A 56,890-nucleotide genomic window follows, 5' to 3' on the forward strand; every position below is an offset into this window, starting at 1 on the left:
AGGCTACGACCGACGGAACGGCCGGTCCCGTCACCAACCTTGTGGGCGGGCGGGACAATGACACATACGACTTCACGTCGCACCATTACCGTCGTATCGACAATCACCCGCTTCAGGCTCGAAGTCTTGATGACGTTGGCACGTTTGGCCGCTTCGATCGTCTCGGCCAGCAATTCTTCAACGCCGGCTTCGCCCAGCCGCTTGCGCCAGCGCGTCAGGCTCGACGGATCAACCGGCGGCTTCGTCTGCAGGTACGTCTCGCCGGTGAACACCTGCCAATACGGATTCTCCAGCCATTGCCAGACCACGTCCTCGTCCGATAGGTCGAACGCGTGCTGCAAGTACAGCAGTCCTGCGATCAAACGCGGCGACGTTGCCGGTCGGCCGCGGTGCGACGCGAAGCTCTCGCTCATCGCCACATTCAACCGCTGCCAGTCAATCAGATCGGCAAGGCGAACCAATGGATGCTGCAAGTTGATCTGCTCGCGCAGCGGTTGGCGGAAGAAATCTCCCTCTGGCACCGGCGTCTTCGGACCCATCCACACCTCGTCGGAATTTGCAGGATTCACACATCAATATGCCAGGTCCCTGCAATTCCCACAACACCATTCCGACCTCGAAGCCTTACTGCATATGCCTTCGCGGATTGTTCAGGGCCGACTAGGTAGAGAGTATCAAACGCTGAGCAGTGGTAAAGGGCGAGCCTGTCCGGGGAATTGAAATAGATAAGCCAATGGAGTCGTTAATGATGTAAAGGTGTGAACCAAGGTGCGATTGCAGTATTTCACAGCGCTTTTGTTTTGATGTACCGACCGGGGCAGGCATTGCGCCTGCCTTCTTTTCGACGTATTCGAACCACCGCCAGTCCCCGTCAACAGTCCAGTCCAGGCGAACAGGGTCACTCCACATATCGCCTCGTTCCGTAGAGAAGTAGTTTTCCTCAATATAGTTAAACCACTCGTCAGTGCATGGCGTGGCAGTCGGTAGAGAGGGGATGTGCGTTGTTATTGTGAGATAACCAGGCAAAAGTACGGAAGTCAGTCCTATCAATACCTTATGTCGTCTATGCACGGGTTTACCTTTCCAGAACTGAATTGACCGTAGCACGGTACCATGGCATTTCGTGGATTATTCGAGGCAAGCGGCTTGCTGCATCAATTGCATTGACTTCCAATCAGGTTGGCGCAGATTTCACAACTGCCATCCCTGGTTTGAGATGGCAGAGTAAAAAACCGGACGGTATGACCGGCCGGTTTTTTAATACCTGATACCCGATTTCGCCCGACCTCGGCCTGGCGCATCCAGGACTCGATTACTGCCCGATGCCGATGAGCTCGATTTCGAACGTGAGGTCGCTGTTCGGCGGGATCGGGCCGACCGCGCGATCGCCGTAAGCGGTTGCCGCCGGGCAGGTCAGCTTCGCCTTGCCGCCGACCTTCATCTTCTGCACGCCTTGCGTCCAGCAGGGAATCACGCGATTGAGCGGGAAGGTCGCCGGGCCGCCGTGCTTGTCGGAGCTGTCGAATTCAGTGCCGTTCGCGAGCGTGCCGCGATAGTTCACGCGCACGACGTCGGTGGCGGTGGGTTGCGGACCGGTGCCTTGCTTGAGGTGTTCGACGACGACGCCCGACGGCAGCTTGTCGATGGCGTTGGCGGCGAATGCGGTCGTTGCAACGGTGGCAGCGGCGACCAGGGCAAGCAGTGATTTCATGAGATGTCCTCGTTAAATGGCAAATCGATTATATCGGGCGCGGCGCCCGGGTCCCGGTTCGTTGCCGGATGAGGGTTCAGGTGCTCGGCGCATGGCGTGTCGAATGACGGGGGATAGCCGGCGCCCCGACGCTTTGGCACGCGCGCGATGTCGATCTGCGGCATAGGCGACGCCACAATTTGCGAAGGCAGATGAAAAGGTGAGCTTCTACGGGACCCGCCGCGCCGCGCGTGCGGCGCACCATGCCTGCGCTCGCAGACCCTTGATTAGTCGGAGAACTTTACCCTGTCGGCGTTGCGCCGCGAGATTGCAGGCGGTGTATCGGTGAGCTTTTTCAGGAGATCGATCGGGCGAAGCGAAGGGTGAGACCGGTGCACGCGAGCCGCGCACCGGCCATGGCGTCCATGCATCAATTCGGCTTGCCGCTCGACGACCCGTTGCCGTCGCCCGATGCACCGGCGCGGCCAGTGCGCGGCTTGCCGCCTTGCGAAGCCGCCTTCGTCGAAGCGCCGCGCGCCTGCGCCCGCGTGCGATCGTTGTCGGTGGCGTCGTCGTCGTGATCGTCGCCGTACGTATGCCCTTCGACATCGTCGCCGCGCGCCATGCCCACGAGGAAATTGCGCTGCGGATTCGCCAGCTCGATGCCGCGTTCCGTGAAGCGCAGCAACACGCGCTTGTTGAACTCACGCTGCACGCCCCAGCGCGTCGAGTCCTTGCACTGAATCTGCCCGACGAGCGTCACGGCCGCGCCATCCACCTGATCGACGCCCCAGTACGCGAAGTCGCTGAGAATGCCGTCCTTGAACGCGTCTTCCTTGCGGATCTCGGCGCCGATATCCTTGAGCGTGTCGATGGCGCGCTGCAGATCCGCGCCATGCGCGATCTGCACCTTCACCGCCGCATTGCCGATGCCGCGATTCGTGTTGTTCACGGTCGTCACCGAACTGAACGGCACGGTGTAGAGCGAGCCGTCGCCGCCGCGCAGGCGCACGGTGCGGATCGAGAGAAACTCGACCGTGCCCGAGACGCCTGCCACCGTCACCCAGTCGCCCACCTGCATGGCATTTTCCGTCAACAGGAAGATGCCGGTGATGAAGTCTTGCACGAGCTTTTGCGAGCCAAAGCCGAGCGCCACGCCGAAGATACTCGCGCCCGCAATCAGCGGCGCGGTGTTCACGCCGAGTTGCGAGAGCGCGGTGAGCCCGACCACGACAAGGATCGAAACGAGCAGCGTGGTGCGGAACATCGGCAAGAGCGTGCGCAGGCGCGCGGCGCGCACGAAGTCGCCGGCGTCGGTCCACGCGTTCAGGCGCCGTTCGGCCGCGCCGTTCGCGAACTCCCAGATCGCGACAGCGGCGAAGACGGCGATCACGATAGTCAGGAGTGCAGAACCCAGCATATGCCCGATAGGTGCGAGCGCGAGAATGCGTGCGGGACGCAGGTCCCAGACGTGCAGCAGCAGGTCGAGCGTCACGATCCAGATCGCCGCGACGACGCAGCGACGCAGCGCAGGGTAATAGCGATACGCACGGCGCTGGCCGAAGCTCATCTTCTCCTGTTCCTCGCGCAACCCGAACACGCGGCTCAATGCGCCGAGCAACACGATCGCGCTCACGCGCGCGGCAAGCAGAACGACGAGCGAGAGTCCGCCCGCGCGCAGCAGCGCCGCGTAGCCGCCGCGCAGATCGAGCGCCCAGACGAACCAGAGCGCCAGGACCACGAAGAGCGCAACGCCGACCCAGATGTCGGCGAACCATTGCATGAACCAGGCATACGAGCCGTGGCGCGCGGCGGCGGCGCGCATGGCATCGGCGACGGGGCGGCGCAGTTGCAGGATGATCACGGCAAGCGCGAGGTGAACGACCAGCGTGACGACCTTCACGAGCGCGAGATGCGCGTCCTCGGTCATGCCGAGCGGCACCGCGCCGCCAAGCGCCCCGCCCACGCCGCCGATCACGACGACGCGCACGAGCCAGCGCTGCGCATAAGCGGCCCAGTCGTCGGGGAGCGGCACGAGGCGCAGCGCGGCCGCGCCGGGCGCGAACAGCAGCTTGCCGAACATCACGATCACGCGGCAGATCACATACGTATCGACGATCTGGCCCACGGCTTCGGCGGGCGCGGCGTCGTCGGGGCCGAACAGCGAAAGCACGCCCGCGGCGCACAGGCCGAAGGCGATCACGGGCACGACTTCGAGCAGCATCACGAGCAATGCGCCCGGCAGACGCTGCAACAGGCGCCAGTGATGCGCGCCGCGCAGCGCGTGGTATGCCTCTTTCGCGCGGTCGGCGGCGGTTTTTGGCGAGGCTCCGGCGTTGTCCCCGGCTTGCGCCGCGACCACGGTGGCGCGCGCCGCCGCGTTGGCGTTGGCGTTCGCATTGGGGCCTGCGTTCGGGTCGCTGTCCTTGTCGTCCTTGCCGTCGGCTGGCTCCATGCCCGCGGCCTCGCGCAGGGCGTCCTGTTCCGCGTCGGCCTTGGCATCGGCGGCTTTCGCCTGCGCGGCGAGCGCGACGCTCGTGCCCGTCGCTTCAGGCGTTTGCGGCTGCGGCGGGGGCGTGCCGCCTTGCGAGCGAGCGGCGTCCTCGCGCTGTTTCGCGGCCTGATGCGCGGCGATGGCGCGCTCAGGCGAGGCGACGACGCGGCGCAGCACGGTGGCGAGCGCGAGCGCGGGCACGAGCGTGAGCAGCAGCACACGCAGCAGCGCGAGCAGCAGCGCGTGGCCTTGCGGCGTGTTCAGATGGTCCTGCCACCAGTTGCGTGTGGACCAAAGGCCGAGCAGCGTCGCGAACGTATGGTTCAGATGCTGGCCGATCATGCGCGCGCCGTGCGCGGCGTGATCGGCGATCTGCACGACGAGACCGTTGGAGCGCAGCGCGCCCGCGAGCGGCGCCGAAGCGGGCGTGGCCGCCGCCGCGCCGGAGGCCGCGGCGGGTGCGCTGGCCGGCGCGCTCGCCGAGGCGGGCACGGCCAGCGCGCCGGCGGCGGCGATGGCGCGCAGCGTGTCTTCCATGTGGCCGCGCTGCACGGGATCGTCGAGAACCTGCAGGGCGGCTTGCGCCTGGGTGGGCGTGAGCGCCACAGGGGCGGCAGGGTTGGCGGCGTTGGCGTTAGTGGCGGGTGCCGCGGGCTGGGCGGGATGCGCCGGGCTCGCGCCGGGCTTGAGCGCTTCGGCGACGGCGGCCGGTGTAGCCGCCGTTGCACTCGACGCGCCGAGCGCCAGCGTCAGGCCGGCTGAAACGGCGAGGACGGAAACGAAAATATGCAGGCGCGCCGGGCGCGCAAACCGAAAGGCAGAAGAAAGGGACATCCTTGTCATTGGCTTACGGGTCGCGACTGCGGCGACCCTTCAGTGGCGGCGGAGGAAAAGACAGCGGAACGAAACGCGCGGCTGGAAGCGCGTTGGCGCGGCGCACAGCCTGTTGCCGCCCGATTCGTCGGTACGTTCGACGCACTGCCGCAATTTTGGTGCCCACTTTGTGCATGCGCGGGCCACATGGCGTTTGCGGAACCGCCAAAAACGGCGCGGCGCGCGAAACGTGAGTGCTGACTATGCCGGGAGTATGCCTCTTTTACCTGACGAACGCGGATGAGACGCGCACGCCGCGCCTCGATAAAAGGGACGCTTCAACGCGGTATCCGTTTCGCGGCCTACGCGGGTTTTGATCAGTGGCGCGTGCGCCCGGGCGAATGCTACCGTTGCACGGTCAACATTCAGGCCCGCCAGAGGCCGATGAGGAGAGCCATGAACAGCGTCAGCATGACCGGAGTGCGCAAGGGCAAACTGGGCCGCACGCAGTTGATCGTCGCCGCCACAATCGGCAATGCGCTCGAATTCTTCGATTTCACCGTCTACAGCTTCTTCGCGCTGACCATCGGCAAGCTGTTCTTTCCCACCATGTCGAGCTACGGGCAATTGCTCGCTTCGGTGGCGACGTTCGGCGTGGGCTTCGTGATGCGGCCGCTGGGCGGCGTCATGATCGGCGCTTATGCCGACCGCGCCGGACGCAAGCCTGCCATGACGCTCACCATCTTCATGATGGCACTGGGCTGCATGCTGATCGGCGTTGCGCCCACCTACGCGCAGATCGGCGTGGCTGCGCCCGTGTTGATCGTGTTCGCGCGTTTGCTGCAGGGGTTTTCCGCGGGCGGCGAAGTGGGCGCTTCCACCACGCTGCTGATCGAGGCGGGCACGCCCGCCAATCGCGGCCTGCTCGGCAGCTGGCAGTTCGCGAGCCAGGGGCTGGGCGTTTCGCTCGGCGCGCTGATGGCAGGACTCCTGACGACCTTCCTCGCGCCCGACACGCTGCTCGCCTGGGGCTGGCGCGTGCCTTTCCTCATGGGCGTGGCGATCGCACCGCTCGGCTTGTGGATTCGCCGGCGTCTGGACGAACAGTTGCCGGAGCCGGCGAGCGTGGAGCGCATGCCGGTGCTCGCCGTGCTGCGCGACCACTGGCGGCGCGCGGCGCTCGGCATCCTGCTGACGATCGGCTCCACGGTCACGGCCTATGTCGTTACGTTCTATATGCCGACGTATGCGATTCATGAACTGAAGGTGCCCGCACCCACGGCCTTGCTGGCGGGGCTCGTTTCCGGCGTCGCGACCTTTCTGGTGGCGCCGGTATCGGGCTTGCTCTGCGACCGGTTCAGCCGCCGCGCGCTGATCTTCTGGCCGCGCGTGGGCGTCCTGCTGTCGATCTACCCGGCGTTCCTCTGGCTCGCGAGCGGCCCCGACGCCACGCGTCTTTTGATCACCGTGGGCGGCCTGAGCGTGCTGCTCGCGCTACAGGCCGCGCCCTCCATCACGATGCTGCCCGAGATGTTCCCGCGCGCCGTGCGTGCGACGGGCATGGCGATCGTCTACGGCGTCGGCGTGGCGATTTTCGGCGGCTTCGCGCAGACCGTGGCCACGTGGCTCGTGAAGAACACGGGCAATTTGCTCGCGCCCGCGTGGTATGTCATGGCGTGCGTGGCGATCTCGTGCCTCGCGTTGCCGTTCATTCGCGACCTCACGGGCAAGCCGCTCGAGGATTGAGGCGAACAGGCCTTAGTGTTTCTGGCGCGCCGCTTCGAGATTCGAATCGAGCTGGCGCGCCAGGCCGTAAAGCATGCCGAGCGAGGGCGCCTCGATGCCCACGCGCTGCGCCAGTTCATATGGCGCGCCTAGCAGTGCTTCGACTTCGAGCGAGCGCTGCGCTTCCACGTCCTGCAGCATCGAAGTCTTGAACGCGCCCAGCTTGCGCGTGATCGCGTTGCGCGCCTCGATAGTCATCGCGAGGCGAATGCCGAGCGCTTCGCCAATCGCACGCGCTTCCGCCATGACCGCGCTCACGAGTTGCGCGGTGAGCGGGTCGTCGAGAATCACGTCGGCCGTCGAGCGTGTGAGCGCGCTGATGGGGTTCATCGTCATGTTGCCCCAGAGCTTCGCCCAGATATCGGCCTGGATCGGCGCGGCTTTCGTGACCTCGAAGCCGGCCCGCTCGAGCAGACCGCGCGCTTCCTGCGCGCGCGCGGCCATGTGCGCCGAGCCCTCTCCGACGATCAGATGATTGCCGCCGCCCTTGCGGATCACGCCCGGCCCCGCAATCGCCGACGACAGATGCACGACGCAGCCCGAAGCCTGCGCAGGCGGCAACGCCTGCGAGACGATACCGTGCGGATCGACCGCATCGAGCCGGCCGTTCGCATACGTGCCGCCGAATCCGTGAAGGAACCACCAGGGTACGCCGTTCATCGCCGAGACGATATGCGTGTGCGGGCCCACGAGCGGCGCGAGCGAAGCCGCCGACTGGGCGAGCGCCTGACCCTTCAGGCAAACGAACACGACGTCTTGCGCGCCGAGCGTTGCGGCGTCGCCGGTGGCGTTGACGGATTGCGTGTAGCGCGTGTCGCCTTCGACAATCGTCAGACCGTCGCGGCGAATCGCTTCCAGATGCGCGCCGCGTGCGAGCAGATTCACGGCGATGCCCGCGCGCGCAAGACGCGCCGCGATCAGTCCGCCGATCGCACCGCCGCCGACGACGGTGATCTTCTGATTCGGTGTGTTCAAACTTTCACTCCTGATATGACGGGTCGATGCGCGTGACACGACGGACCAGCGCGTCGAGCACGTTCTGGCCCGCGCCGTGTTCGGGCGAGAACTGCAAGGCGTCGCGCGTCGCGCGCTCGGTAATGGCGGGCGGGATCGGCAGCGTCTGGCCGCGCATCGAATCGGTCACGACCTGCACCTCGCACGCACGGTTGAGCGTCCACAACAGCGCAAAGGCATGTGCGAGGGTCACACCGTGCGAGAGCAGCCCGTGATTGCGCAGGATGAGCAGCCGCTTGTCGCCCATCGACTGCAGGATGCGCGATTTTTCTTCGGCGTGCACGGTGATGCCTTCGAAGTCGTGATACGCGACCATATCGTGCAACTGCGCCGAATAGAAGTTCGTATACGCCAGGCCGCCTTCCATGCACGCCACCGCGAGCCCTGCCGTGGTGTGCGTGTGCATCACGCAATGCGCGTCTGCCACGTTGGCATGGATCGCGCTGTGAATCACGAAGCCGGCCGGGTTGACCGGATACTCGCCCGGACTCAGGATATGGCCTTCGAGATCGATTTTGACGAGATTCGACGCCTTGATTTCGTCGTACGCGAGCCCGAACGAATTGATGAGGAAATGCTTGTGCGGCCCGGGCACGCGCAGCGTAATGTGATTGAAGATCAGCTCGGTCCAGCCCATGAGATGAAACACGCGATACACGGCGGCAAGCTGCACGCGCGCCGCCCATTCCGCGGGGTCGCACCATTCGGGGCGCGTGCGCTGAATGTTTTCATTCATGAAAGTCTCCTCATGGCGGGCTCCGGTCACGCCGATCCTACGCGCATATAAATGCGTGTGCAAGCATCAAATATTCATGAAATGCCCGCAGAAAAGGGCTTTTATCGATGCTATTCTGATGGCGTGGCCGCATTTCGCGGCCGGTGAAAGCCAGGCGGGAAGATCAATGACGGGGAAGTACAACATCGCGGAGCTGTTCACCTACCGGCTCCATGTGCTCAAGAAGCAGACCGACCGCACGATGGGCGACGCGTTCGAGGCAGCGCTTTCCCTGTCGCTCACCGAGGCGCGGCTGCTGCTCAGCGTGGGCGCGTTCGGATCGTTGTCGGTGTCGGATCTCGGGCGCGTGTCGAATCTCGATCGCAGCCAGGCGAGCCGCGCCACCGACGTGCTCGAACGCAAGGGTCTGCTCGTCAAGACCTCGAACGAGGCGGACGCGCGCGGCGTGCTCGTGGCGCTTACGGCGCAGGGGCGCAGCACCTGCCGGCGCGCCGCGGCCATCTCGAAGGCGACGAACGACGCGATTCTCGCCACGCTGAGCGAGCACGAGCGCGAGGTGCTGGCGAGCGTGCTGGCAAAGCTCGTCGAGAGCGGGGAAGCGGGCGAATGAAGCGCGCGCCGCGGCGACGGCGGCGCGCGCCTCTTCGGCGTTTCCGATCATCGGCACGAGCAGCGTTCGCGTGCCGGTGATCAGCGCACCTGATCAGATGAAATTGAAGCCGATGCCGCCCAGCGGGCCGTAATCGGCATGGAACGTATCGCCCGCGCGCGCTGGAATCGGGGCCGTGAATGCGCCGCTAAGGATCACGTCGCCGGCTTCGAGCCGCTCGTCGTGGCGCGCGATCCGGTTGGCGAGCCAGGCAACGCCGGTTGCCGGATGGTCGAGCACCGCGGCGGCCAGCCCGCTTTCCTCCACGGCGCCGTTCCTGTAGAGCAGCGCGCCGACCCAGCGCAGGTCCACGTCGAGCGGCTTCACCGGGCGGCCGCCCAGCACGACGCCCGCGTTGGCGGCGAAGTCGGAAATGGTGTCGAACACTTTGCGCGGCGCTTGAGTCTCGCGGTCGAACTGCTCGATGCGCGCGTCGATGATCTCGATGGCCGGCGTGACGTAGGCCGTTGCGTCGAGCACGTCGAAGAGCGTGACCCTGGGCCCTTGCAGCGGCCGGTTCAGCACGAACGCCAGTTCCACTTCCACACGCGGCGCGATGAAACGGTCGGCGCGAATCGCGCTGCCTGCGGGGATGAACATGCTGTCGAGCAGCGGCGCGTAGTCGGGCTCGTCGATCTGCGAGGCGCGCTGCATGGCGCGCGACGTAAGGCCGATTTTGCGGCCCCTGATCGTGTGGCCCGCGGCGAGCTTGAGCTTGACCCACTCGCGCTGGATCGCGTAGCCGTCGTCGATCGTCATGTCCGGATGCGACCGCGAAAAATGCCGCAGCGGCGTGCGCGTGCGTTCCGCTTCGTCGAGCTGTGCAGCCAGCTCGCAGACGGTTTGCTGATCTAGCATCATGAACTCGCGTCTTTGAGCCGGGCGTGCAGGTTGTTGTGCTTCCACGCGCCTTCCTCGCCGAACTCGACGATTTCGAGCGAGAGCGCGAGGCCGTGCGACGCGAAGGCGGGTGCGAAGTGCTGCTTGATCGCATCGAAGAGCGCATCGCCCGTCGCCCTGCGCACGGCCTGCGAGCGACCTGCGCCGATCTTCAGGCAGCCGTGCAGGAAGGCGTTCGCGGGATCGCCGTCGGCAACGAAGTAATGTTCGCAGCGCAGCGCGCGCGTGCGGATGCCGCCGCGTGGATAGACGCGCGCACCGTGCTCGTCGCGTTGTGCATCGAGCACGTGGGCAAGCGTTTCGCAGAGCCGGTCCACGCTGCTGGCATCCGCGAGGTTCGCGCTGTATTCGAGGGTGAGGTGGGGCATGGCGTTCTCCCGTGTTCAAGCCGGCAGCGGCGTGACCGGCAGGACAGCGTTGATCTGTCCGGTGCCGGAGCTGCCGAAATACGGCGTGACGATTTCCGCCCGGCCGTCGTAGCGGTCCCATCCCAGCGCGCCGAGCAGCATGGCGGTGTCGTGCATGCCGCCCTCTCCCCAGCACTTTTCGTTGTACATCGGCAGCATGCCGCAGAAGGTTTTCCAGTCGCCGCGCTCCCACATTGCGACGACGTTGCGATCGGTCGCTTCGAGAAACGGGTCCCAGACCTTGTGCATGAAGGCTTCGGCTGTGCCGTTGTTGGCGAAGCGGTGGCTGAGCGACCCGCTCGCGAGTATCGCCACCGTGCCTTCGTAGCGCTCTTCGATCGCGCGGCGCACGGCGAGGCCAAAGCGCGCGCTCGTGGCGAGGTCGTGCCACATGCACCAGCCCGCCACCGAAACCGTGCGGAAATGTTCGTCGCCGTTCATATAGCGCATGGGTACGAGCGTGCCGTATTCGAGGTCGAGCGTCGTTTCGCTATGCGCGCGCGTCTTGACGTCCATTGCGTTCGCGACATCGGCAATCAGATGACCAAGCTGCGGATTGCCAGGATACGCATACGGCATGTTCCTGATGAAATGCGGCAGTTCGTTGCTCGTGTAGACGCCTTCGAAGCGCGGCGCACAGTTGATGTGATACTCGCTGTTCACGAGCCAGTGCACATCGAACACGACGATCGTATCGACGCCCAGTTCGCGGCAGCGGCGGCCGATTTCGCGATGGCCGTCGATGGCTGCCTGGCGGCAGCCCTTGTGGGGGCCGTCCAGTTCCGAGAGGTACAGCGAAGGCACGTGCGTCACCTTGGCTGCCAGCGCGAGTTTGCCCATTACACGCCCCAGTGCGGAATGTGATGCGAGCCGAGCGAAACGCACACGTTCTTCGGCTCGAGGAACACTTCGTAGCTCCATCTGCCGCCTTCGCGGCCCACGCCCGAAGCCTTCGTGCCGCCGAACGGCTGGCGCAGGTCGCGCACGTTCTGGCTGTTGACGAAGCACATGCCCGCTTCGACGGCGGCGGCCACGCGCAACGCGCGGCCGGTGTTCTCGGTCCACACGTAGCTGGACAGACCGTAGGCTATGTCGTTGGAAAGGCGGATCGCGTGCGCTTCGTCGTCGAAGGGAATCAGGCAGGCAACGGGGCCGAAGATTTCTTCCTGCGCAATGCGCATGCGGTTGTCGACATCGACGAACACGGTCGGCTGAACGAAGTTTCCCTTCTTCACGGCGCCGGGCAGCGCGGGCGCGTCGAGGCCGCCGCACGCGAGCGTTGCACCTTCCTTCGGCCCGAGTTCGATATAGCTGCGCACCTTCGCGAGATGGCCCTGGCTGATCATCGGACCGACGAGGGTTGTCTCGTCGAGCGGATCGCCGACGCTGATGCGCTTCGCGCGCTCGACGAAGCGCTCGGCGAACTTCGCATAGATCGAACGCTGCACGAGAATGCGCGAGCCGGCCGTGCAGCGCTCGCCGTTGTTCGAGAAGATCATGAACACGGCGGCGTCGAGCGCGCGCTCGAAATCGGCGTCGTCGAAGATCACGAACGGCGACTTGCCGCCCAGCTCCATCGAGAACTTCTTGAGGCCCGCGGCCTGCACGATGCGGTTGCCCGTCGCCGTCGAGCCCGTGAACGAGACCGCGCGCACGTCGGGGTGCGCGACAAGCGGCTCGCCCGCTTCCTTGCCATAGCCGTGCACGATATTGAGCACGCCCGCCGGAATGCCCGCGTCGAGCGCGAGCTGGCCGAGCATCGAGGCCGTGAGCGGCGATAGCTCGCTCATCTTCAGCACGGCAGTATTGCCGAACGCGAGGCAGGGCGCGACCTTCCACGTGGCGGTCATGAACGGCACGTTCCAGGGCGAGATGAGCGCACACACGCCCACGGGATGAAATAGCGTGTAGTTCAAGTGCGTGGAGGTGGGGTAGGTGTGGCCGTCCACGGCGGTGCAGACTTCGGCGAAGTAGCTGAAGTTGTCGGCGGCGCGCGGCACGAGTTGCTTGCCGGTTTGCGAAATGGTCTGGCCCGTGTCCTTCGTTTCGGCCTGCGCGATTTCGGGCACGTGCTTCGCGATCAGCTCGCCGAGCTTGCGAATCGCCTTCGCGCGCTCGGCGGCGGGTGTGGCTGCCCAGGCGGGGAACGCGTCTTTCGCGGCGCGCACCGCGAGATCGGCTTCCTCCGCGCCGCCGCGCGCCACTTCCGCGAGTACGTCCTGGTTCGCCGGATTCACGGTTTCGAAGTAGTCGCGCCCGCTGTGCGCGCGGCCATTGATGAGATGGTCGATTCGCATGTCTAACGTAGTCCGTGTTCGGTTCGTTGGCTGGTCAGCGCCCGTAGTCGGCGTCGCTCGCGATGGTGTTGACGAGACGGCCCAGCCCGTCGATCTCGCACACCACCTCGTCGCCCGCATTCACGTTGACGACGCCTTCGGGCGTGCCGGTCAGAATGACGTCGCCGGGGGCGAGCGTCATGAAACCGCTCAAATACTCGATGAGTTCGGCGACGCCGGTGACGAAATCGCGCGTGTTGCCGTTCTGCTTGAGTTCGCCGTTCACGTAAGTGCGCAGGCCGAGCGCGTCGACGTCTGCGACGTCGGCGGCGTCGACGAACCAGGGGCCCAGCACAGTGCCGCCGTCGCGGTTCTTCACGCGCAGGTTCGGGCGGTAGTAGTTCTCCAGATAGTCGCGGATCGCATAGTCGTTCGCGATCGTGTAGCCGGCCACGTACTGCATGGCGTCCTCGCGTTTCACGTTCTGCGCGGTGCGGCCGATCACGACGGCAAGCTCGCACTCGTAGTGCATGAAGGCGACGCCGGCGGGGCGGCGCGTGGTGCCGCGATGGCCGACCACGCTGCCCGGCCCCTTGAGGAACACGAGCGGCTCTTCCTGCTTCGAGAATTGCAGCTCCGTGGCGTGCCCGGCGTAATTGAGCCCGAGTGCGAAGATCGTGCCGGGCTCGAAAGGCGCGAGCCAGACGACTTCGTGCTCCTCGCGCACGCGCCCGTCGGCGAGCCGCACGCGTGTTCCTTCCGGCGTGGCTTCGTGGATGGCGCCTGCATAGGCAACGCGTGCGCGCATCATGCTCGTGCTCCCTGCGCCACGCCTGCCGCGACGAATTCGATTTCGAGCGGTGCCCAGTCTCCAATGGAGATCGCCGCACGCGCACCTGCCTGAACCACGGGCGCGCCGTGTGGCACGCCGAGCGTGATGACGTCGCCGGGGGCGAGCGTCATGAAGTCGGTGACGTCGGCGAGCAACTGGGCGACGCCGCGAACGCTCGTGGCCGTCGTTGCGTGGAAGGCCGCGCCGCCCTCGACGTTCACCGTGATGGCAAGCCGGTCGGGATCGGCCACATGGCGGCGCGCGACCACGGCAGGGCCGACTACGCAGAAGCTGTCGCGCGCGCGAAACCTCACCGATGGGCGATAGACGCTCGCGTGCGGCACGCTCAGATCGGCCACGAGCGTATACCCCGCAACGTAATCGAACGCTTCGTGTGCGCTGACGCGCGCGGCGGTCCGTCCAATCACGACGCCGAGCGACGCGCCGACCTCAACGCCCTCGCTGCCGGGCACGACCACGCGCGCGTGGTGGCCCGCGAGCGTATTGCGCGGCTTCAGGTAGAGAACCGGCGCGCGCGGCGGCGCTTTGTAAGGGAGCGCGTTCATGGCGTCGCCCAGCGCTTCGAGCGCGTGGCGGTCGTTGAGCAGCGTGCCGTAGACGGCGCCGCTCACAGGCGCCCGGCAACGCGCGCCCGTGGCGAGCAGCCCGCCCATGGCGGCGGCGCTGACGTCGCGCGGCAATGCCTCGCCTTCGACGTGCAGCAGATGATCGGCAACGGAAAACATGGCCTGGGGGCTTCACGGAAACACTAATATGTGAGTGATAGTGCGCTTGCTATCATCCATCGTCAATCGTCGATGAGAATTTTTCGGGTTTCCCCTGGGCCCGCTATTCATGTGAACGCGCCCAGGGCCGTCCAGTTCGTCGAATTCTTCGTTTAGCTGAAACCGCCATGTCCGATACTTCGCGTCCGACCACTCGCGTTGCGCACCGCAACCTGCCCATGCTGCTGCTGCGCGCGCGCGAAAAGATGATGGAACGCTTTCGCCCGCTCATCACGTCGCACGGCCTCACCGAGCAGCAGTGGCGCGTGATCCGCGCGCTCAACGAAAGCGGCCCGCTCGAGCCGCGGCAGATTTCCGATCTGTGCACGATATCCAGCCCGAGCATGGCGGGCGTACTCGCGCGCATGGAGGCGCTCGGACTCGTGACGAAGGAGCGTTTCGCCGACGACCAGCGGCGCGTGCTCGTCTCGCTCACGAAGAAGAGCCATCACCTCGTGAAAGTGATTTCGAAGGAACTGGAGGCGCGCTATAAGGCGCTGGAAGCGCAGGTTGGGCCAGAGGTGGTCGAGCGTGTGTATCGCGCGATCGACGATCTGCTCGCCGGGCTGGAGGCGTGAGCGTGGCGCGCGCCTTCGGGCGCGCTCGCGGGCAAAGGTGAGGCTTTTCGGGAGCGGTCCGCGCGGCTCGTTCGGACCGCGCAGGAGGGCCTCGCGCGACTACGCGAGCGAAGCGAACGCCTCGTCGAGTTCGGCGGCGTTTTGCGGACGCACCACGCGCGCGACCTCGACGCCGTCGCGCAGGAAAACGAGCGTGGGCCAGAGCTTCACGCGAAACGAGCGGCCTAGCGCGCGGCCCGGTCCATCTTCCACTTGCAGGCGACGCACCTGCGGATTGCGCTCGAACGCCGCGCCGATCAGCGGTTGCGCGCCCTGGCAATAGCCGCACCAGTCGGTGCCGAATTCGACGACGGCGGCCCCGCTGAGCGAGTCGATTTCCTTGCGGGCGGGCGCATTCGTTGCGTAGCTCATCGTGTGATTCCTCGTATTGGCATCTGCAGACATTCACGTACGATACCGCATCGCGCGGCATCGTTCAGGCTTCGCATTGGGCGCCCGCATGGACGTTCGCATGAACGTTCGCATGAACGTTCGCGCGAGAGGTGAGGCTTTTCGGGAGTGAGCCGGTATGCACGTGATCACGCACCTTGAATGGAATGGCGCAAGCGCGTGGATTATGCCGTCAAGAGAAAAAGTACCTTGAAAACAAGGGCGAAACGCAAAACCGGCGCGTGATGCGGTGAGCGTGAACCGATCGGTGGATGCACTCGAAGCGGCGTGAATCCACGCATCGACGCACAAAGGTGAGCGTTTGCGGGAGAGGCTGGAGCGTGCCGTCGGCAATCCCGTGAAGCGAGGCGACGAACCTGACGATCCATCGTGCGAAATCCACATTAGCCTTGAATTCAAGGCATTTTTTAGTCGCCGGGCGTGACGAAGCGACAAGCCGCCGCGCAGGCGGCCTCGGCGCACGGGCGGCAAAGGTGAGAAGATTCGGGAGTGCACCTGGCGTTGGCCTTCGCGCTGCCGGGCTTCGAATAGACGCCTGCACCCGATGGGTATATAACATTGAAAAGTGCGGGATTCTTCTGACTACTGCTCACCAAGGGAGATTGACTTCATCATGACGAGCGACGACAAGCAAAAGCAGGACGCTCAAAAGCCTGGCGCCGGTTCATCGCAACCGGATCTGGAGAGTCTGAACGCCGCCTTCAGCCACGTCGACGAAGGCGTGAAATCCGGCAAGATCGCGGCGGGCGCGGCCAAGGGCCTCGTCTTCAGCCTGGTGGAAACGCTGGGCGCGCTGGTGGGCGACCCCGACCTGCCGCAACACGCGCGTTCGGGCTACGAAGGGTTGCTCGAAGCCGCGCGCGAGTTGCGCGCCAAGCTGGAGCACTAATCGTTCTAGAAGCGTGCGGGCGGCTCTGCCGGGTCGGCAGCCGCACGCTCACGCAGCCAGAAGGGCGGCCGCGAGGCCGTCCGGCGCTGCGCCGATGCGGAGTTCCGGCGTGCCGTGCCAGTCCGCGCAACGCTGCAGCGCCCGGCGCAAGTCGGCCACGAGACGGCCGCTCGCGCGCACGCCGGGCTCCAGATGCAGCGACTTCACCTCGAACACCTGCTGTGCCCGATGCGCCTTTGCGTCGATGCGCCCGACAAGCCGCCCGCGATTCAAGATCGGCAGTACGAAGTAACCGTATTTGCGCTTTGCAGCCGGCACATAGCATTCCATGGCGTAATCGAAATCGAACAACGCGAGCGCTCGCTTGCGGTCCCACACTACCGGATCGAAGGGCGAGAGCAGGGTCGTGACCGTGGAGGCGAGCTTCCCGCTCGCCGCTTCGTCGATGAGCGCCGCGTGCTCGCGATGCACGAACGCGTCGTGCTTCCAGCCTTCCACGCGCACGGGCAGCAACTCGCCCGCGTCGGCGAGCGCGTGCAGGGCATCGGCATAGGGGCGGCGCGGCAGGCGGAAGTAGTCGGCCGCCCAGTCCGCGCGGATCACGCCGAGCGCGCGGCAGGAACGCAGGAGCAACTCGCGTTCCGCTTCGGCGCGCGGGGGCAGGTCGCGCGCGTCGTTCCAGTGCGGCAGCACACGCTCGGCCACGTCGTACACACGCTGGAAGTTGTGCCGCGCGGCCACCATGAGCGCGCCGGTTGCGAACAGCACTTCCAGATGCCGCTTCTCCGGCTTCCAGTCCCACCAGCCGCTGCCTTTCGCGCCCTCGGCGCGCGCGAAGTCGGCGGAACGCACGGCGCCCTCGGCGCGAATGCGCTCGAGCAGCGCGTCGATTTCGTCGCGGTACTGGTCGTGCCACGCGGCCGCGTATTTCCAGCCCATGCCGGAAGGATCGAGCATGCGATGGCGCAGCAGCCCGTAGTCCTCGATCGGCAGGAAGCAGGCTTCGTGCGCCCAGTATTCGAACAGGCGCCCTTGCGCGAGGTGCGCGTCGAGCCACGCCGGCTCGAACGCGCCAATGCGGCTGAACAGCACGAAATAGGGACTGCGCGCGACCACGTGGATCGTGTCGATCTGCAACTGCGCCATCCGGCGGATCGCTTCGAGCACGTCGTCCTGGGTCGCCTTGCGGCGCGGCGGCGCGAGCAGCCCCTGCGCCGCGAGATGCAGCGTGCGCGCCGCCGCGAGCGGCAGAACTAGCGAGGAACTGGCTTCGGCAACCGTGGGTGCTTCTGCAACCTCCGCAGCGCGCTCACGCATGGACGCCCGCAACCGTCGTCACCGGGCGCAGCGCAGCGAGCCGTTGATGGATCTGCGCGACCACGGCCGCGCCTTCGCCCACCGCCGCGGCCACGCGCTTGGTCGAGCCCGCGCGCGCGTCGCCGATCGCGTAGACGCCTTCCACCGAAGTCGCGAGGCTGCACGACTCGTTATCGCCGGTCAGCACGAAGCCATGCGGGTCGAGCTTCACGCCGCATGCCCGCAGCCAGCCGGTGTTCGGGTCCGCGCCCGTGAAGAGGAACAGATGGCGCGCATCGAAATGGTCGACGCCCTCCGGACACGGCGCCTTCAGACGCACCGCGGCGAGGCCGCTGTTGTCTTCGTCGAGGCCGCCGATCTCGCTGTGCCCATGCACGCGCACGTTCGGGAGCGAGGCGATACGGTCGATCAGATAGCGCGACATCGTCGATTCGAAACCGGCCTTGCGGATCAGCACGTCGATCTGGCGCGCGTGGGTGGAAAGATAGACGATCGCCTGGCCCGCCGAATTGCCGCCGCCAACGAGCACGATGTTTTCGTGCTTGCAAAGCTTCGCCTCGACCGGCGAGGCCCAGTAGTAAATGCCGCGCCCCGTGTAGCGATCGATGCCCTCGATCGCGGGCTTGCGGTACACGGCGCCGCTCGCGATCACGACCGTATGCGCGCGCACATCGCCGCTGCAGGTTTCGAGCCGGCGCGGTTCTTCATCGCAGATCAGCCTGCGCACCGAGACAGGAATGGCCACATGTGCGCCGAACTTCTGCGCCTGCACGAACGCGCGGCCTGCGAGTGCCTGGCCGGAGATGCCCGTGGGAAAGCCCAGATAGTTTTCGATACGCGAGCTGGCGCCTGCCTGGCCGCCGGGCGCGCGCGAGTCGAGCACGATGACCGAAAGGCCTTCGGAAGCGGCATAGACCGCAGTGGCGAGACCGGCCGGCCCCGCGCCCACCACGGCGACGTCGTAGACGCGCTCGCCGTCCAGCTCGGGCAGGATGCCCAGACGCGTCGCCAGTTCGGGCGCACTGGGTTGGCGCAGCACAGACCCGTCGGGGCAGATCACGAGCGGCAGGTCCTCGCAGCGCGCGGCGAAACGCTCGACGATGCAGAGCATGCCTTCGTCGCGCTCGTCGAGCACCGAATACGGATGGCCGTTGCGCGAGAGGAAGCCTTGCAGCGAAACGAGCGCGGGATCGTCGTGCTTGCCCACGAGAATCGGGCCGCCCGCGCCCTTTTCGATCAGCGAGACGCGGCGCAGGATCAGCGCGCGCACGATGCGCTCGCCGAGTTCGGCTTCGGCGACGATGGCCGCGCGCAGCTGCTCGGGCGGAATCAGGATCGCATCGACGGGTTCGAGCGCCATGCCGTCCACGAGCGCCGGGCCGCCCGAAAGCTGGCCCACTTCGGCGAGGAAATGCCCGCGCCCATGCTCGACGATGAGCCGCTCGCGGCCCAGCCCGTCGCGCTGGAACACTTTGACGGAACCGGAGAGCAGCACGAACATGCCGGGCCCGGTTTCGCCCGTGCGAAAGAGCCGCTCGCCCGGCGCCCAGTGGCGCTGCTCGCCGAAGCGCGCAAGGCGCGCGATTTCGTCGTCGGTGAGCTCGGGGAACATCTGGTGGCGCCGCGTGGAGAGCGTCGAGAACGGCGCTTCGGCGGGTTGCGGCTGCGTGTCGGAGTGGCGGCTCGCGGAAGGAAGTTCCGCGGATTCCGGAACCTCGGCTTCGGTGATCGTGCCCATCTGGCGGTTCTCCTCGTGCGGGCGGCTCGGGAGCGGGCCGCCCGGATCAGACAGCTTTAGGCGTGATGTTGACCGGGACGTCGGCGTGGGCGTGCACCTGGAGCGACTCGAGCGCGCGGCCTGCATCGCGCCATGCATCGAGACCGCCGAGGAGCGGCACCACATCGGTAAAGCCGGCCTCGGCGAGCTTCTTCGCCATCCAGGCCGCGGAAATTTCATTAGGGCACGAGCAGTAGATCACGAGCTTCTGGTCATTCGGATACTTGCCGACGATCTCCTCGAGCTTGCGCTCGTCGGCGAACAACGCGCCCGGAATGATGTACGGATCGAGCTTGCGCTTCTCTTCTGACCGGATGTCGAAGACGACTGGCGGCGGCTTGGCACCCATTGCGCGGTAAAGGTCTTCCACCGTGATGCGCGCGTTCGCGAGCTTCTTGATGAGCTGGCGGCGGCGCTGCCAGCGGTAGGTCGCGTAGAGCACGAGCAGCACGACCACCACCACGAGGGCGAAGCGGCCAAGGCGGCTTGCGCCGGCGAGCATCATGTCGATCTGCGGCGCGAACATCACGCCGACGAGCAGGCCGGTGCCGGACCACAGCGCCGCGCCAATGCCGTCGAAGCCGACGAACTGGCGGTAGGGCACGCCCATCGCGCCGGCCAACGGTACGGAAACGAGCGACAGCCCCGGCACGAACTTGGCGACGGCGAGCACCCGCACGCCCCAGCGGCCGAAAAAGCGCTCGGTTTTTTTCACGCAGGTGTCGCGCGAGAGCGAGAGCTTGCAGAGCGTCTTGAGCGTGTTGCCGCCGTAGAGGCGCCCGGCCATGAACCACACGCTGTCGCCGATCAGCATGGCGAAGATGGCGAGCCCGAGCACCGGCGCGACCTGCTGGCCGATCGAACCGGGATGCATGGCCGCCATCGCGCCGAACAACACGAGCGCGGGCATCGCGGGCACGGGCAGCCCGAGCGATCCGGCGAGCACATTGATGAACACCAGCGCAGGCCCGTATTGCGCGATGAGGTCATGTAGCATCGGCTTACTTCCCTTGCGCCGTCAGGCGAGCAACGGCAAAGACAGGAGGGTAACGTAAAGATTATGGACGCATTTCGAAGGCGTGCAAGCGACCCCCTGCATGCGCGTGAGAATGCCTGCCGAGTGGGGCAGGCATATGAAAAAAGCGCCGGATTGAAAAGAGAAACGCGAGCCGGAAACGCGAGACGAGCGCGCGATGAGTGGAAAACGACAGAACGCGGCACGGGAGACTGCGCGTGCCGCGTTCGTGCCGCCGGTTCCCGTGCGCTTAACGCGTGTGTGACTCCCCGGGCAACTCGGCACCTTGTGCGCGAATGGCCGCGATCAGCTCGGCCGGCGTGATTTCGTAACGCACTTCGCGATGGATGCCCGGCTTGCGCTCGTCGACTTCGACCAGCAAGAGGCTTTTGCCGTCGGCCGCCGATTCGAGGCGCAGTGAACGCAGTTCGCGTCCGGTCGCGTCGTCATGCTCGGTGAGCAGGGTCATGTTTCCGGAAGACCCGGTCGTGCGCATTGATGTTGTCCTCGTGCGTTGGGTGGTCGAGCCATTGTACGGGGTCGGCTGCGCGGCGTGTTCATGCAAGTGAGCGCCGACACACACAGCGAGATCGCTGTGGCGCGACCCTGGCCAGCCAGTGTAACGCGACTCGCCGCCGCAACGCCCGTTTTTGCGCGCCCTGCAACGGGCCATGCGAAATGCGTTGCGCGTTGCCCCGCTGTCATGGTTGCGAAGCAAAGCGATGCCAGGCGTCAGGTGTGCGCGGCAGAAAAAACGGCCCACCCGGGCAGGCCGGGCGAGCCGTTGAAACGCCGTTGTTACTCGGATCAGCAAACCGTGGTACGGCTTGCTGACGGTTTTCATGGTGCCGCCCGCGCGCTGCACTGTCGAGATGGGACTAACGCCGATCTCTCAGACCAATAGACAGCAAGACAGCAGACAGCAACTCGACTGCGCTTGCGGCGAGGCGTGAGCGCCGGTCGTTATGCCGCGACGTCCTCGGCCGCTTCGGCAAGATCGACACTCTGGCGGCGCGCCGGGATGCGAGCGAGCTTCGAGCGCTTGGCCGCCTCGGCGCCGGCCACGGTAAACAGGCGCACGGCCTCGTCGAGCACGTCGGCCTGCTCGGCCAGCCGCTGCGCCGTGGCGGCGGCCTGCTCGACGAGCGCGGCGTTCTGCTGCGTGGCGCTGTCCAGATGCGCGACGGCCTGATTGACCTGGCGGATGCCTTCGGCCTGCTCGCCGCTTGCGTTCGCGACCTCGGTGATGATCGACGAGACGCGGGTCACGGCTTCGTCGATCGAGCGCATCTGCGCAGTCGTGTTGCCGACGAGGCGCGTGCCCTCGGCGATCTCGTTGACGCTGGCGTCCACGACCTGCTTGATCTCCCTGGCCGACGCCGCGCAGCGCTGCGCGAGCATGCGCACCTCGCCCGCCACCACGGCGAACGAGCGGCCGGCCTCGCCCGCGCGCGCGGCTTCGACGGCGGCGTTGAGCGCGAGGATATTGGTCTGGAACGCGATGCCGTCGATCACGCCGGTGATGTCGCTGATGCGGCGCGACGCGTCGGTGATGCCCGTCATCGTGCGCTCCATCTGCGCGGCGATCGAACCGCCCTCGGCGGCGGCGGACTGCGCGTCGCGCGCGAGATCGAGCGCGCGGGCGCTGGCTTCGGCGTTGGCCTGCACGGTGGCCGTGAGCTGATCCATCGTGGCCGCGGTTTCTTCGAGCGACGCGGCTTGCATCTCGGTGCGGCGCGCGAGATCGAGATTGCCGCTCGAGATTTCGTGCGCGGCGTCGAGCATGCCGTCGATCTGCGAGCGCACGTCGAACACGATTGCCGTGAGATTGGCCTGCAACTGGTTGAGCGCCTGGAGCACGTCGCCGAGATCGTCGTTCGCGGCGACCGCAAGCGTGGCCGTGAGGTCGCCCGCGGCCATGCGCGTGGAGGCCGTGGTCATCTGCGCGAGCGGCGCGCCGAGGTGGCGTGTGGTGAGACGCCAGGCGCCGAGCGCACACACGCAGGCGGCGCCGAACGCGCCCCAGAACGGCAGCGGCGGCAGGCCCTGCCAGGCGGCGAAGCCGGCCGCGGCGAACACGGCGGGCACGGCGCCATAGCCGAACGCGATACGCGTGGCGATCGGCACGCGCAGGACCGCCTGCAGCGCGCCCGCGAGGCCCGTGCGCACCACCGAGCCGTGACGCAGCCGCACGCCTTGCAGACGGCCCTCGCGCATTTGCGCGTAGAAGGCTTCGGCCGTACGGATTTCCTCGCGCGTGGGCTTCACGCGCACGCTCAGATAGCCGACCACCGTGCCTTGCTCGGAGACGGGCGTTACGTTCGCGCGTACCCAGTAGTGGTCGCCGGACTTGCGGCGGTTCTTGACGATCGCGGTCCAGGGACGGCCTTCGCGAACGGTCTCCCACAAGTCGGCGAATGCTTCGGCCGGCATGTCGGGATGGCGAATGATGTTATGTGCCTTGCCGATCAGTTCTTCTTTCGCAAAGCCGGACACCGCGACGAACGCAGGATTGCAGTATTGAATGCGGCCCTTGAGGTCGGTGGCCGAGACGAGCATCTGCGAAGCGGGATAGTCGAATTCCTGTTGCGTGACGGGTTGATTGTTGCGCATGAGATTCCTTCGATGGGGCCGCTTGAGACCCAACAACACAGCAAGGCATAACGGCATTTCCCTTACAAACTTTAGGGATATGTGCATTCCCGGAGCGCGTGAGGCGATCTGCGCGCAGCGAGAAAATCCGTTGTGCGATCAATGGATTGGCGCGGATGTTGGGGGGTGTATGCACAGACTTTTCCCCGTTTTCTGTGGACAAGTCCAGTGCCTCCAAAACGTGCAACTTCTCTGTCGCGTGGCGCATTGGTGTTTGCGATCAGGGACTTAGGTTCGCTGTCCAGAAGTTGTGCACAGGGCTGCCAACAAAATCTGTGGAAAAGGTGCGTACGTTTCGACGCGCTGCGAGACTGCGTTGCCGCGATTGGGATCGCCCTGGGTTAACCGAAACGCATCAAGGACTTGATACGGTCTTCCAAGGGTTACGCACAGGGCTGCCAACACAATGTGTGGACAAGTCATGGCGCGCGCAACGGTTCGTGTTGCCAACCAATCCGGCCTCGAAGCGATTGGGCGCACTCGCGCAGCAATTGCGCGTTACCTCGATATCGCGGCCGGTGTCGCTAAAACGCCAATATCAATTGAAAGAAAATGAGACGTGTGTAATGATATCGATTCTCATTACCGCGGATATTTCCGCGGCCAAACAACTAGACCAGCCAGCCTAGCGTCGTTTCCCTCGGTCCTTTCGGGGCGGCCCAGCCAGCCAATCGACCCGCGTCGTCCGCGCCAGTTCTCCGCGAGTCGCACGGTTGGGTCATCCGCCATGTACAGGGACCTCATGTTGAACCGGACGCCGCTCGCGAGTGCGCTCGCGCTGACCTTTGCCGTGCCTTTCGCTTCGTCTGCACTCGCCCAGAGCGAGCCTGCCGCCGCCACGGCGGCAAGCGCCGCGAACGCCGCCACGCTGCCCACGATCTCCGTATCCGGCCAGAGCGAAGCGCAGGACTTCCAGGCGGAGCGCTCGACCGTCGGCGCGAAAACGCCCACCGCGCTGCGCGACATTCCGCAGTCGGTCACGGTGATCAACAAGGCCGTGATGCAGTCGCAGGGCGCCACATCGTTCCAGGATGCATTGCGCAACGCGCCCGGCATCACCATCGGCGGTGCGGAAGGCGGCCAGATCGGCAACAACATCAACCTGCGCGGCTTCACGGCGCAAAACGACATTTACCTCGACGGCTTTCGCGACCGCAACCAGTACTACCGCGACACCTTCGACCTCGAATCGATCGAGGTGCTCTACGGCCCCTCGTCGATGCTGTTCGGCCGCGGCTCCACGGGCGGCGTCATCAACCAGGTCACGAAGCAGGCGAACCTCAAGCCGCTCACCGAAGTGTCGACCACCATCGGAACCGACGATCGCTATCGCGCGACGCTCGACGTGAACCGTCCGCTCGGCGATCACGCTGCATTTCGTCTGAATGCGTTCGGCCAGTCGATGGGCTCGACGCGCGACGTGATGAAAAACAAGGACTACGGTTTCGCGCCCGAGTTGCGCTTCGGCATCGGCACGCCGACCGAGGTCACGATCTCGGCGCTGATCCAGCACAACTACGACATGCCGGACTACGGCGTGCAGGCGATCAACGGCCGACCGTTCGCGCCTTCGAAGCGCACGTTCTACGGTTTGACCGACGACCGCACGATCCAGGACGTACAGACGGTTCAGGCGCGCGTGGATCACCGTTTCAACGACCAGTTCAAGATCACCAACCAGACGCAGTTTTCGCACTCGCTCACGGACGCGCGCGAGACCGCGCCCGGCGCAGTGCTGACGGGCCCGCTTTCCTCGAGTACGGCGCTCAAGAACGGCAACTTCACGAACCTGCCGCTCCAGGATCTTTACATCAAGCTGGCGAGCCACGATCGCGTGATCGAGAACCACTCGATCTACAACGATACGATGGCGCAATACAAGTTCACCACGGGCCTCCTGAGGCACGAGATGCTCGCGGGCATCGAGGTGGGCCACGACAGCTACACGAATCAGGCCTCCACGCGCAACAACCTGCCGATTCTCTCGCTGCTCAACCCGGTCTATATTTCGACACCTTCGAACGTCACGACCACGGTGGGCAATCACGCGGAGTCGGGCGCGACCACGCTCGCTGCGTACTTCAACGAAACCATGTCGATTGGCGAGCACTGGAAGCTCATTGGCGGCGTGCGTTGGGATCGCTTCCAGGCGCATATCGCCAACACGATCAGCGCGCCGGCATACGCGGATCAGACCAACACGTTCACGAGCGTGCGCGCGGGGGCGATTTATCAGCCGACCGACTGGCAGTCGTATTACTTCTCCTACGGCACGTCGTTCAATCCGTCGCTCGAAGCGCTCACGGTCACGAACAACACGCAAAATCTCTCGCCGGAACATACGAAGTCGTATGAAGTCGGCGCGAAGTGGGACCTGCTGGGCGGCAATCTTTCGGTGACGTCGGCATTCTTCCAGCAAGAGATGGACAACGCGCGCACGCAAACTTCGACGGGCGAGTACACACTCGAAGGCGATATTCGCGTGCGCGGCTTCCAGGCGGGCGCGACGGGCCACATTACCGACAAGTGGCAGGTGTTCGCCGGCTACACCTACATGGACGGTGTGATCCTCAAGGCGCTCGACGGCACCCAGGGCAATACGCCGGCGAATACGCCGCGCAATACCTTCACGCTGTGGACCACGTATGCACTGACGCCTCATTGGGAAATCGGCGGCGGGCCGACCTATATGTCGGCGCGTTACGCAGCGAACACGAACTACGTGGAAACCGGTGGCTACACCCGTTGGGACGCAACGGCCGCGTACCACGAGAAGAAGTGGGACGTGCGGCTCAATCTGCTGAATCTGACCAACAAGTTCTACTACGACGCCCTCATCCCGTCGGACGGCGGGCGGTCGGTGCCGGGTATCGGCCGCACGTTCCTCGCGACGGTCGATTACCGGTTCTGACAACCGGGTGTCATGCGTGCGCCGGGCATTTTTTGCGTGCCATCGCGCGAAGCCCACATAATGCGGGCTCTTTGCGCAACGGCGCGCATGCGCATGATTGCGGCGCTCTGCCGCTTGCGCAGCATAACGAAGGAATTGATGATGCTGGTTCACGTCCCCAACGTATTGACGCCCGAGCAGGTGCGCACGCTGCGCGCGCGGCTCGACCATGCAGGCGATGCCTGGGTGGACGGCCGCGCAACGGCCGGCTGGTCCGGTGCGCCCGTGAAGCGCAATGTGCAGGTCGCCGAGCATACGCCCATCGCACGCGAACTCGGCGACATCGTGCTCGCGGCCATCGAGCGCAATCCGCTTTTCATCAGCGCGGCGCTGCCCAACCAGGTGTACCCGCCGCTCTTCAATCGCTATGAAGGCGGTATGACGTTCGGCAGTCACGTGGATGGCGCAGTGCGTGTGCTGCCCAACGGCGTGAAGCTGCGCACCGACGTTTCCTGCACGCTCTTTCTCTCGTCGCCAGACGAATACGATGGCGGCGAACTCGTGGTCGAAGACACCTACGGCGTGCAGGAGGTCAAGCTGCCGGCGGGCGACATGATCGTCTATCCGGCCACGAGCCTGCACCAGGTCAGGCCGGTCACGCGCGGCGCGCGCGTGGCGAGCTTTTTCTGGGTGCAAAGCCTCGTGCGCGACGACACGAAGCGCGCGCTGCTCTTCGACATGGACACGGCCATCCAGCGCCTGAACGCAAGCGACGCCGATGCCCAGGCGCGGCGCAGCCTCGTGGGCTGCTACCACAATCTGTTGCGACTCTGGAGTGAAACATGAGCTTTCCCGATGCTGCCGAGATCGACGCGCCGGCAACGCCGCGCACGCGTCTCGACGCCGAACAGCGCGACGAGCGCGCAAAGCGCTCGCGCCGCGCAACCTTCATCAAGTGGCTACGCAAGGTCCACGGCTGGGTGGGCCTGTGGGGCGCGGCGCTCGGCCTGCTGTTTGGCGCAACGGGATTCGTGCTCAACCATCGCGCCGAGCCGCTGCGCATTTCGCCGGGCGCGCCGCAAGTCTCGACGGTGCAGATTGCCGTGCCCGACCCCGCGCCCGAAACGCCGCGGGAAATGGCGAAATGGTTGCGCTCGCAACCGGATTTGAAGCTGCCCGCGCGCATGGGCCGCGTGCAGAAGGAGCCCGAGCATAACGTGGCGTGGGGCGATCGCCAGGTCGTGCAGCCCGAGCACTGGCAGATAATGTTCACGTCGCCCGGCGAGAGCGTGATGGTCGAGTACTGGATGGGCAACGACAAGCTCACGCTCAAGCGTAACGACAACTCGCTTGTCTCGACGATCGCCAATCTGCACAAGGGTACGGGTATGAGCATCGGCTGGGTGCTGTTCATCGACAGCTTCGCCGGGGCGCTCATTCTGCTTTCGCTCACGGGCGTGCTGCTGTGGACGGAGCTGAACAAGCGCAAGACAGTGGGCGCCGTGCTGCTGTTCGGCTCGATTATCGTCGCGGTGGGCGTCGGCCTGGCGTAAGCTTCGATACGTCATCCAGGCAACGGGCGCGAACCCCGCTGTTCGCGCCCGTTCTGCTTTCAGTCTTTCACGCCACGCTTGCGCAGCAAATAGGTGTCCATGATCCATCCGTTCGCTTCGCGCGCCTGTGCGCGAACACGGACGATCTCGTCTTTCACGTCTTCCAGCCGGCCCGACATCAGGATCTCGTCAGGGGTGCCGACATAGGCGCCCCAGTAGATATCGAGTGCTTCGCCCGCGAGCTGCGCGTACGCGTTCTGCGCGTCGAGCATGACCACCGCGCTTTCCACGTCTTGCGGAAAGCCGCCCTCCGCGAGCCGCCTCCCCGTCGTGATGCTCACCGGCTTGCCGATGAAGTTCAGCGGCACGCGGTGCTTCGCCGCGAGCGCCTGCACGCTGCTAATGCCGGGAATCACCTCGAAGTCGAACGCGAGCCGGCCATCGGCCAGGATCGTATCGAGAATGCGGATCGTGCTGTCGTAGAGCGACGGGTCGCCCCAGACGAGAAACGCGCCGCATTGGCCGTCGGTCAATTCCTCTTCGATCAGGCGCTCGAATACGCGCTGCTTGTCGCGGTTGAGCTCGTCCACGGCGGCCTTGTAGTCGAGACCTTCGTCGCGGCGCCGCTCGGGGCTCGTGGCCTCCACGATGCGATAGTCGTGGTCCGCGATGAAGCGCGCGCAGATTTCCTTGCGCAGCGCGACGAGCTTGTCCTTGGCCGCGCCCTTGTCCATCACGAAGAACACGTCGGCCGCGTTGAGCGCTTCGATTGCCTGCACGGTCAGATATTTCGGATCGCCCGCGCCGATGCCGATGATGAGGATCTTTTTCACGTTGCCGTTCCGGAATGGGAGTCGTCGGTGCGGCGCAATGATAGCGCGAGTTCGGCGCTGTGCCGCGCTCGCGGGCAGGGCAATTTTCTTCAATACGGCGGCGGTGCGCGCGTCTACCCTCGACGCTGACTGATCGCCCATGAGCGTAGCGAGGAAAACCGTGAACACTGCTTTGTCGATGGCCGCCTTCGCGCTGGCCACTTCCATTACCCCTGGTCCCGTCAATATCGTCGCGCTGGGCGCGGGCGTGCGCTACGGGCTGCGCGCGAGCCTGCGCCACGTCGCCGGCGCGACCGTGGGCTTCACGTTGCTTCTGCTGCTGATCGGTCTCGGCATGCGGGAACTGCTGGCGCGCTTGCCGTTTCTCACGCGCGCGCTCGAATGGGCGGGCGTGGCCTTCCTGCTGTACGTGGCTTACCGGCTCGCCACCGACGATGGCCGCATCGACTCGCCGAACGCGGCGCGCGGTCCCTCGCTGATGGCGGGTGCCACGATGCAATGGCTCAATCCCAAGGCGTGGCTCGCGTCGGTAGCGGGCATGGGTTTATATGCGGCTTCGGGAGAAAATGCGCTCGTCTGGCAGTTCGCCGCGATCTATTTCGCGGTGTGCTACGTGTCGATCGGGTGCTGGGCGTGGGCGGGCGCGTCGCTGCGCCAGGCCTTGCGCGAACCGTCGCGCGTGCGTTTCGTGAACCGCGCGATGGCGCTGCTGCTGGCGGGCAGTGCGGTCTGGCTGGTGCTCGGCTGAGCGCACGGCGGCTACGTTAGCCGCGATATTGGCCAGGCGTCGCGGCAACGAACTGGCGGAACGCGCGCTGCAGATGCGCCTGATCGGCGAAACCCGCTTGCGCCGCAACGTCTGCAATGGCGTGCCCGCGGCGCAGTTGAGCGCGGCTGAATTCGATACGGCGGTTCACGACATACGCGTGCGGCGTCATGCCGTATTGCTCGCGAAACGCGCGTATCAGATACGAGGGCGACAGATCGGCGGCGGCGCAGATCTCTTCGAGCTTGAGCGTGCGCGTGTAGTTGCCGTCGATGAATTCCGCCGCCCGCGCGAGGCGCTCGTTCGGTTCGCGCGCGCTGACCGGCGCGGGATTGAGGGACTGCTGGAGCCGGGAGAAATAGGCCACGACGGCGCATTCCTTGCGCAACGCCGACTCATTCGTATCGACGAGCAACGCGTAAAGTGCGTTGAGCCCGTCGAACAAGTCGCGCTCCCAGCTCAAGGTCTGCTCGAACGGGCGAAAGCCTTCGTGCGCTCCGAAGCCCAGCTCGTGTTGCAGATTCGCGAGCCATGCCGTGTCGAGATAGAACATGCGGTAGGCCCAGGGCTCGTCCGCGGCCGGGTTGCATGCATGCACGGTTTCCGGGTTGATGACCACCACCGCGCCCGCGCCGATATGCGAGAGCGTGCTTCCGTTCAGGTAGGTGCTGCACCCGCCCGTGACCGCGCCGATCGAGAACGTGCTGTGTGCGTGACGGCCGTAGCGGACCTTGCGCCCGTCGGCGATTGCGCGCACCTCGATGAACGGCAGGTCGGCGTCGCGCCAGAAGCAGGGTTGTGCGTCGGACGTCGTGGCTAGCGGCATGGGGGACCTCGGAGTCATGCTGCGCGCAACAAGCGGCGCAGGCGGTCCATATTAGCGCAACGCGAGCAAGCAGGGGGGACGTGATAGGCTTGTCCGGATCGCGCGGGTCATTCCCTTTTCCATTGCCAGGCACTGCACATGAACGAAACGAAGCCAATGAATACAACGATTCGCCCGTTGACCGAGCAGGACGCCGAGGCGTTTCACGCCATGCGTTTGTACGCGACCGAAAATTATCCCGCCGGCATCGTCCCGACCTATGAAGAGGAATCGAAACGCACGCCCGAAGAAAGCCGGGCCCGCGTGCGGGCTACCGAAAACCAGGTCGTGTTCGGCGCATTCGTGGGCGACACGCTCGTCGGCATTACCGGCCTCATGCGCGAACCCAGGCGCAAGCTTGCCCACAAGGGGCTCGTTTGGGGCGTCTTTGTCGATCCTGCATGGCGCGGCGCCGGCATTGCCAGGCAACTGATGGAGGGCGTCATCGCGCACGCCCGCACGCTCGGCTTGCTCCAGGTGCAACTGGTGGTGAGCGCGCTGAATCCCCGCGCCCAGGCGCTCTACCGTTCGTGCGGCTTCGTGCGCTACGGGGTCGAGCCCCGCGGCCTGTGCATCGACGGCGAGTATGCCGACGACGAACTCATGGTGCGCTTTCTCGACGACCCGGCCGTGCCCGACTGAGCTCCACGCCGTTGCCGCACAATGCGCAACGCCGCGCGAACGTCAAGTGTGGTGCAACGCACAGTGCGCTCGGGCGAATTATGCATGGTCATCATTTCGTCATACCTGAACGTCGATAATCCACCGCGAATAAATTGGCCGACGTGTCCCGAGCCGCGCAACCATAGCGCGGCCGGCGCGACGAAGGCCCGGGGATTTCGACATGACCATTCGTCACCGCATCACGCTGCTGATCGTCCTGATGTTCGTCGCGCTGTCCGCCATCGGCGGCTACGCGGCCTGGCAGGCCCGCCGCAGCGCCACCGACGTCCGCGAGGTTACCCAGGGCGTCGTGCCGAGCGCCCTCGCTTCATCCGACCTCGTGTCGCTCGTGAAAGACGTGCAGCTCGCCACCATGACGCTCGTCTACGCACCTGACGCCACGGTCGCGTCGCTCGCGCAAAACGAACTCAAGGACAAGGAAGCCGCGTTGCGCGCCGCGCTCGACGTGCAGCGCAAGGCGGCAGCCAGCCACGCGCAGGAAGGCCTGGTTTCGCAGGCGCAGGAAAGTCTCGCGAACTACTTCTCCGCGATCGACGACACCGCGAAAATGAAGGCGAGCGGCAAGAACGAACTCGCGCAGGCCTATCTCTTCGCGAACGTCGCGCAGTACCGCGACGAACTCGAAGGCATCGTCACGACGATGCGCGTGGAAAAGAACCGCCAGAAAGACGACGCGATCCGCACGCTCAACGGCGCGCTCGACACCACGACGAGCGCGATTGCCGGCGTGACGGGCGGCGCGATTCTGCTGCTCACGCTGATCGGCGCGCTGCTGTATCGCCAGATCACGCGCCCGCTTTCGCGCATGCAGGCCATGATGAGCGAGATTGCTTCGAGCCAGGACTTCACGCGCCGCGTGCCCGTGGGCCGGATGGACGAAATCGGTCATTCGATCGTCGCCTTCAACGGCATGATCGAAAAGATCCAGCACAGCTCCGCGCAGCTCAAGCGCAAGACCGCCGACATTCAGGCGATGTTGCAGAACATGCAGCAGGGCATTCTCACGGTGGTGGAAGGCGCGACGATCCACAACGAATATTCGGCGTATCTGGAGGCGATCTTCGAAACGAACGAGATTGCGGGCCGTTCGCTCATGGACCTCGTGTTCTCGCATACGGATCTCGACGCCGACACCCTTGCGCAAATCGACGCCGCCGTGCACGCGTGCCTGGGCGAAGACGACGTGAATTTCGCCTTCAATCAACATCTGCTCGTGAACGAGATCACGCGCACGCTGCCCGATGGCCGCGCGAAGGTGCTCGACCTGAGCTGGTCGGCCATCACCGACGAAAACGACGTGGTCGTGCGTCTCATGCTGTGCGTGCGCGACGTGACGGAACTGCGCGAGCTCGCGGCCGAGGCCGGCGAGCAGAAACGCCGCCTCGAAATGATCGGCGAAATTCTCGCGGTGAGCGAAGAGAAGTTCCAGCATTTCGTCGAAAGCTCGACGGGTTTCATTCACGAGAACGAGCACATCATTCGTCAGCACGACTGCGCGGACACGAGCGCGATTGCAGCGCTGTTCCGCAATATGCACACGATCAAGGGCAATGCGCGCACGTATAGCCTGCAGCATCTCACGGGCGTGGTGCACGAAGTCGAGCAGCGCTACGACGCATTGCGCCGTGAGGACACGAGCCACACGTGGGACCAGCAGGCGCTCATTGCCGATCTGGAGCGCGTGAAGACGGCGCTCGAGCACTATTCGAGCATCAACGAAGTGAGCCTCGGGCGCGGCCCGCGTGCGGCTGGCGCGCAGAACGGCGCGGCGAGCCTCACGGTCACGCGCGAAGCGATCGAAGAGACGCTGCGCATCGTCGATCGCACCGACGACAACGACCTGCCCGCGCTGCGCGCGATGCGCGCCGAACTGCGCGCTACGCTGCGCGCCATCGGCACCGAGCGCGTGGCCGATGTGCTCGCGGGCGTGACCGGCTCGCTGCCCTCGCTCGCCGAGGAACTCGGCAAGACCGAACCGGTGGTGCGGATCGCGGACAACGGTTATCGCCTGCGCGGCGAGGCTGCCGGCACGGTGAAGAACGTGTTCATGCACCTGCTGCGCAACTCGCTCGACCACGGCATTGAAATGCCGGCGCAGCGCCGCGCGATCGGTAAGGACGAGTCGGGTCATATCGACATCGACGTGAATGTGCACGACGGTGCGCTGCAACTGACGCTCGCCGACGACGGCCGCGGCCTCGCGCTCGCGCGCATTCGCGGCATTGCCGTGGAGCGCGGCTGGCTGCAGGCGGATGAAGCGGTGAGCGACGACGCGATCGCGGCGTTCATTTTCCGTCCCGGCTTTTCGACGGCGGCGAGCGTGACTGAAGTCTCGGGCCGCGGCGTGGGTATGGACGCGGTGCGCGATTTCCTCGAACGCGAGGGCGGCGCAATCGAACTGCGTTTCACCGATGACCGTGCGGGCGCCGATTACCGGCATTTCCAGACCGTCGTGCGTTTGCCGCAGCAGTGGGCCGTAAAGATGGCGGACGCAACGCAGGCAACGCAAGAGGAAGCGCTGGCGGGCTAGGGCCTGTTATTAGCGTGAACAGGTCTTGACGCATGGCGGGGGTGGAAGTGGTCTTACCGTATTTGATCGAAGGCGCGGCGCTCGTCGTCCTGGCGGCCGGCCTGGCTGCCGTGTGGGGCAGGCGTGCGAAAACGCAGGCTCGTGAGGCCGCGCGCGCGCAGGACGCCGCGCACGCAGCCGCGCTTGCACAGGCTCAAGCGCACCACGCGGCGCAGCAGGAAAGCGCCGCGCGCGAACGCGAGGCGCTGGTTGCGCAGACCGAGTCGCTGCGGGCGGAACTCGCGCAGCGCAGGTCCGTGGCGGATGCACTCGAAGCGGCGCTCGCCGGCGAGCGCGCGCAGCGCGACGACGCCATGCAGCATGCGGCGCGGATCGCCGCCGAGGCTGCGCGCCTGAAGCTCATGTCGTCGACGTTCGAGCGCTGGCACGAGCAGATGATTTCGCTGATGGCGCAGAACAACGACATGCACAAGAAGAACCAGGAGCTGTCGTCGATCGTCAGTCACGTGCTGATCGTTTCGCTCAACGCTTCGATCGAAGCGGCACGCGCCGGCGCGGCCGGCCGCGGCTTCTCGATTGTGGCGGGCGAAGTGCGCTCGCTCGCCACGCGCTCGCAGGAACTGTCGAAGAGCTATCGCGACAGCCTGAACCGTAACGACCTCATCACGGCCGCGACGTTCCAGGACATTCAGGCGGGCGGCAAGATGATCGCGGCGACGCTCGCGAGCGTGGAAGCGTCGTCGCAGCAGCTGCATCACCAGCTTGAAGCGGCGCGCGCCGGGGCGCACGCATGATCGGCACGCACGCGAAGGACAGCATCGAGCGGATTTTCTTCGCGGCCGCGCGCATGCGTCTCGTGACCGACGCGCAGCACCGCTGCGATATCGAGCCTCGGGTGGGCGAGGCTCCCCAGGGCGAGCATCTGGTCGTCCTGACGATTTCGTCGATGCAGTTCCGCCTGCTCCTGCTCCTGCACTTCGAAGACGACGAACGCACGCAGCGCTATTACGTGGGCGACGCCTCACGCCCGCTCGCCGAGTGCTTCATGGAGTTCGGCAATCTGTGCTGCGGGGCCATGAACCAGCAACTGGTCGAGCATTTCCCCGACCTCGGGATGTCCACGCCCTATGCGCTCAGCAGCGGGTGCCTGCCGTATCTGCGCGAACTGAAGCCGGATTACGTGCAGTCGTATGCGCTCACGATCGATCACGACGTCCGGCTCGGCGCCACGCTGTGCATCTGCACGCAGGCGCCGCTCGATTTCGTGGCGGGTCCCGCCGCAGTCGAAGTGCACGACAGCGCGGGCGAACTCGAATTGTTTTGAAGGCAGGGACAGGAACATGAACGCGAACAAGCCAGTCAGCAAGCTGTTGCTGCTGGAAAGCGATACGGCGCGCGCCGGGGCGATAGTGCAAACCGCAGCCGCACACGATTGCGTGTGCGTGCCGGTGCGGCGCGACGCGCTCTCGGCGGCGCTGAAAACGCATTACGACCTCGGCGGCGTGCTTCTGGGCGAGGACTTTGGCGGCTCGCTCGAAGCCGCGTCGGCGGTGGCTGTCGCGCTCGAAGCGGAGCGCCCCGAACTGCCCGTCGTGCTGCGGCGCGCAGCAAACGGGCACGGCGATGCGTTGCCCGAGCCGTTGCGCCGCCTGCCGCGCGCCAGCTGGCACGAAAGCGATCCTGCCACGCTGATCGCGGCGCTCGAAGCGCACGTGTTCTCGCACGACTATCCGGACCCGCTCGTGGACGGCATCACCGACATGACGCTCGGGCGCCTGCGCGGCCTCTTCCCCGAACTCGAGGTGAACTGGGACACGCCAGGTATCGTGCGCGACCGCATCATCTTCGGCGAGGTGTTGACGCTCATTCCGATCGAGACCGCATGGTGCCGCGGCTGGCTTCTCATGCAGACCGAGGAGGCGCCGCTCATCGAGCTGCTGCCGCCGCGCGCGGGCCGCGACGAAGCGAGCGACTTCCGCGATGTGAACGGCGTGCTGGCCGAACTCACCAATCTCGTGTGGGGTGCGTTCCGTAATCGCTATCTGGGTAACGCGCACGCTGCCGACGAGGCGGGTGGGGGCCGCGCGCCGGTGCAGGTGCCGCTGCTCATCAATCATCGGCGACGCTACTTGTCGTTTGGCTCGGACAACCCGCAGCTATGCATCAAGTACCGGCTCACATGCCCGAATACGGGCCGCGAAGTGGTGATCGACCAGCGGTTCGTGTTCAGCCTCGGCTGGTCGCGCGAAGGATTCGACGAGACGGCCGCGCAGGCCGCGGCTGCAGCCGTTCAAGAGCAGGCGAGCGGCGAACTCGAACTATTTTGATCAAATGCGCGCGCTGCGCGCGCAACAGAGAGGGACAACATGGCAAAGATTCTGGTGGTGGACGATTCGAGCACGGTGCGCGACGAAGTGGCCGGCTTTCTGCGCAAGAACGGTCTGGACGTGGACACGGCGGTGGACGGCAAGGACGGCCTCGCGAAGCTGCGCTCGAACCCCGGCGTGAAGCTCGTGGTGAGCGACGTGAACATGCCGAACATGGACGGCCTCACGATGGTCGAGAAGATCCGCAGCGAACTCGCGAATACGGCCGTGAACGTGGTGATGCTGACCACGGAAAGCAGCCCGGCCATGAAGGAGCGCGGCAAGGCGGCCGGCGTGCGCGGCTGGATCGTGAAGCCGTTCAAGGGCGAAGCCGTGCTGGAGACGTTCCGCAAGCTCGCGAGCTAAGCGCGGCACGTGCAAAAAGGCCCCGGCGCCGTTGCCGGGGCCTGCAGACCAGACATCACGCCATCACGCCGCGCTGGCGTGATCGTTAGTCTTCGCCGGAGTCAGCAGCACCGGAATCGACTTCGAAGTCGGCGTGCCCGCGCCATCCGCGACGGACGAAAGCGGTACGAGCGGATTGGTCTCGGGATAGTACGCGCCGAGGCAGCCGCGCGGAATGTCGTATTCCACCAGCATGAAATCCTCGACGTGGCGCTCCACGCCGTCGTCCCACACGCTCGTGATGTCCACGTGCTGGCCCGGCTCGAAGCCGAGCATCGTCATGTCTTCGCGGTTCGCGAACAGGACGCGGCGCAGGCCGTATACGCCGCGGTAACGATCGTCGAGACCGTAGATCGTGGTGTTGTACTGATCGTGCGAGCGCGTCGTCATGAGCGTCATGAGGCGCGGACCGTGTTCGGCCCGCGCGCGGTGAATCGGCGTATCGAGCGCGATGGGGTGCACGACGAATTGCGCCTTGTTGCTGGGCGTTTTCCACACACGGTCGCGCGAGGCCACCCCCAGGTGGAAGCCGCCCGGGTGCTTCAGGCGCTCGTTGTAGTTCTCGAAGCCGTCGAATACTTGTTCGATGCCGTCGCGGATCTTCGCGTAGTCGGCAGCGAGATCGAGCCAGTCCACCTTGTCGCTGCCGAGCGTGGCGTGCGCCATGCGCGCGACGATGGCGATTTCCGAAAGCAGGTTCGTCGAAGCGGGCCGGTTCATGCCGTAGGAGATGTGCACCATGCTCATCGAGTCCTCGACGCTTACCCCTTGCGGCACGCCGTTCTGCAAGTCGATTTCGGTTCGCCCGAGCGTGGGCAGAATGAGCGCGTCATGGCCGTGAACCAGATGGCTGCGGTTGAGCTTCGTCGTGACGTGCACCGTGAGCGCGCACGCGCGCATGGCTTCCCACGTGCGCGGCGTGTCGGGCGTGGCGATCGAGAAGTTGCCGCCAAGACCGATGAACACCTTCACGCGGCCTTCGAGCATCGCGTGGATCGTCTCCACGACGTCATAGCCGTGCTCGCGCGGCGGCTCGAAATCGTAGGCCTTGCCGAGACGGTCGAGAAACGCCTGGGTGGGCTTTTCCTCGATGCCCACCGTGCGGTCGCCCTGCACGTTCGAATGGCCGCGCACGGGGCACAGGCCCGCGCCGCGGCGGCCGATATTGCCGCGCATCATCATGAGATTCGACAGCAACTGGATCGTCGCCACCGAATTCTTGTGCTGCGTGAGGCCCATGCCCCACGTCGAGATGACGGCCTTGCCCTTCACGTAGATGTCGGCGAGCTTGAGCACCTCTTCCATCGGCACGCCTGCTTCGGCGACGAGGGTGTCCCACGACTCGGCGCGCAGGTCGGCGGCGAAGGCGTCGAAGCCAACGCAGTGTTCGGCGATGAAATCGGCGTCGAGCACGCGTTGCGTGCCTTGCGCGAGCGCCTCGTCGTCAAGTTCGATCACGCGCTTGGCCACGCCCTTGATGAGCGCGAAGTCGCCGCCCACGCGCGGGCGGATGAACACGGAGCTAATCTGCACGCCCTTGGGCGAGAGCATGTCGAGCGTGTGCTGCGGGCTCGCGAAGCGCTCCAGCCCGCGTTCTTTCAACGGATTGATCGAGACGATGGTCGCGCCGCGCTTTGCGCATTCGCGCAACTCGCCGAGCATGCGCGGATGGTTCGTCGCCGGGTTCTGGCCGAAGATGAGCAGCGTGTCGGCGTGTTCGAAGTCGTCGAGCGTGACGGTGCCCTTGCCGATGCCCACCGTGCCCGGCAGGCCGCGGCTCGTGGCCTCGTGGCACATGTTCGAGCAGTCGGGGAAGTTGTTCGTGCCGTACATGCGCACGAAGAGCTGGTAGAGGAATGCGGCCTCGTTGCTGGCACGGCCCGAGGTGTAGAACGCGGCGCGGTTCGGGTCGTCGAGCGCATTGAGGTGCTTCGCGATCAGCTTGAACGCGTCGTTCCACTCGATCGGCACATAGCGGTCCTGCAACGCGTCGTAGACGAGCGGATCGGTCAGGCGGCCGTGCTGCTCCAGCTCGTAGTCCGACTGCGCCATCAGTTCGCTAACCGTGTGCTCCTGAAAGAACCGGGGCGTCACGCGCTTGCTGGTCGCCTCCGCCGCCACGGCCTTCACGCCGTTCTCGCAGAATTCGAACGTGGAAGCGTGCTCGCGGTCGGGCCATGCGCAGCCGGGGCAGTCGAAGCCGTCGGGCTGGTTCTGCTTGAGCAGGGTGCGGTAATTGCCGCCCGTCACCTTCTCCTTGATCAGGTTGATGGCAACCTGCTTGAGCGCGCCCCAGCCGGCGGCGGGGTGGTGATACGGCTCGATGCGACCTTGCGGCTTCTTCATGATGCGGTTGGCTTTTCGTTTTCCAGGGCGCTCTGCCCGACGACCCAAGGCTACTGTGTTCCTGTGCCCCCCGGAGATCACAGAAAAACCAAAAGGCAAGGGATACAGTTGCGGCGTTTTGTCATAGACTTGCCGGGATCGGCCCCGCGCGCGCGGCCTCACCCTTTCGCCGCTTGAATGCAACCCGAACGCAACCCGAACGTGACCCGCTACGAGCAACTCGCCGACGATATCGAAGCCGCCGTGCGCCGCGGCGTGTTCGGCCCTGGCGAGCGCATTCTCTCGGTGCGGCGCGCGAGCCGGCAGCACGGCGTGAGCATCAAGACAGTGCTGCGCGCCTACGCGGTGCTGGAAAGCCGCAGCGTGATCGAGTCACGGCCGCAATCCGGGTATTTCGTGCGCGCGCGCCTGGCTGCGCCGCAAGGGCGCGGCCAGGTGGGCACACAAAGCTCACAGGGCAAGGAACCCGTTTCACCGGGCAAGGCGCGCCGCGCCGGCGCGCCCAGGCAGCCCGTGCCTGCCAACGTGGACGTGAGCCGGCTCGTGCTTTCCACGCTGCGCAGCATCGGCGCGCAGGACGCGGTGCCGCTCGGTTCGCCGTACCCGGACCCGGCGCTGTTCCCCTGGCGGCGCATCAACCAGTACGCCAATGCCATTGCGCGCCGCCATGCGAGCTGGAACCTCATCGACGACCTGCCGCCCGGCAATCCCGAACTGATCCGCCAGATCGCGCGGCGCTACGCCGAAAACGGCGTGAGCGTCGATCCGGAGGAAATCGTCATCACCGTGGGCGCGACCGAGGCGATCAACCTGAGCCTGCAAGCCGTGGCCAGGCCGGGCGACACGGTCGCCGTCGAATCGCCGACGTACTACGCGATGCTGCACGCCATCGAGCGTCTGGGCATGCGCGCGATCGAAGTGAGCACGCACCCTCACACCGGCATCGACCTCGACGCGCTGGAGCGCGTACTGGCGCGCCAGAAGATCGCGGCTTGCATGGTGATGCCGAACTTCCAGAATCCGCTGGGCTTTCGCATGCCCGACGCGAACAAGGCGCGGCTCGTGGCGCTCGCCGAGGCGCACGACTTGCCCGTGATCGAGAACGACGTCTATCAGGAGCTGTACTTCGGGCAGACGCGGCCTTCCACGCTCAAACAGTTCGATACCCGCGCTCTCGTGCTGCATTGCGCTTCGTTTTCGAAGAGCCTCTCCGCCTCGTACCGCATTGGCTGGGCGCTGCCGGGGCGTTACCGCGCGCAGGTCGAAAAGCTCAAGTTCCTCAATACGCTCACGACACCCTCGATTCCCCAGGTGGCGCTCGCCGACTACTTGCGCCACGATGGCTACGACCGGCACCTGCGCCGCGTGCGGCGCTTCTACCGGCAACAGGCGCGGCTCATGCGGGCGATGGTCGAGCGCTTTTTTCCGGCGGGCACGCGCACCTCGGAGCCGCAAGGCGGCTACGTGCTGTGGGTAGAACTGCCGCCGCGCGTCGATTCGATGCGGCTCTATCAGGCGGCGCTCGCACAGGGCATTACCATCGGGCCCGGCTACATGTTCTCGATGCGCAACGAGTATCACCACTACATCCGGCTGAACTACAGCTACCCGTGGAACGCGCAGACCGAAGCCGCGCTGAAGACGCTGGGCGAAATGGCCGCGAAGATGGCATGAGGAGACAGACGATGGACGCAGACAAAGAACGCGAAGACGACGCGCACCAGCAGGGTGTCGACCCGGTGCTGATTGCGGTGCTCGAGCAGTTGTGGCGCGCGGAGTGCGAGAAGCACGAGCATCCTGAGCGCCAGGGGCGCGCATGGTCGCTCGCGAAACTCTCGAAGCAGGCCGGCGTGCCGATGAGCGGATTGCGCAGACAATTGACGGCGCTCGTGGACAGTGGACTCGTGGTGACGACGCAGGCCGAAGATGGGACCGGCACGGCGAGTCTGTCGGATGAAGGGCGGGTGTTTTGTGCGGAGGTGTTCGGCGAGGGCGGCTGAAAGGCTTTAAGCTACGCCAACGCCATCCCCCTCACGACCATGGATTACATCGACAGCCTGCGGATCTTCCGCTCCGTCGTCGAGGCGCGCAGCTTCACGCGCGCCGCGGACATGCACAGCCTCACCACGCCCGTCGTCTCGCGCGCCATCGCGCGCCTCGAAAAACGCCTTGGCAGCCGGCTCTTTCATCGCAGCACGCGTGCGGTGTCGCTCACCGAGGCGGCCGAGCGCTTCTACGAAGGCTGCTGCCGCGTGCTCGACGATCTCGACGCGCTGGAGGCCGACGCCACGGTGCAAACGCGCGAAGCCAGCGGCGTGCTGCGCCTCGTCGCGCATACCACGGCCACCGTCAACCGGCTCGTGCCGCTCATTGCCAGCTTCAAGCGCGCACATCCCAAGGTGACGCTCGACGTGATCCTCACCGAGCGCCCCGTCGATCTGATCGCGGACGGCTACGACCTCGGCCTCGTGCTGCCGTTCATGCTCAACAACGAATCGACCGTCACGCGCCTGCTCGAGCGCATTCCGCTCGCGCTCGTCACGACGCCCGCGTATTTCGAAGCGCATGGCACGCCGAAGCATCCCGCGGACCTCGTCGACCACCTGTTCGTACTGATGCCGCCTTCCATGCGCAAGCCCGCGATCGCGTTTCGCGTCGGCGACGAGGAAGTCGTCGTGCCGCTGCACCACGAAATCGCCTCGAACAACCCCGAGTTCAATCGCGAGATGGTGCTGGAAGGCTTCGGTATCGGCATTCTCCCCACCGCCCTGGTGAGCGAGGAACTCGAGGCGGGCAAGCTCGTGACGGTGCTCGACGAGTTCCCGCTCGTCGACATGCAAATCGAGATTCGCCTCGCCTACACCACACGCACGCTGCTGCCGGCGAAGGTGCGCGCGTTCATCGATCACGCCACGGCGTTTTTCGACGATGTGAAGCACGAGGCGCCTTCCGAAGCGAAGGCTAACTGAAAGATTGGCCGCGATTATTGTCGCCGCGGCCATAATGTGATGCCGCGCGCAAGCCTTGTTCGGGGCCTGACTGGAGACTACTCTGTGCATATGCACATCTACCAGTCACCCGAGCACGACGATTGCTTTGCCGTACGCCAGGCCGCGCGGCATCTGTCGCAGCTCTACGAGCGGCACCTGAGCGCGGCGGGGCTCACGTCCACGCAGTTCAGCATTCTCGGTGCGCTGGGCCGCACGTCGAGCCTCACGATGGCGGAACTCGGGCGCTCGATGGTGATGGAGCGTACCACGCTCGTGCGCGCCTTGCGGCCGTTGTTGCGCGGTGCGCTCGTGGCCGATGCGCCGGACTGCGGCGAACGTCGCCGCCGCCTCACGCTCACCCAGGTGGGCCGTACGCGGCTCGATGCGGCGCATGAACATTGGCGCGCGGCGCAGGACGAATTCGAGCGCCGCTTTGGCGCACGACGCGCCGCATGGCTGCGGCGCGAGTTGTTTCGCATCACCCGGGCGGTTTAGTGTTTTCGGCTGGGTTTGTGGGTTGCGTCGCGCTTCTTCCCATGGCGGCGTTTTTTCATTTTCAGTAGTGTATATGCACAGGTAAACGTCATGTCGAGTCCTTCCACTCCCGTCGCGGTCGAGCCGACCCAGGCGCCAGAGCGTACGCGCATCTCGCGCATGCGTCTCGCGCTAGGCGCGGTCGCTCTCGTGCTGGCGGCTGCCGCCGGCTACTGGTTCTTCGTGCTGCGCTTCGTCGAGACCACCGACGACGCCTACGTGGGCGGCAACGTCACCGTGATGGCGCCGCGCGTGAGCGGCTTCGTCGCCGATATTCCCGTGCAGGACAACCAACGCGTGCACGCGGGCCAGGTACTGTTGCGTCTCGACTCGCGCGACTACGATGCGAAGCTCGCCCAGGCCAACGCGGAGCTTGCGAGCGCGCGCGCTGCGGTCGACGAATTGCAGGCGAGGCGCACGTTGCAGGAAGCGGTGATCAACCAGCATCAGGCCGAAGTGCGCGCCTCGAATGCGGAACTGACGCGCAGCGGCCAGGACCAGACGCGCTACCGCGAGCTGGTGAAGGACGACGCGGTCTCGAACCAACTGGTCGAGCGTGCGGATTCCGACTACGCGAAGGCGCAGGCGTCGGTTGCGCAAAGCGCAGCGGCGGTGCTGGCCGCGCAACGCCAGCTCGACGTGCTGGCCGCGCAGATCAACGATGCGCAGGCGCGTGTCGCAACGGCCGAGGCCAGCCAGCGCCTCGCGCAACTGAACGTCGAATACACGACGTTGACCGCGCCCGTGGACGGCTACATCGGCAATCGCACGGCGCGCGTGGGCACGCTTGCAAACGTGGGCGCGCCGCTGCTTACCGTGGTGCCTGCCACCGGCCTGTGGGTGGACGCGAACTTCAAGGAAGACCAACTGAAGAAGATGCACGCCGGCGATCGCGCCGACGTGACGCTCGACGCGGCCAGCGGCACGCTGCACGGCACCGTGGAGAGCCTCGCGCCCGCCACGGGGGCGACCTTCAGCGTGCTGCCGCCCGAGAACGCCACGGGCAACTTCACGAAGATCGTGCAGCGCGTGCCGGTGCGCATCCGCATCGACGCGAATGCGCCGGCGGACCTGCAAGCCGCGCTGCGGCCCGGTCTTTCGGCAACCGTGAAAGTGCATCTCACGCAAGCGCATTGAAGGGGCTACGACGATGGACGCCACGACAAGCGCCGACCCGACGCTCGCTCCGCATCTTCAACCGATGGCGCAACGCGCCTTCGCCTTTGCGCTCATGTGCATCGGCTTCTTCATGGCCACGCTCGACATCCAGATCGTCGCTTCGTCGCTGCGCGACATCGGCGGCGGTCTTTCCGCGAGCCAGGACGAGCTTTCATGGGTGCAAACGGCCTACCTGATTGCCGAGATCATGGTGATTCCCATGTCGGGCTGGCTCTCGAAGGTGTTTTCCACGCGCTGGCTCTTCGTGGCCTCCGCGGTGGGCTTCACCGTCACGAGCATGCTGTGCGGCCTCGCCTGGGACATCAATTCGATGATCGTGTTCCGCGGCCTGCAAGGCGCGCTCGGCGCGGCGATGATCCCCACCGTGTTCACCACGGCTTTCGTGCTCTTTCCCGGCAAGCAGCGCCTCGTTGCCTCCACGACGATCGGCGCGCTCGCCTCGCTCGCGCCCACGCTCGGGCCCGTGATCGGCGGCTGGATCACCGATCAATGGTCGTGGCATTGGCTCTTCTATCTGAACCTCGTGCCGGGTATTGCGGTGGCCGCGCTGGTGCCCAAATACGTGAACATCGACAAACCCGATCTTTCGCTTCTCAAACGCGGCGACTATCCCGGCATCGCGCTCATGTGCGGCTTTCTCGGCTGCCTCGAATACGTGCTCGAAGAAGGCCCGCGCAAGAACTGGTTCGGCGACGACGTGATCGTCGCCTGTACCTGGATCTCGGCGATCTGCGGCTTTCTCTTCATCGTTCACGCGCTCACGGCGAAGGACCCGATCGTCGATCTGCGCGCGCTGCTCGTGCGCAACTTCGGCATTGGCAGCCTGCTTTCGTTTGTCACGGGCATCGGCATTTTCGTGGCCGTTTATCTCACGCCGCTCTTTCTCGCGGAAGTGCGCGGCTATAGTTCGCTGCAAATCGGCTTGTCGCTGCTTTCGGTGGGTGTGTTCCAGTTGCTCGCGCTGGGTGCCTATGCCTTCGCCACGCGTTATTTCAGCATGCGGGCGCTGATGCTGTTCGGGCTGGTCTGCTTCGGGTTGGGCTGCTACCTGTATGTGCCGCTCACGCACGACTGGGGCTGGCAGCAATTTCTCGTGCCGCAGGCGCTGCGCGGCATTGGCCAGCAGTTCGCCGTTCCGCCCATCGTCACGATGTCGCTCGGCTCGCTGCCGCCTTCGCGGCTCAGGTCCGCGAGCGGTCTCTTCAACCTCATGCGCAATCTGGGCGGCGCGATCGGCATTGCCGTAAGCGCGACGATGCTCAACGACCGGCTCAACTTCCACTATCTGCGCCTGAACGAGAGCGTGACCGGCGGCGCGCCGCAAGTGCAATGGCTGCTGGCGGGGCGCACTGCGTACTGGTCGTCCGTGGCGGGCAATGCACTCGATGCCGCCGAAGCGGGGCTCGCGCAACTGCATGCACTGGTTCTGCGCGAAGCGCTCGTGATGACGTTCTCCGATACGTTCTTCGTGCTCTCGCTATGTTTCCTGGTCGCCATTGCGAGCGTGGCGTTCTCAAAGCCGATTTCGCTGGGCGGCCCGCCGCCCGACGCCCATTGAGGTGACTTATGACAACCCCTGAACGCTCATCGACGCCCATGCGTCTCGCACTCTCGCTGCTTTGCGCCGCCGTGCTCGCCGCATGCGCGGTGCAGCCCGCGCAGCACCCCGATCTGCCCGCCACGGTGCACGAAACGGCGCCGGCGGCTTGGCGTATCGACGCGCCGCAGGACGCCATCGAAGCGCGCGCCTGGTGGGCGCAATTCGGCGACCCGACACTGGACACGCTGCTCGCAACAGTGCTCGAAGGCAACCTCGACTTGCAGGCCGCCGCCGAACGCGTGAAGCAGGCGCAGTCGATCACGACGCAAAAGCGCGCGGCGCTGCTGCCGCAACTCGACTTCACCGCGCAAGGCGCCTATACGCGGCAGAACACGCCGCCTCCGCTCGGCTATGTGAAGCAGGCCGGCGCGGGCCTCGCGTTGAGCTGGTCGCCCGACGTGTTCGGCGGCGAGCGGCTCGACCTGCTCGCGGCGCAAGCGAACCTCGTGGGCCAGAAGCATGCGCTCGATGCGGTGCGTCTCGCGCTCGCGGCGAATACGGCCTCGGCGTACGTCGATCTGCGCTATGCGCAGGCAGAGTTGAAGATCCTTCAGGATAACCTGGCGATTCGCAAACGTACCTTGCTGCTCACGCAAGACCGCCTGAAATACGGCCTGTCCACGCAACTGGACGTGGCGCGCGCGCAAACGCAGCTAAGCGAACTGCAAGCGCGTATTCCGCGTGCGCAGGCCAGCATCGATCACCAGTTGAACCTGATCGCGGTGTACACGGGGCGCACGCCGGAGTCGGTGGCGCAGCTCGCGCTCGCGCAAACGGCGCCCATTCCCGGCGCGCCCGCGAGCGTGCCGCAGATGCTGCCTTCCGAGGCGCTGCTGCGCCGCCCCGACGTGCAGGCCGCCTACGCCACCGTGCAGCAGCGCGCGGCGGAAGTGGGCGTGGCGCGCGCCGAGCGTTATCCGAAGTTCACGCTCAATCTCACGGATGGCATTCTCGCGGCGTCCTACCTCGGCATGCCCACGCTCACGGACAACCTCTTTAGCGCGGCGCTCGGCGCGACGAGTCCGATCTTCAACGCGGGGCGCATCACGGCCGACATCGACCAGAGCGAGAGCCGCATGCGCGAGTCGCAATTGAATCTGCAGGAGACGATGCTGCAGGCTTTGCGCGAAGTGGAGGATAGCCGCAGCGATCTCGTGAGCACGGCGAGCCAAACGCAGCAGTTGAACGACGCGCTGGCGTCGTCGGCGCAATCGCTCAAGCTGGCCAACCAGCTCTACAAGGGCGGCGCCGCGGACTTTCTCGACGTGCTGAGCGCGCAGCAAACGTTGCTCGCCGATCAGGACCTGCTCAACGACGCGCAGCGCGAGCGCGCGCTCGCGGCGGTGGCGCTCTACCGGTCGCTGGGCGGCGGCTGGAGCCAGAGCGGCGACGTGGTGCTCGCGCAGGAAACGCCGGCGCGCGGCGGCTAGTGGGCACGGACAAAGTCATGATCTTGCGCTCAAGCGCCGGAAGCCGCTTCGCGAGCCAGCGAGCGCCACTGCGCGGGCGTCATGCCCACGTGGCGCTTGAAGCCGCGCTGGAACGCGGCGTCCGACTGGTAGCCCACGAATTCGCCGATCCCGGCCACGCTGTCGTTGCCTTGCGCGAGCATGCGGCCCGCGAGCGTCATGCGGATATCGGTGAGCACGTCGGCGGCCGAGCGGCCGATGGCCTCGTCGAAGTGCCGCGCGAATGTCGCGCGCGACATGTGGCAAAGCTCGGCGAGCTCGGGCAGTGTCCAGGGCTTGCCGGGCGCTTCGAACATGGCGTCGATGGCGGGTTGCAGGCGTGGCCGCTGCGCGAGCGCGAGCAGGCCGCGCGGCGGCGCGTCGCCGGCGCTGGCGTAGCGCAGCGTGAGCCCGAAGAGCGCGCCCGAAAGATGGTTCACGAGCGACTCGCTGCCCGGCGCCGCCTCATACGCTTCGTCGCGCAACAGCGCGATCAGGCGCACGAGCCGTTCTGGCGCCTGCGCGCCGTCCCGTGCGCTATGCACGACGAGGCGCGCGGGCAGATTCTCGCGCAGCAGGCGCGGCGGTACGGCGGGCAGCAGGAAGCGGCCGCACAGGACGTCGGCGGCGGCGCCATCGCCCGCATTGGTTTCGATGCTCACGCCGTTCTCCATTCGCCTCGCAACCGCGGCGGGCGCCGCGCCGCTGCCGTCGTGCAGCACGTGCGCGCTGCCCGAGGGAAACAGCACGATGTCCCCCGCATGGAGCGCAACGGGCGCGCCGTGCGCATCCTCGACGATGGCGCGCCCCGCAACCAGCACGTGATAGCGGATCTCGCGCTCCTTCGCGCCGGGTTCGTCGATGCGCCAGGGCGCGCCGAAATGGCAGCGCACGTCGAGGCGGCCGGCAACGGGCATCAGTGCGAGAAGGCGGCTCAGCAGATCCATGGTGAGTGGGTGAGACGATGGAGCATGAAGTCGCGCCATTCTGGCATTAAAAGCGCGACGGTGCGCGACTAGACTGCATCCATGCCATCGACGATGGCAGCGCGACACAGACACCCGCTCGCGACCCTGCAACGTTAAAGGAGCCAAACATGTCCCGTCTTTCCGCCATCAAGCCTGAAGCCGCCACCGGCGCCGCCGCCGAAATCTTTGCCAAGATCCGCAAGGCCGTGGGCAAGGTGCCCAACGCCTACGCCACCATCGGCACACATAGCCCCGAAGCGCTGGGCGCGCTGCTGGGCGTCGAGGCCGTGATTTCCTCCGGCACGCTGTCGAAGCCCGACATCGAAGCGATCAAGCTCGCGGTAAGCGAAGTGGCGGGTTGTGACTACTGTCTCGCGGCACACACGCTGGCGGGCAAGTTTGCCGGGCTCGCGCCGGAAACGATGAAGGCGGTCCGCGCAGGCGATGCGACCGGCGACGCGAAGCGCGATGCGCTCGTGCACTTCGTCCGCTTGCTGGTGACCACGCACGGCACGGTGCCGGAAGCGGAAGTGAGCGCGATTCGCGAAGCCGGTTATACCGAGCGCCAGATCGTGGAAATCGCGCTCGCCGTGACGTCGATTACGTTCACGAACCTCGTGAACCGCATCAACGATACGACGCTGGATTTTCCGGCCGCGCCGTAACGTAACAGCAACGGTTTTACCAACCCGCGTGCGCTTGACACGACATTAATCGTGCCAGCGCACGCGAGCGCATGTTCCACAAAATCGTTTGAAGGTGTGCATATGCATACATAGACTGTGGGTGGAACGGTGCATATCAAAGGAGAGTCGACCATGAGCAAGATGAATTCGCGCGAGATCGTTTTGTGCCAGCCGGTGCGTACGGCAATTGGCGGATTCAACGGTGCGTTCAAGGGCGTGCCGGCCACGGAGCTGGGCGCGGCGGCGGTGCGCGAAACGCTCGCGCGCGCGAAGCTCGACCCGGCGCGGCTCGGGTCCGTGGTGCTCGGCAACGTGATCCAGGCGGGCAACAAGATGAATCCCGCGCGTCAGGCCGAGCTTGGCGGCGGCGTGCCGGTTCAGGTGCCCGCGCTCACGGTGAATCGCGTGTGCGGCTCCGGCGCGCAAGCCATTGCGAGCGCCGCGCAGGAGGTGATGCTGGGTCTTGCCGACGTCGCGCTCGCGGGCGGCATGGAGAACATGGACCGCGCGCCGTATTTGCTGGACGGCGGCCGCTGGGGCTATCGCATGGGCAATGCCGAGATTCACGACAGCATGCTGCGCGACGGTCTCGTCGATGCGTTTTCGGGCCAACATTCGGGCTGGCATACCGAAGACCTCGTGACGCGGGCCGCGCTCACGCGCGCGGAGCAGGACAACTGGGCCGTGCGCTCGCAGCAGCGCTTTGCTGCCGCACAAGCGGCCGGACGCTTCAGGGAAGAAATCGTCGCGGTGGAGGTCAAGGGCAAGAAGGGCATGGAGCGCATCGACACCGACGAAGCGCCGCGTCCCGAAACCACGCTCGAGGGACTCGCGAAACTGCGTCCCGCGTTTCGCCCGGACGGCACGATCACGGCGGGCAACGCGCCCGGCCTGAACAGCGCGGCGAGCGCCATGCTCGTGGCCGAGCGCGGCTTCGCCGAAAGCCAGGGACTCTCGCCGATGGTCAAGCTCGTGGCGTGGGGCGTCGCGGCGGTGGAGCCGGGCCTGTTCGGCCTGGGTCCCGTGCCCGCCGTGCAGCTCGCGCTGGGGCGCGCCGGCTGGTCGCTTGGCGACGTCGAGCGCTTCGAGATCAACGAGGCGTTCGCAGCGGTGCCGCTCGCGGTCATGAAGCAACTCGGCATTCCCGAGGACATCGTCAACGTGGAAGGCGGCGCGATCGCGCATGGCCACCCCATCGGCGCGACGGGCGCGATTCTCACCACGCGCCTCGCATGGTCGATGCAGCGCGATGGGCTGCGTCGCGGCGTCGTGACGCTTTGCATCGGCGGTGGCCAGGGTATCGCGCTCGCGCTCGAGAAAGTATGATGGCCGGGCCACGTGAGGTGGACGGGATTGGGATACAGGCGGGGAACACGATGACGAAGCGGATCATACGCGAGGAATGCAACTGTTTTGCGCTGCGGCAGGCGGCGCGTTTCGTCACGCAGCTTTACGAGCGGCACCTCTCGCAGGCCGACGTAACGGCCGCGCAGTTCACCATCCTCTCCCGCCTCGCGGGCCGGCCCGACGCCACGGCCGCCGAACTCTCCGACGACCTCGTGATGGACCGCACGACGCTCGTGCGGGCGCTCAAGCCGTTGCAGCGCGACGGCCTCGTGCTCACGGCGGCGGCTGAACACGACACGCGCACGCTGGTCTACCGGCTCTCGGCTGCCGGCTTGCGCCGCTACGACAAGGCGCATGCGTTATGGCTCGACGCGCAGGCCGAGTTCGAGCGGCACATGAAGCGCGAGCGCGCGAAGGCGCTGCGCAGCGAACTGTTTGCCCTGACGAAGGCCGCCGCGGACTGACACGGCATTGACGCGAGCACGCGTCTCGCCAGCCCTCCAGCCCTCCAGGTAAGGCGGTCACGCCAGCGATCAGATCTGGCGCGAAAATGGCATCATGAGAATTCCACGAGTCTGACGCTTTGCCGCCGGGTTCTCATGAGACGATTTCGACCGCCGCCGCCTAATTTCCTGCGTGACCACGCGCATCCAGCCTGGCGCGATATCGCGTTGACCACGCTGCCCGTGGCCCTGTTCTGCGCAGTCGTCGTCGGTCTCGTCTTCTGGCTCGTCGACCCGGCGCCGCCGCGCGCGATCACGATCAGCGCGGGCCCCGCCGACAGCTCCTTCATGCAGATGGCGCAAGCCTACCGCGCGATCCTCGCGCGCAACGGCGTGACGCTCAAGATCCTCGAATCGGACGGCTCGGTGCAGAACCTGCAGCGCCTGCTCGATCCGAAGCAACACGTGGATCTCGCGTTTGTTCAGGGCGGCGTCGCCGACGGCCTGGATACGCGCTCGCTGATGTCGCTCGGCAGCGTGGCCTATTTGCCTATCATCGTTTTTTATCGCGGCTCGGGCCTCACGCGGCTCTCCGAACTCGACGGCAAGCGCATCGCCATAGGCCGCGTGGGCAGCGGCACGCGCGAGCTGGCGCTCAAGCTGCTCTCTGCGAACGGCATCGACCCCGGCGGCGACTCCACGTTCCTGCCGCTCGACGGCATGGACGCGGCCACGGCGCTCGTCTCCGGCCGCGTCGAGGCCGCCATGCTGAGCGGCGACTCGACCACGCGGGGGCTCATGCTGCGTTTGCTCGACATCCCCGGCATCTCGGTCATGAGCTTCGACGAAGCGGCCGCCTATACGCGGCTCTTTCCGTATCTGGAGAACGTCGACCTGCCGCCCGGCGTGCTCGATCTGCGCAGGCGCCAGCCACGCGAAACGGTGCACCTGATCGGCCCGACCGTCGAACTCGTCGCGCGCGATACGCTGCATCCCGCGCTCTCCGATCTGCTCATCGAAGCGGCGGGAGAGGTGAACGGCGCGCCCGGACTCCTGCAGCGCGAGGGCCAGTTTCCGAGCCCGGCGGTGCACGACTTTCGCGTGAGCGAGGACGCCACCCGCTACTACAAATCGGGCAAGAGCTTTCTCTATCGTGCGCTGCCGTTCTGGCTTGCGAGCGTGGCGGACCGCTTGCTGGTGCTGCTGCTGCCGTTGGCCGTACTCGTGATTCCCGCGTTGCGCACGATACCGGCGCTGTATCGCTGGCGCGTGCGTTCGCGCATTTATCGCTATTACGGCGCGCTCATCGCCATCGAGCGCAACGCGCTCAAGCATACGAACGAAGAAGAGAGGCGTGCGCTGGTCGAGGAGCTTGACGAGATCGAACGTTCGCTCAATACGCTGCGCATGCCGCTTGCGTTCGCCGATGCGTTTTACGTGTTGCGCGAACACGTAGGTTTCGTGCGCATGCATTTGCGTGCCAACGAGTCGCAATCGCACTCCGGCGCGGTCTAATTCGTATTCACGATATTGTTACGCTCAACGTAGTTTTCCGTCTCGTTGATGCATGCCAACGCCGTCTCGGCTTCGAGACTGTGAGGATCACTTGAGGTTTGCGAATGTTCGATCCCTGTACATATCAGAACCATTGCTCGTAGCCGGGAGGACCCTGACGTGAAGACATCCGGTGCAAGCCAGCGTCTTGCCTGGCTCGTGTGCGCGACACTCGCGGGCGCGCCGCTCTTCGTGGGGCCGCCTGGTCCTGCTGCCGCGCTGGCGCAGAACGCGGCGCATCTTTCGAACCAGCAGCTCGATTCGCTCACCGCGCCTATCGCGCTCTATCCCGACGCGTTGCTCGCCCAGGTGCTCATGGCCGCCACGTTCCCGCAAGACGTGGCCGCCGCCGCCGCGTGGGCCAGGTCCAACCCGAATCTCAAGGGCGACGACGCAGTGAAGGCCGTGGCCTCCCAGCCGTGGGACCCGAGCGTGCAGTCGCTCGTGGCGTTCCCGCAGGTGCTCGAAACCATGGCTTCGAAGCCCGACTGGGTCCAGCAGATCGGCAACGCGTTTCTCGCGCAGCCCAACGACGTGATGGATTCGGTGCAGCGCCTGCGCGTGCAGGCGCAGAAGGCGGGCAACCTCAAGTCCAACGAGCAGCAGAAGGTCGTGGTCCAGCCAGCCTCGAGCACCTCGGCTACACAGACCATCGTGATCGAGCCTGCGAATCCGCAGGTGGTGTATGTGCCGACCTATAACCCCACGGTGGTTTATGGCGCGTGGCCGTATCCGGCCTATCCGCCCGTGTACATGCCGCCGCCTCCGGGTTACGCCATTGCGTCGGGTTTCGTCGGCGGGCTCGCGTTCGGCGCGGGCATTGCGGTCGCAAACTCGTTGTGGGGCGGCTTCAACTGGAACAACCACGACGTGAACATCAACGTCAATCGCTACAACAACATCAACGTCAACAACCGCATCAACTCGGCCAACGGTACGGCGAACTGGAATCGCAACGCCAATGTCGAGCGCCGCCAGAACTACAGCAACGCGAACCTGAACGGCCAGCGCGGCCAGTACCGGGGCTACGACCAGTCGCGCACGCAGGCCATGGAGACCTTGCAGAACCGCACCGGCCAGAACATGAGCGGCAACGCCCAACAGCGGTTGCAGGGCATCCAGGAAGGCGGCCGGCCGAATGCAGGCGGCGGCAACGAACTCAACAACCGTGCGCAAAGCATGAATCGCGACAACGCGTTACGCGGCGCGGGCGACGGCGCCAATGCGCGCCTCGAACAGCAACGCGGCCAGCAAAGCCGCGACGCGTTCCAGAGCCATGGCGGCTTCAACGGCGGCGCAGGCGGTGGCGGCTTCCATGGCGGTGGTGGCGGGTTCGGTGGCGGCGGACGTCACTTCGGCCGTCGCTAACGTTGAATATCATGAGGAGCCTGGAAATGATCCGCATTTGCGCACGCCGCCTGCCGCACGACTACGCGCTCGCGTTCGGTACGGCACTCGCCCTCTTTTGTGCACCCGCGCTGCTGCCGGCCCGTTTCGGTGGTGCCGCCGTCTGGGCGCAAGCCGTTTTCGCCACGCCTGAAGCCGCCGCGAACGCGTTTACCGACGCACTCGCGACTAACGACCAGGGCGCGATGAAGCACGTGCTCGGCAACGATTTCACCGCGTTCATCCCGACGCAAAGCATCGGTCAGGACGATATCGACGACTACCTTGGCGCCTGGGCGAAGGGCCATCGCGTCGTACCCGACGCCACGCCGGTTGCCGGCAAGGCGAGCGCTCACGTCGAGGTGGGCGACAGCGGCTGGACGCTGCCCATCCCGATCGTACAGTCGGGAAAGGGCTGGCATTTCGACCCGCGTGAAGGCGCGAGCGAAATTCTCACGCGCCGCATTGGCCGCAACGAGCGTGCCGCCATGCTCACCTCGCTCGCCTACGTCGACGCGCAGAACGACTATCGCAAGCTCACGCAGCACTATGCGCTGCGCCTCGTGAGCACGCCGGGCATGCACGACGGTTTGTACTGGCCTGTCGAACCGGGCGAGACCGAAAGTCCGCTCGGGCCGCTCGCCGCAACCATGCCGGGTAACGCGAAGATCACGCCGGCCCAGGGTTATCACGGCTATCACTTCCGCATTCTCACTGCGCAGGGGCCGCACGCCAGCGGCGGTGCGCGCAGCTATCTCGAGAACGGGGATCTGAGCGGCGGTTTTGCGCTCGTGGCCTGGCCGGCGCAGTACGGCAAAACCGGTGTGATGAGCTTCATCATCAATCAGGACGGCCAGCTTTATCAGAAGAACCTCGGGCCGAACGGCGCGCAGACGGCAGCGGCGATCAAGGCATTCGATCCCGACTCGTCCTGGCAGGCCACCCAACCCTGAGCGGCGATCCGCCGTCCGTCGGGCAGCACGATTGCCGACGTTGTCCTCCGACAAACGCCTCACACGGAATTCGGGCACAATCAAGCCACGGCGACGTGGCTGTCGCCCGATGCGGGCTTTGGCCAACGCAAGCGGAGAAGCCGGGCATGTGGCTTGCTCAATCTTCTCCGCACTCTCATTCGTGTGGAGATAACCAAATGCAACGACGCAACTTCATGCTAACGGCGGCGGTGACCCTTGCCTCGGGCGGTCTCACGCTCGCGGGCTGTACCACCACGACGAATTCGAATTCCACGGCGTCGCAGAACATGTCCAAGCGGCAGTCGATCGACGCGTCTGTGGACGGCACCCTCTCGCGGCTGTATTCGACCGTGAAAGGCTCGCACGAACTCCTCGCGAAGTCGCGCGGCGTGCTGGTGTTTCCCGAAGTGCTGCAGGCCGGCTTCATCGTCGGCGCGCAGTATGGCGAGGGCGCGTTGCGCGTGGGCGGCGCCACGGTCGGCTACTACAGCACCGTGTCGGGCTCGTTCGGCCTGCAGGCCGGCGCTCAGTCAAAGGCGCTCATCTTCGCCTTCATGACGCAGGACGCGCTCGACAAATTCCGCGCGACGGACGGCTGGGCGGCGGGGGCCGATGCCTCGGTCGCGCTCGTGACCGTGGGCGCGAACGGCGTTGTCGACACCAACACGGCCACGCACCCTGTGGAAGTCTTCGTGCTGACGAACGCGGGCCTGATGGCCGACGTCTCGCTGGCGGGCACCAAGGTCTCGCGTCTGAATATCTGATAAGGCGCGCTTCGGTAAACGCGCCGGATCGGGTAAAAAGGGCAAGGCATCAAGCCTTGCCCTTCGTCATTTCTGTGCGGCCCGAACTGGCGGCGCCGCGTACGGCCTCAGCAGCCGGTATTCTTCAGGCGTTCGACTTCGAGCCCGAACAACGGGCGCAGCTTCGTGCCGAGCACATTGCCCGCGAACGCGCACACGAGCCATAGCCAGCCGTGCAGGCTGCCCGAGACGATGCCGCTGAAATACGCGCCGATATTGCAGCCGTAAGCGAGGCGTGCGCCATAGCCGAGCAGCAGCCCGCCGATCACGGCCGCCGCGAGCGAGCGCAGCGGAGTGCGCCACACCGGCGCGTAGCGGCCCGCGAGCGAGGCCGCGGCCATTGCGCCGAGCACGATGCCGATGTCCATGACCGTCGTGACGTCGTGGCTTGCCGGGGCGGCGAGCGCGGCGGCGTTCGGGCCGGCCATCCAGTACTTCCAGCTCGCCACGTCGATGCCAAGCGTGGCGAAGCCCTTCGCGCCCCACAGCGCGAATGCCGAGGTCACGCCCCAGGGGCGGCCCGAGAGCGCGAGCGTCGCGAAATTCAGGATCGCGAGCGCGACCGCGCCGGCAAGCAGCGGCCACGGACCATGCAGCCAAGGCGAGGTGTGCGGGGCGCGCGGCTCGTTGATGAGGCGGCCGTGGCGGCGCTTTTCGACGACCACGGTGAGCGCGGCGATGAGCGCGAACACCACGAGGTTGAGCGCAATGGCGGGCGCGGCGCCGAACGCGTTCACGAACGAGAACGGCTTCAATTGCGGCATCGACGTCCAGAACGGCATGTGCGCCGTGGCGACCACGGAGCCCACGATAAAGGCGATGAGCGTGACGACCATGCGCGTGCTGCCGCCGCCTACGGTGTAGAGCGTGCCCGAGGCGCAGCCGCCGCCCAGCTGCATGCCCACGCCGAACATGAATGCGCCGACAATGACCGACGTGCCCGCGGGCGAAACGAGGCCCGTGACCGGATGGCCGAACAGCGTTCCCGCCGCGAGCGCGGGAAAAAACAGCAGGACGCCGATGGCGAGCATGGCCATCTGCGCGCGCAGACCGGCGCCGCGCCCGTCGGCGATGAATACGCGCCACGCCGAGGTGAAGCCGAACGCCGCGTGATAGAGCGTCATGCCGAGCAGCGCGCCGACCACGTAGAGCGCCGCCTGGCGCCCGCTCACCGTCTGCGCGAGATACACCGCGCCGAGCGCGACGAGCAAAAGCGCGATGCCTAGCGGCCTGGGATTGATGGAGTCGAGTGGGCGCGGCGCGCGCGCCAGCGGCGTGGAGAGGTCGGACATATGGGAGCGGGGCGGCCTGGAGAGGCTGCCAGGAAAAACAATCGATGAAAGCAAAACGATAGCACGAATCGCAAAACGGTCTGACGGAGCCCTCAGCCCGACCTTTCGCGATCCGCGCAGCGCCGGGAGCCATCCCCGCAAACCCCGTTCAGACAGGGATTTCCCAGACATTGGGAGGCTCCCCGCGAAACCTCGCGTAGCCCTGCGAACGTCATGGATTTCCCCTATGCAGCGCCGCGCCCCGTCTGCCGTTACGCGAGACGAGGTGCGAAGACGCGTCGGGCCGCGCAGATTCGCACCGGCTGGAAGATAAAAGAACGCAACGGAGACCTCATGCTGGGAAACATCACCATTCGCCGTGGGCTAACGCTCGTTATCGGTATCTTCGTCGCGTTTCTGCTGACGGTGATCGGCGTGTCGTATGGCGCGCTCAAGCTCACCAACGACAGCCTGCACGACGCCCAGCGAGGCGCGCGGTCGCTCGACGCCCTCAAGACCAGTTCTGAGCGCCTGCTCCAGGTACGCCTCGCGCTCGGCGGCTACGAGACGCTCTTCAGCGTCGGCAAGGCCACGGACGGTTTGCTCGACAAGGCGCACCAGGTGCTCGTGAATTCGAACAAGGAGTTCGCGCGCTACAGCGCCGGCCCGTTCGAAGACGCCGAAGAGGGCCGCCTCGCCCAGGCCGTGAGCCGCGCGCGCGAGGCGCTCGTCTCGCAGGCGCTCGAGCCCGAGTACAAGTCGCTCGTCGACAACGATTTCAATACCTTCCGCACGATCCAGGGCGAGACCGCCGACCGCTACTACGGCACCTACGCGAAAGCGATCGACGCGCTCGAGAACTGGCAGGCTGCGCGTCAGCAGCAGGACGCCGACACCGCCGCGCAGCGCTTCCGTCTTTCGCTCATCGTGTTCGGCCTGATCGGCGTGGTGGGCGTGGCGATTGGCGTGTTCGCGCGCGTGGGGCTCGCCGCCGCCGTGGTCAAGCCGGTGAACCACGCGATCCGCCATTTCGAGCGCATCGCCGCGGGCGATCTCACGGTGGACGTGCGGGTGCGCTCGAACAACGAAATGGGCCAGCTGCTGGGCGCGCTGCAGACCATGCGCGACGGCCTCGTGGGCACCGTCTCGCGCGTGCGCGGCAGCACGCACGAAATCACCCAGGGCGCGAAGCAGATCGCGTCGGGCAACGTCGACCTCTCGGACCGCACGGCCCAGCAGGCGGCGGCGCTCGAAGAAACGGCGGCGAGCATCGAGGAGCTTTCGGCGGCGGTGCGCCAGAACACGGACGGCGCGAAGCAAGCGAGCGGGCTCGCCCAGTCCGCGCTCGAAACGGTCACGCGCGGCGCCGACGTGGTGGCCCGCGTGAACGCGACGATGAGCGACATCACG

52 protein-coding genes (1 of these 52 cut by a window edge) are annotated in these 56,890 nt (G+C 65.8%); 29 read left to right on the forward strand and 23 right to left on the reverse strand.

All coding sequences use genetic code 11. The features are described from left to right. The 4 genes from C7411_RS27135 to C7411_RS27145 form a co-directional block, all read right to left on the reverse strand. A partial coding sequence (locus tag C7411_RS27135; protein ID WP_243413366.1) for a transposase occupies positions 1-539 on the reverse strand: 539 nt, incomplete at its 3' end. 773 nt (positions 540-1,312) lie between these two features. After that, on the reverse strand, positions 1,313-1,711 hold the full coding sequence (locus C7411_RS27140) for an FKBP-type peptidyl-prolyl cis-trans isomerase (protein ID WP_110387111.1): 399 nt from the start codon (positions 1,709-1,711) through the stop codon (positions 1,313-1,315). Beyond that, the gene (locus C7411_RS37650) at positions 1,708-1,875 is read right to left on the reverse strand and encodes a hypothetical protein (RefSeq protein ID WP_165822901.1); all 168 of its coding nucleotides are present in this window, start codon (positions 1,873-1,875) and stop codon (positions 1,708-1,710) included. Before C7411_RS37650 ends, C7411_RS27140 begins: the two co-directional genes overlap by 4 nt. A 245-nt stretch (positions 1,876-2,120) precedes the next feature. Then, complete coding sequence (locus tag C7411_RS27145; protein WP_243413367.1) at positions 2,121-5,018, reverse strand: mechanosensitive ion channel family protein; 2,898 nt, start codon at positions 5,016-5,018, stop codon at positions 2,121-2,123. 435 nt (positions 5,019-5,453) lie between these two features. On the opposite strand from C7411_RS27145, the gene C7411_RS27150 reads away from it, so the two are divergent. Then, complete coding sequence (locus C7411_RS27150) at positions 5,454-6,743, forward strand: MFS transporter (protein WP_243413368.1); 1,290 nt, start codon at positions 5,454-5,456, stop codon at positions 6,741-6,743. Between the two features lie 12 nt (positions 6,744-6,755). On the opposite strand, the gene C7411_RS27155 is transcribed toward C7411_RS27150, so the two are convergent. Both C7411_RS27155 and C7411_RS27160 read right to left on the reverse strand, forming a co-directional pair. Continuing rightward, entirely contained in the window at positions 6,756-7,757 is a 1,002-nt protein-coding gene (locus C7411_RS27155) for a 2-dehydropantoate 2-reductase (RefSeq protein WP_221207141.1), read from the reverse strand. Between the two features lie 4 nt (positions 7,758-7,761). Continuing rightward, positions 7,762-8,532 (reverse strand): class II aldolase/adducin family protein, encoded by a 771-nt coding sequence (locus tag C7411_RS27160; protein ID WP_110387112.1) that lies wholly within the window; start codon positions 8,530-8,532, stop codon positions 7,762-7,764. Positions 8,533-8,698: 166 nt separating this feature from the next. Between C7411_RS27160 and C7411_RS27165 the strand changes: the two genes are divergently transcribed. Then, positions 8,699-9,142 carry a MarR family winged helix-turn-helix transcriptional regulator gene (locus C7411_RS27165; protein ID WP_110387113.1) on the forward strand — a complete coding sequence of 148 codons (444 nt, stop codon included), beginning with the start codon at positions 8,699-8,701 and terminating at the stop codon, positions 9,140-9,142. A 93-nt stretch (positions 9,143-9,235) separates the two neighbouring features. Here C7411_RS27165 and hpaH read toward each other — a convergent pair whose 3' ends face one another. The 6 genes from hpaH to C7411_RS27195 are packed head-to-tail and all read right to left on the reverse strand — an operon-like array spanning position 9,236 to position 14,342. Beyond that, positions 9,236-10,039 carry a 2-oxo-hept-4-ene-1,7-dioate hydratase gene (gene hpaH / locus C7411_RS27170; protein WP_110387114.1) on the reverse strand — a complete coding sequence of 268 codons (804 nt, stop codon included), beginning with the start codon at positions 10,037-10,039 and terminating at the stop codon, positions 9,236-9,238. Further along, positions 10,039-10,449 (reverse strand): 5-carboxymethyl-2-hydroxymuconate Delta-isomerase, encoded by a 411-nt coding sequence (locus tag C7411_RS27175; RefSeq protein ID WP_110387115.1) that lies wholly within the window; start codon positions 10,447-10,449, stop codon positions 10,039-10,041. Before C7411_RS27175 ends, hpaH begins: the two co-directional genes overlap by 1 nt. A gap of 15 nt (positions 10,450-10,464) precedes the next feature. After that, a complete protein-coding gene (gene hpaD, locus C7411_RS27180) occupies positions 10,465-11,328 on the reverse strand; it encodes a 3,4-dihydroxyphenylacetate 2,3-dioxygenase (protein ID WP_110387116.1) in 864 nt (287 codons plus the stop codon). Beyond that, positions 11,328-12,785: a 5-carboxymethyl-2-hydroxymuconate semialdehyde dehydrogenase gene (gene hpaE, locus C7411_RS27185; RefSeq protein ID WP_110387117.1), complete on the reverse strand. Its 1,458-nt coding sequence runs from the start codon at positions 12,783-12,785 to the stop codon at positions 11,328-11,330. Before hpaE ends, hpaD begins: the two co-directional genes overlap by 1 nt. Positions 12,786-12,819: 34 nt before the next feature. Continuing rightward, positions 12,820-13,575: a fumarylacetoacetate hydrolase family protein gene (locus C7411_RS27190; RefSeq protein WP_110387118.1), complete on the reverse strand. Its 756-nt coding sequence runs from the start codon at positions 13,573-13,575 to the stop codon at positions 12,820-12,822. After that, positions 13,572-14,342 (reverse strand): fumarylacetoacetate hydrolase family protein, encoded by a 771-nt coding sequence (locus C7411_RS27195; protein WP_110387119.1) that lies wholly within the window; start codon positions 14,340-14,342, stop codon positions 13,572-13,574. The genes C7411_RS27190 and C7411_RS27195 overlap by 4 nt, the downstream gene beginning before the upstream one ends. A 218-nt stretch (positions 14,343-14,560) precedes the next feature. On the opposite strand from C7411_RS27195, the gene hpaR reads away from it, so the two are divergent. Further along, entirely contained in the window at positions 14,561-14,959 is a 399-nt protein-coding gene (gene hpaR, locus C7411_RS27200; RefSeq protein WP_110387220.1) for a homoprotocatechuate degradation operon regulator HpaR, read from the forward strand. Positions 14,960-15,058: 99 nt separating this feature from the next. On the opposite strand, the gene C7411_RS27205 is transcribed toward hpaR, so the two are convergent. Further along, positions 15,059-15,370: a thioredoxin family protein gene (locus C7411_RS27205; RefSeq protein ID WP_110387120.1), complete on the reverse strand. Its 312-nt coding sequence runs from the start codon at positions 15,368-15,370 to the stop codon at positions 15,059-15,061. 652 nt (positions 15,371-16,022) lie between these two features. On the opposite strand from C7411_RS27205, the gene C7411_RS27210 reads away from it, so the two are divergent. Further along, positions 16,023-16,298, forward strand: coding sequence for a hypothetical protein (locus C7411_RS27210; RefSeq protein WP_028207911.1), 276 nt, complete (start codon positions 16,023-16,025; stop codon positions 16,296-16,298). A 48-nt stretch (positions 16,299-16,346) separates the two neighbouring features. On the opposite strand, the gene C7411_RS27215 is transcribed toward C7411_RS27210, so the two are convergent. From C7411_RS27215 to C7411_RS27235, 5 genes are all read right to left on the reverse strand, one after another. Then, positions 16,347-17,615 (reverse strand): winged helix-turn-helix domain-containing protein, encoded by a 1,269-nt coding sequence (locus C7411_RS27215; RefSeq protein WP_110387121.1) that lies wholly within the window; start codon positions 17,613-17,615, stop codon positions 16,347-16,349. After that, positions 17,608-19,353, reverse strand: coding sequence for an FAD-dependent oxidoreductase (locus tag C7411_RS27220; RefSeq protein ID WP_110387122.1), 1,746 nt, complete (start codon positions 19,351-19,353; stop codon positions 17,608-17,610). Before C7411_RS27220 ends, C7411_RS27215 begins: the two co-directional genes overlap by 8 nt. A gap of 46 nt (positions 19,354-19,399) precedes the next feature. Next, entirely contained in the window at positions 19,400-20,389 is a 990-nt protein-coding gene (locus tag C7411_RS27225) for a DedA family protein/thiosulfate sulfurtransferase GlpE (protein ID WP_110387123.1), read from the reverse strand. Between the two features lie 268 nt (positions 20,390-20,657). Then, on the reverse strand, positions 20,658-20,903 hold the full coding sequence (locus C7411_RS27230; RefSeq protein WP_028207914.1) for a hypothetical protein: 246 nt from the start codon (positions 20,901-20,903) through the stop codon (positions 20,658-20,660). Positions 20,904-21,370: 467 nt separating this feature from the next. Continuing rightward, a complete protein-coding gene (locus C7411_RS27235) occupies positions 21,371-23,020 on the reverse strand; it encodes a methyl-accepting chemotaxis protein (protein ID WP_110387124.1) in 1,650 nt (549 codons plus the stop codon). A 781-nt stretch (positions 23,021-23,801) separates the two neighbouring features. Between C7411_RS27235 and C7411_RS27240 the strand changes: the two genes are divergently transcribed. From C7411_RS27240 to C7411_RS27250, 3 genes are all read left to right on the forward strand, one after another. Then, positions 23,802-25,970, forward strand: a complete 2,169-nt coding sequence (locus C7411_RS27240) for a TonB-dependent receptor (RefSeq protein WP_110387125.1) — start codon at positions 23,802-23,804, stop codon at positions 25,968-25,970. A gap of 141 nt (positions 25,971-26,111) precedes the next feature. Then, a complete protein-coding gene (locus tag C7411_RS27245; RefSeq protein WP_110387221.1) occupies positions 26,112-26,795 on the forward strand; it encodes a Fe2+-dependent dioxygenase in 684 nt (227 codons plus the stop codon). Further along, positions 26,792-27,502: a PepSY-associated TM helix domain-containing protein gene (locus C7411_RS27250; RefSeq protein ID WP_110387126.1), complete on the forward strand. Its 711-nt coding sequence runs from the start codon at positions 26,792-26,794 to the stop codon at positions 27,500-27,502. The genes C7411_RS27245 and C7411_RS27250 overlap by 4 nt, the downstream gene beginning before the upstream one ends. Before the next feature lie 59 nt (positions 27,503-27,561). On the opposite strand, the gene cobF is transcribed toward C7411_RS27250, so the two are convergent. Next, entirely contained in the window at positions 27,562-28,335 is a 774-nt protein-coding gene (gene cobF, locus C7411_RS27255; RefSeq protein ID WP_110387222.1) for a precorrin-6A synthase (deacetylating), read from the reverse strand. A 160-nt stretch (positions 28,336-28,495) separates the two neighbouring features. Between cobF and C7411_RS27260 the strand changes: the two genes are divergently transcribed. After that, the gene (locus C7411_RS27260; RefSeq protein ID WP_110387127.1) at positions 28,496-29,083 is read left to right on the forward strand and encodes a LysE family translocator; all 588 of its coding nucleotides are present in this window, start codon (positions 28,496-28,498) and stop codon (positions 29,081-29,083) included. Between the two features lie 16 nt (positions 29,084-29,099). Here the strand turns inward: C7411_RS27260 and C7411_RS27265 are convergent, their stop codons facing one another. Continuing rightward, a complete protein-coding gene (locus C7411_RS27265; protein ID WP_110387128.1) occupies positions 29,100-29,927 on the reverse strand; it encodes an AraC family transcriptional regulator in 828 nt (275 codons plus the stop codon). A gap of 156 nt (positions 29,928-30,083) precedes the next feature. Between C7411_RS27265 and C7411_RS27270 the strand changes: the two genes are divergently transcribed. From C7411_RS27270 to C7411_RS27295, 6 genes are all read left to right on the forward strand, one after another. Continuing rightward, positions 30,084-30,608 (forward strand): GNAT family N-acetyltransferase, encoded by a 525-nt coding sequence (locus C7411_RS27270; protein ID WP_110387223.1) that lies wholly within the window; start codon positions 30,084-30,086, stop codon positions 30,606-30,608. 202 nt (positions 30,609-30,810) lie between these two features. Further along, positions 30,811-33,180, forward strand: coding sequence for a HAMP domain-containing protein (locus C7411_RS27275; protein ID WP_110387129.1), 2,370 nt, complete (start codon positions 30,811-30,813; stop codon positions 33,178-33,180). A gap of 47 nt (positions 33,181-33,227) precedes the next feature. Next, entirely contained in the window at positions 33,228-33,974 is a 747-nt protein-coding gene (locus C7411_RS27280; RefSeq protein WP_373682668.1) for a methyl-accepting chemotaxis protein, read from the forward strand. Next, the gene (locus tag C7411_RS27285; protein WP_110387131.1) at positions 33,971-34,504 is read left to right on the forward strand and encodes a hypothetical protein; all 534 of its coding nucleotides are present in this window, start codon (positions 33,971-33,973) and stop codon (positions 34,502-34,504) included. The genes C7411_RS27280 and C7411_RS27285 overlap by 4 nt, the downstream gene beginning before the upstream one ends. 16 nt (positions 34,505-34,520) lie before the next feature. Further along, on the forward strand, positions 34,521-35,507 hold the full coding sequence (locus tag C7411_RS27290; RefSeq protein ID WP_110387132.1) for a chemotaxis protein CheX: 987 nt from the start codon (positions 34,521-34,523) through the stop codon (positions 35,505-35,507). Between the two features lie 39 nt (positions 35,508-35,546). Continuing rightward, positions 35,547-35,912 (forward strand): response regulator, encoded by a 366-nt coding sequence (locus tag C7411_RS27295; protein WP_028229743.1) that lies wholly within the window; start codon positions 35,547-35,549, stop codon positions 35,910-35,912. Positions 35,913-35,975: 63 nt separating this feature from the next. On the opposite strand, the gene C7411_RS27300 is transcribed toward C7411_RS27295, so the two are convergent. Beyond that, positions 35,976-38,297 carry an FdhF/YdeP family oxidoreductase gene (locus tag C7411_RS27300; protein ID WP_110387133.1) on the reverse strand — a complete coding sequence of 774 codons (2,322 nt, stop codon included), beginning with the start codon at positions 38,295-38,297 and terminating at the stop codon, positions 35,976-35,978. A gap of 201 nt (positions 38,298-38,498) precedes the next feature. On the opposite strand from C7411_RS27300, the gene C7411_RS27305 reads away from it, so the two are divergent. From C7411_RS27305 to C7411_RS27335, 7 genes are all read left to right on the forward strand, one after another. Further along, on the forward strand, positions 38,499-39,971 hold the full coding sequence (locus tag C7411_RS27305) for an aminotransferase-like domain-containing protein (RefSeq protein WP_110387224.1): 1,473 nt from the start codon (positions 38,499-38,501) through the stop codon (positions 39,969-39,971). An 11-nt stretch (positions 39,972-39,982) separates the two neighbouring features. After that, on the forward strand, positions 39,983-40,297 hold the full coding sequence (locus C7411_RS27310; protein ID WP_110387134.1) for a helix-turn-helix domain-containing protein: 315 nt from the start codon (positions 39,983-39,985) through the stop codon (positions 40,295-40,297). A 39-nt stretch (positions 40,298-40,336) separates the two neighbouring features. Then, positions 40,337-41,266, forward strand: coding sequence for a LysR family transcriptional regulator (locus tag C7411_RS27315; RefSeq protein WP_110387135.1), 930 nt, complete (start codon positions 40,337-40,339; stop codon positions 41,264-41,266). Between the two features lie 90 nt (positions 41,267-41,356). After that, positions 41,357-41,782, forward strand: a complete 426-nt coding sequence (locus tag C7411_RS27320) for a MarR family winged helix-turn-helix transcriptional regulator (protein WP_110387136.1) — start codon at positions 41,357-41,359, stop codon at positions 41,780-41,782. Positions 41,783-41,872: 90 nt separating this feature from the next. Beyond that, positions 41,873-42,958, forward strand: coding sequence for an HlyD family secretion protein (locus tag C7411_RS27325; protein ID WP_110387137.1), 1,086 nt, complete (start codon positions 41,873-41,875; stop codon positions 42,956-42,958). A 13-nt stretch (positions 42,959-42,971) separates the two neighbouring features. Continuing rightward, complete coding sequence (locus C7411_RS27330) at positions 42,972-44,558, forward strand: DHA2 family efflux MFS transporter permease subunit (RefSeq protein WP_373682665.1); 1,587 nt, start codon at positions 42,972-42,974, stop codon at positions 44,556-44,558. Between the two features lie 38 nt (positions 44,559-44,596). Then, entirely contained in the window at positions 44,597-46,030 is a 1,434-nt protein-coding gene (locus C7411_RS27335) for an efflux transporter outer membrane subunit (RefSeq protein ID WP_110387138.1), read from the forward strand. 29 nt (positions 46,031-46,059) lie between these two features. Here the strand turns inward: C7411_RS27335 and C7411_RS27340 are convergent, their stop codons facing one another. Further along, entirely contained in the window at positions 46,060-46,995 is a 936-nt protein-coding gene (locus C7411_RS27340; protein ID WP_110387139.1) for an AraC family transcriptional regulator, read from the reverse strand. Between the two features lie 149 nt (positions 46,996-47,144). Here C7411_RS27340 and C7411_RS27345 point away from each other — a divergent pair, with 149 nt between their 5' ends. The 7 genes from C7411_RS27345 (at position 47,145) to C7411_RS27375 (ending at position 54,170) form a co-directional block, all read left to right on the forward strand. After that, positions 47,145-47,681, forward strand: coding sequence for a carboxymuconolactone decarboxylase family protein (locus C7411_RS27345; RefSeq protein ID WP_110387140.1), 537 nt, complete (start codon positions 47,145-47,147; stop codon positions 47,679-47,681). Positions 47,682-47,843: 162 nt separating this feature from the next. Beyond that, complete coding sequence (locus C7411_RS27350) at positions 47,844-49,028, forward strand: thiolase family protein (protein ID WP_110387226.1); 1,185 nt, start codon at positions 47,844-47,846, stop codon at positions 49,026-49,028. A 50-nt stretch (positions 49,029-49,078) separates the two neighbouring features. After that, entirely contained in the window at positions 49,079-49,513 is a 435-nt protein-coding gene (locus C7411_RS27355; RefSeq protein WP_110387141.1) for a MarR family winged helix-turn-helix transcriptional regulator, read from the forward strand. A 135-nt stretch (positions 49,514-49,648) separates the two neighbouring features. Next, positions 49,649-51,007: a TAXI family TRAP transporter solute-binding subunit gene (locus C7411_RS27360; protein WP_110387142.1), complete on the forward strand. Its 1,359-nt coding sequence runs from the start codon at positions 49,649-49,651 to the stop codon at positions 51,005-51,007. A gap of 159 nt (positions 51,008-51,166) precedes the next feature. Then, positions 51,167-52,414: a DUF3300 domain-containing protein gene (locus C7411_RS27365; RefSeq protein WP_110387143.1), complete on the forward strand. Its 1,248-nt coding sequence runs from the start codon at positions 51,167-51,169 to the stop codon at positions 52,412-52,414. 26 nt (positions 52,415-52,440) lie between these two features. Then, positions 52,441-53,385: a DUF2950 domain-containing protein gene (locus C7411_RS27370; RefSeq protein ID WP_110387144.1), complete on the forward strand. Its 945-nt coding sequence runs from the start codon at positions 52,441-52,443 to the stop codon at positions 53,383-53,385. Positions 53,386-53,582: 197 nt separating this feature from the next. Then, positions 53,583-54,170 (forward strand): BPSL1445 family SYLF domain-containing lipoprotein, encoded by a 588-nt coding sequence (locus tag C7411_RS27375; protein WP_110387145.1) that lies wholly within the window; start codon positions 53,583-53,585, stop codon positions 54,168-54,170. A 107-nt stretch (positions 54,171-54,277) separates the two neighbouring features. Here the strand turns inward: C7411_RS27375 and C7411_RS27380 are convergent, their stop codons facing one another. Then, complete coding sequence (locus tag C7411_RS27380) at positions 54,278-55,501, reverse strand: YeeE/YedE family protein (protein WP_110387146.1); 1,224 nt, start codon at positions 55,499-55,501, stop codon at positions 54,278-54,280. 333 nt (positions 55,502-55,834) lie between these two features. Between C7411_RS27380 and C7411_RS27385 the strand changes: the two genes are divergently transcribed. Next, positions 55,835-56,890: the 5' portion of a methyl-accepting chemotaxis protein gene (locus C7411_RS27385; protein WP_110387147.1), read on the forward strand. Its footprint extends 576 nt past the window's final position; 1,056 of the gene's 1,632 nt are visible here — the first part of the coding sequence; its start codon is at positions 55,835-55,837; its stop codon lies off the right edge, out of view.

It is taken from the genome of Paraburkholderia silvatlantica (assembly GCF_003096715.1).
GTDB classification, from domain to species: Bacteria; Pseudomonadota; Gammaproteobacteria; order Burkholderiales; family Burkholderiaceae; genus Paraburkholderia; species Paraburkholderia silvatlantica.

What these genes read in the sequence shown, in the direction of transcription:
- C7411_RS27140 (WP_110387111.1), bottom strand. Translation starts at nt 1,711, where the DNA reads ATGAAATCACTGCTTGCCCTGGTCGCCGCTGCCACCGTTGCAACGACC.
- C7411_RS37650 (WP_165822901.1), bottom strand. Translation starts at nt 1,875, where the DNA reads ATGCCGCAGATCGACATCGCGCGCGTGCCAAAGCGTCGGGGCGCCGGC.
- C7411_RS27145 (WP_243413367.1), bottom strand. Translation starts at nt 5,018, where the DNA reads ATGTCCCTTTCTTCTGCCTTTCGGTTTGCGCGCCCGGCGCGCCTGCAT.
- C7411_RS27150 (WP_243413368.1), top strand. Translation starts at nt 5,454, where the DNA reads ATGAACAGCGTCAGCATGACCGGAGTGCGCAAGGGCAAACTGGGCCGC.
- C7411_RS27160 (WP_110387112.1), bottom strand. Translation starts at nt 8,532, where the DNA reads ATGAATGAAAACATTCAGCGCACGCGCCCCGAATGGTGCGACCCCGCG.
- C7411_RS27165 (WP_110387113.1), top strand. Translation starts at nt 8,699, where the DNA reads ATGACGGGGAAGTACAACATCGCGGAGCTGTTCACCTACCGGCTCCAT.
- hpaH (WP_110387114.1), bottom strand. Translation starts at nt 10,039, where the DNA reads ATGCTAGATCAGCAAACCGTCTGCGAGCTGGCTGCACAGCTCGACGAA.
- C7411_RS27175 (WP_110387115.1), bottom strand. Translation starts at nt 10,449, where the DNA reads ATGCCCCACCTCACCCTCGAATACAGCGCGAACCTCGCGGATGCCAGC.
- hpaD (WP_110387116.1), bottom strand. Translation starts at nt 11,328, where the DNA reads ATGGGCAAACTCGCGCTGGCAGCCAAGGTGACGCACGTGCCTTCGCTG.
- hpaE (WP_110387117.1), bottom strand. Translation starts at nt 12,785, where the DNA reads ATGCGAATCGACCATCTCATCAATGGCCGCGCGCACAGCGGGCGCGAC.
- C7411_RS27190 (WP_110387118.1), bottom strand. Translation starts at nt 13,575, where the DNA reads ATGATGCGCGCACGCGTTGCCTATGCAGGCGCCATCCACGAAGCCACG.
- C7411_RS27195 (WP_110387119.1), bottom strand. Translation starts at nt 14,342, where the DNA reads ATGTTTTCCGTTGCCGATCATCTGCTGCACGTCGAAGGCGAGGCATTG.
- hpaR (WP_110387220.1), top strand. Translation starts at nt 14,561, where the DNA reads ATGCTGCTGCTGCGCGCGCGCGAAAAGATGATGGAACGCTTTCGCCCG.
- C7411_RS27205 (WP_110387120.1), bottom strand. Translation starts at nt 15,370, where the DNA reads ATGAGCTACGCAACGAATGCGCCCGCCCGCAAGGAAATCGACTCGCTC.
- C7411_RS27210 (WP_028207911.1), top strand. Translation starts at nt 16,023, where the DNA reads ATGACGAGCGACGACAAGCAAAAGCAGGACGCTCAAAAGCCTGGCGCC.
- C7411_RS27215 (WP_110387121.1), bottom strand. Translation starts at nt 17,615, where the DNA reads ATGCGTGAGCGCGCTGCGGAGGTTGCAGAAGCACCCACGGTTGCCGAA.
- C7411_RS27220 (WP_110387122.1), bottom strand. Translation starts at nt 19,353, where the DNA reads ATGGGCACGATCACCGAAGCCGAGGTTCCGGAATCCGCGGAACTTCCT.
- C7411_RS27225 (WP_110387123.1), bottom strand. Translation starts at nt 20,389, where the DNA reads ATGCTACATGACCTCATCGCGCAATACGGGCCTGCGCTGGTGTTCATC.
- C7411_RS27230 (WP_028207914.1), bottom strand. Translation starts at nt 20,903, where the DNA reads ATGCGCACGACCGGGTCTTCCGGAAACATGACCCTGCTCACCGAGCAT.
- C7411_RS27235 (WP_110387124.1), bottom strand. Translation starts at nt 23,020, where the DNA reads ATGCGCAACAATCAACCCGTCACGCAACAGGAATTCGACTATCCCGCT.
- C7411_RS27240 (WP_110387125.1), top strand. Translation starts at nt 23,802, where the DNA reads ATGTTGAACCGGACGCCGCTCGCGAGTGCGCTCGCGCTGACCTTTGCC.
- C7411_RS27245 (WP_110387221.1), top strand. Translation starts at nt 26,112, where the DNA reads ATGCTGGTTCACGTCCCCAACGTATTGACGCCCGAGCAGGTGCGCACG.
- C7411_RS27250 (WP_110387126.1), top strand. Translation starts at nt 26,792, where the DNA reads ATGAGCTTTCCCGATGCTGCCGAGATCGACGCGCCGGCAACGCCGCGC.
- C7411_RS27265 (WP_110387128.1), bottom strand. Translation starts at nt 29,927, where the DNA reads ATGCCGCTAGCCACGACGTCCGACGCACAACCCTGCTTCTGGCGCGAC.
- C7411_RS27270 (WP_110387223.1), top strand. Translation starts at nt 30,084, where the DNA reads ATGAATACAACGATTCGCCCGTTGACCGAGCAGGACGCCGAGGCGTTT.
- C7411_RS27275 (WP_110387129.1), top strand. Translation starts at nt 30,811, where the DNA reads ATGACCATTCGTCACCGCATCACGCTGCTGATCGTCCTGATGTTCGTC.
- C7411_RS27285 (WP_110387131.1), top strand. Translation starts at nt 33,971, where the DNA reads ATGATCGGCACGCACGCGAAGGACAGCATCGAGCGGATTTTCTTCGCG.
- C7411_RS27290 (WP_110387132.1), top strand. Translation starts at nt 34,521, where the DNA reads ATGAACGCGAACAAGCCAGTCAGCAAGCTGTTGCTGCTGGAAAGCGAT.
- C7411_RS27295 (WP_028229743.1), top strand. Translation starts at nt 35,547, where the DNA reads ATGGCAAAGATTCTGGTGGTGGACGATTCGAGCACGGTGCGCGACGAA.
- C7411_RS27300 (WP_110387133.1), bottom strand. Translation starts at nt 38,297, where the DNA reads ATGAAGAAGCCGCAAGGTCGCATCGAGCCGTATCACCACCCCGCCGCC.
- C7411_RS27310 (WP_110387134.1), top strand. Translation starts at nt 39,983, where the DNA reads ATGGACGCAGACAAAGAACGCGAAGACGACGCGCACCAGCAGGGTGTC.
- C7411_RS27315 (WP_110387135.1), top strand. Translation starts at nt 40,337, where the DNA reads ATGGATTACATCGACAGCCTGCGGATCTTCCGCTCCGTCGTCGAGGCG.
- C7411_RS27320 (WP_110387136.1), top strand. Translation starts at nt 41,357, where the DNA reads ATGCACATCTACCAGTCACCCGAGCACGACGATTGCTTTGCCGTACGC.
- C7411_RS27325 (WP_110387137.1), top strand. Translation starts at nt 41,873, where the DNA reads ATGTCGAGTCCTTCCACTCCCGTCGCGGTCGAGCCGACCCAGGCGCCA.
- C7411_RS27330 (WP_373682665.1), top strand. Translation starts at nt 42,972, where the DNA reads ATGGACGCCACGACAAGCGCCGACCCGACGCTCGCTCCGCATCTTCAA.
- C7411_RS27335 (WP_110387138.1), top strand. Translation starts at nt 44,597, where the DNA reads ATGCGTCTCGCACTCTCGCTGCTTTGCGCCGCCGTGCTCGCCGCATGC.
- C7411_RS27340 (WP_110387139.1), bottom strand. Translation starts at nt 46,995, where the DNA reads ATGGATCTGCTGAGCCGCCTTCTCGCACTGATGCCCGTTGCCGGCCGC.
- C7411_RS27345 (WP_110387140.1), top strand. Translation starts at nt 47,145, where the DNA reads ATGTCCCGTCTTTCCGCCATCAAGCCTGAAGCCGCCACCGGCGCCGCC.
- C7411_RS27350 (WP_110387226.1), top strand. Translation starts at nt 47,844, where the DNA reads ATGAATTCGCGCGAGATCGTTTTGTGCCAGCCGGTGCGTACGGCAATT.
- C7411_RS27355 (WP_110387141.1), top strand. Translation starts at nt 49,079, where the DNA reads ATGACGAAGCGGATCATACGCGAGGAATGCAACTGTTTTGCGCTGCGG.
- C7411_RS27360 (WP_110387142.1), top strand. Translation starts at nt 49,649, where the DNA reads ATGAGACGATTTCGACCGCCGCCGCCTAATTTCCTGCGTGACCACGCG.
- C7411_RS27370 (WP_110387144.1), top strand. Translation starts at nt 52,441, where the DNA reads ATGATCCGCATTTGCGCACGCCGCCTGCCGCACGACTACGCGCTCGCG.
- C7411_RS27375 (WP_110387145.1), top strand. Translation starts at nt 53,583, where the DNA reads ATGCAACGACGCAACTTCATGCTAACGGCGGCGGTGACCCTTGCCTCG.
- C7411_RS27380 (WP_110387146.1), bottom strand. Translation starts at nt 55,501, where the DNA reads ATGTCCGACCTCTCCACGCCGCTGGCGCGCGCGCCGCGCCCACTCGAC.